The sequence below is a fragment of the Saccharopolyspora sp. NPDC000995 genome, from assembly GCF_053599315.1.
On the sequence record NZ_JBSFLZ010000035.1, the window covers coordinates 1 to 52793 of the forward strand.

Sequence of the window (52793 nt, forward strand, 5' to 3'; positions counted from 1 at the left end):
GGTCAACGTCGCCGACACCAGCCGGATGTACGGGTCGGTGTTGCGAAACGCGATGCGCATGCCCACGTAAGCGGTGGTGGCGAAGAGCATCAGCATGCCGACACCGGCGGCGATCAGCGCAACTGGCAGCAACAAGCCCCCGGCCGCGTCTCCGCCGGTCACGATCGCCACGACCACCCCGGACACCAGCAACAGTCCGCCGATCACGGTCATCGATGCGTCTCCCCCGTCCACGTCGGTGTGATCAGGTTGCCATGAAACGCACGCCTGTGGAGCGTCGCGCAGCGACGGCGGGGTTTTCGTGGCACGGTCGGCGCAGGTGAGGTCGAGAGCTGGGGGCGTCGTGGTCGATCAGGCCGATTCCCGCGTGCACGGCACCTCGCTGGCCCGGGCCAGCGCGGCGATGGCAGTGGCGACCACCGTCAGCAGGGTCAGCGGTCTGCTGGCGAAGGTGTTGCTGGTGGCCGTCCTCGGTCTAGGCATGGTCAACGACTCCTACACCGTCGCGAACACGCTGCCGACCGTGGTGAACGAATTGCTGCTCGGTGGCGTGCTCACGAGCATCGCCGTGCCGCTGCTGGTCCGGGCGCAGCAGGAGGGCGCGCGGCAGGGCGAGATCTACGCCCAGTGGATGATCACCATGGGTGGGGTGCTGCTGGTCGCGGCCACCACCGCCGCGGTGGCCGCCGCCCCGCTGCTCACGGAGCTCTACCTCGGACCGGACACCCGCGCGAACGCCGTGCTGACCACGGCGTTCGCGTACCTGCTGCTGCCCGGCATCATCTGCTACGGGATGTCGGCGCTGCTGCAAGCGACCCTCAACGTCCGCGGTGTGTTCTCCGCCCCGGCCTGGGCACCGGTGTTCAACAACGTCGTCGTGATCGCCACCGTTGTGGTGTACGCGATGGTCCCCGGCGAGATCTCCACCCACCCGGTGCGCATGGGCGAACCGAAAGTGCTGGTCCTGGGCATCGGCACCGCGCTGGGCATCACCGCCCAGATGTCGATCATGGCGATTTCGCTGCGCCGCAGCGGCTTCCGGTACCGCTGGCGGTGGGGCTGGGACCGCAGGCTGACCGAGTTCGGCGGGCTGGCCGGGTGGGTCGTGCTCTACACGCTGGTCAGCCAGGTCGGCATGGTGGTGATCACCCGCGTCACCGGGCAGGGCACCACCGGTAGCGTCGCGACCTTCAACTACGCCTGGCTGCTGTCGCAGGTCCCCTACGGCGTGCTCGGTGTGTCGCTGCTGACGGCCCTGATGCCCCGGATCAGCCGCGCCGCGGCGGCCAAGGACACTGTCGAATTCGTCGCCGACGTGTCGTTGGGCAGCCGGATGAGCGCCGTGCTGCTGATGCCGATCAGCGCGCTGCTGGCGGTGGCGGGTGGTTCGATCGGCGTCGCGTTCTTCTCGCTGGGGGCAAGCGATGTGGCCGCCGCCGACCGGCTCGGCTGGGCGCTGGCCGCCGCCGCGCTGGGCGTCGTGCCCTTCGCGATCACGATGCTGCAGCTCCGGGCGTTCTACGCGATGAAAGACGCCCGCACACCCACCTGGATCAACGTGATCATGGTTCTGGTACGCAGCGTGCTTTGCTACGTCGTGCTCGCCGTGCTGGATCCACGCGACCTGGTCATCGGGGTCACCGCGGCGATGTCGGTGAGCTTCGTGGTCGGCGCGATCGCCGGCCAGATCTGGTTGCACTGCCGGGTCGGCCCGGTCCAGACCAGGCGCACCCTCGCCGGGATCGCGCGGACGCTCGCGGCCACCCTGCTCGGCTTCGGCTGCGGCATCGCTGTCCTCACCGGCTTGCGCAGCGCATTCGGCCCATTCGGACCGGTGGCCGACGCGTGGTTCTCGCTGGCCGTGCACACGGTCGTGGTGCTGGCGGTCAGCTTCGGCGTGCTGGCCCTGGTCCGCGCCCCGGAACTCAAACCCGCTGTCGACCGGCTGGCCCGGATCGTCCGCCGCCGCTGAGGGTCACTTGCGGTTGCGCACGTGCAGCCGGGTCCGTTCGGAGCGCAGCGCACGAAGCTCCGGGGGATCGGGCAGCGGCACCAGGGGTTCACCGATCGCCCACTCCAGCAGCAGATCGGCCAGCTTCGGATTGCGCGCCAGCACCGGTCCGTGCAGGTAGGTGCACACTACGTGCCCGCTGACCACTCCTTCGGTGTTGTCGTGACCGTTGCCGATGCCGCGAGTCACCCGGCCCAGCGGCCGCGATCCGGGACCGACATGGGTCCGGCCCAGGTGGTTCTCGAACCCGGTGAGCATCCCGACGGCGCCCAACGTGGATTGGGTGGTCACCTCGCCGATCGCTCGTCCGCTGCCCGGCGCGGTGGCAGCATCAACCAGGCCCAGCCCGTCGTGCTGAACACCGTCGCCGGTGACGAAGCTCGTCCCGAGCACCTGCAGACCACCGCAGATGCCCAGCACCGGTGAGCCGCGGTCCACCGCTCGCCGCAGCCCCGGACCTCGGTGCAGGAACCGCACCGCGGCGATCTGCGCGACGTCCTCACCACCGCCGATCAGGTACAGGTCACAGGATTCCGGCACCGCGTCGGAGGAGGACAGCACCGTCACCGTTTCGCTGTCGATGTCGCGCCACCTCAAGCGTTGCGCCAGCACCAGCACGTTGCCCCGGTCGCCATAGGTGCCCAGCAGGTCGGGCAGCACGAGCGCGAGGCGGACCCGGTCGCGCATCATTGGCGGCTCCTCGTCACGAGGTCGCGGAAGGCGGTGTAATTGGCGATCACGTCCGGCACACCGTGGTCCGCCCCGGACAGCGCCTCGTCCACACCGGACGCCACGGTGCAGGGCACCTCGGCGTAGCGCAGCCGCACCGCCAGATCCAGCGCCCGGTCCCCCGCCACCCAGACCGGGCGGTCGCGCAGCACCTCGAAATCGATGTCCCACAACCACGAGACGTCGTGGCCGTCGGCTTCGCGGCTGTTGACCACCAGCACCAGCGGCTGGTCGTCGCGGCCGACGAGGTCGAGCATCTCCAGCCAGCTCGCGGGGTTCTTCGCCAGCAGCAACCGGACCTCCCTACCGGCCAATCGCGCCGTCCGGTACCGACCGGCAGCCTCCGAGATCCGGCCGATGCGCGCCAACGACGCCGTCTCGCCGCAGCCCAGGTGCAGCGCCGCGGCCAGCGCGAACGTCGCGTTGACCCGATTGACGTGGCCTGGCAGCGACAAGTCGAGCTCATGGTGGGAGCCATCCGCGGCGAGCGCCCCCGTCTCGGTGACCGTCCAGTCCGCCTCCGGACGCGCCAGACCGCAGGCGCAGCGCCAGCCCCGGTCGGCGTCGCCGATGAACTCGCCGCAGTTCGGGCAGTTCAACGCGTCGTCCTTCCACCGCACCCCGCCGGAGATCCAGGTGACCGCCGGGTGCTCGGCTGCGGCGAAGACGATGTTCGGATCATCCCGGTTCGCGATCACCTGCGCTCGCGGCGCCTGCGCTACGGCGCGCCGCAGGCTCGCGGCGACGGTGCGGATCTCCCCTACCCTGTCGAGCTGATCCCGGCTCAGGTTCAGCAGCAGGATCACCGCCGGCTCGAACTGCTCGGTCACCTGCGCCAGGTGAAGCTCGTCGACCTCCAGCGCGGCGAATGGGGCGTCCGGCCGGGTCATCAGCGCGGCGACGTGGCCGTCGAGCATGTTCGCGCCCGTGCCATTGCTGACCGCGGGAGCCCGGGAGCGCAACGCCTCCGCCACCATCTGCGTTGTCGTCGTCTTGCCGTTCGTGCCGGTCACCATCACGACACGCCGTCCGGACGCCAGCCTTCGCAAGGCGCGCGGTTGTACGCTCAACGCGAGTCTGCCGCCGATCATCCCACCACTGCCCATGCCGAGCCGCCGTGACATCGCCGCCGCCAGCCGTCCCAGGTCAACCGCGATAGTGGTGCGCAGGTCCCGCCGGTGCGCGCCGCGTGTGGGCGGTATCGCCGGAGCGGGAACGACCCGCCAGCGCTGATCGGTCGACGGATGTTCGCTCGGGGTGCGCTCCGCCGCTTTCCTGGACTCCCGCGTGGTGTCGGTCATGCATCCCTCCCCCTCGGCGTCCGCCAGCACGCGGCACGCCTAAGCCAGCGCTGGGCGACACGTCACCACCATTCGGCCGCACTTGGCCGCGCCGCCCGGCGCTTCTTGGTCAGTGTGGCGCGCGCTCGGCGAAACAGCGCGACGATCAACAACAGGAGCCCGGCGACGATCGCCGATGGGCCCACCCAGCCGTCCACGGCGGCCGACTCGACCAGTACGGCGTCTTGGCCGGAGAACATCGTGCTGCCTCCTTTCCGCCGCGCCGTTGCCGGCACCGCGAACGCGGCCGAGGATTGATCACGGACATGATCGGGGTAAATGCGCGATGCGACCGGCACCAACATGCCGATGAATCACTCCGCCAAGGATCCATTCACTCCAGGTAATGATCTGATGACACGGAATGTGAGAAGCGGACGGCGGCGACGCGGCGTTCGAACGTCGACCCGAATTCGGCTCCGGCTCGGGGAATTGGGCATCGGATGGACGACCGGCCGATTTGGACGGTTAACTTGATCAGGTTTTATAACCCGACGCGTTCTGCGATCAAGGGAGCGGTCATTAGGCTCGAAAGGCAATCTCGACGGCCCCGCACTGTCCGAAGGGAGCCCCGCCGTGACCGAGGGACTGGTGTTGATCCTGATGGCCGGTATCGCGCTCGGCGGCATCAGCTGGACTGCCTGGGACATTTGCAGCGACCTGCGCCGCCGCAAGCTGAAATGAGCCGCGACCCGCCGCGTCCGGAAATGCAAGGGACCCCGCCGGAGAGGCAGGCGAGGTCCCTTGCGTATCACCCGGTCGCGCGGACCGAGCGGGTCACTTCACGGTCAGCTGCTGACCCGGCCGGACGCCGGGTTCGCCGTCGTCGTCAGGCCCCTGCCCTGATGCACGTGTCGGGGGTCGGAGAGCTCGCTGGGCAGGGTTCGGCGGAGCGGGCTTCTGGTCTTGCCTGTCGGCTCGGGGGTCGCCGACGAGGGGCCACGCTACGTAGTCGAAAACCGAAGACCAAACTCACGGCGAGTGGCCATCGTCATAGAAATATCGACAAGATCACTGCGATAACAACGTTGGTCCAGCTCGTTTCTTGATCGTCGATGAGATCGACACCGTAAAGACAATCACTTACGGTGAGACCGTGAACCACGGCTCACCCTATTGAGGGGTAACGGAAAGTTTTTGGACGTGCTCGATCAGTTCGCGTCGGCGAATCCAAGAACGGGCGCGGCTCGAATTTCCACGCCCACTTCGTCAATTCCTCGGTTCGTCCTCGGACCTGCCGAGGCGCCAATAACCCATGAATGTCACGGCAGAGCGGTCGAACCCCCGCTCGTCGACCAGATGGCGCCGCAACGAGGCAACCATCCCGGTCTCCCCGGCGAGCCACGCGTACCACTCACCAGGCAGCGCGGCGGCGCGGATCTCGGAGAGCAACGCGGCACCAGGACGCCGTCCGCAGCGCGGCAGCCAGTGCAACTCGACCTCCGCCGCGCTCGCGAGATACTGGGCGTCGGCCGCGTCCGGGATCTCGACGTAGCCCTTCGCCCGCACTCCACCAGGAAGCGCCGTGAGGATGCCAGCAATCGCGGGAAGCGCCGTCTCGTCGCCGATCAGCAGTACCCGGTCGCGAACCGCGTCCAGGCGAAACTCCACGCCACCGCAGCTGGCCTGGCATGCGGCGTTCGGCGCGTACACCACCAACCGGTCCCCCGGCCGGGCCCGACCGGCGAAGGCAGAGGCCGGACCGGTGTCGCCGTGCAACACGAAGTCGACGTCGAACTCGTCGCGCTCGGGCCGATGGGCACGGACCGTGTAGCTGCGCAGCTTCGGCCGGATCTCCAGCGGCAACGCACGCAACGCCTGGTACGGCCGTTCCCCCGCCGGCACCACCGGCTCCCGCTGCCCGGGCTGCGGGAAGATCAGCTTGACCCGCTGGTCGAGCCCGCCGCTGGTCATCGCCGACAGCTCGGGGCCGGTGAAGGTGATCCGGACCAGGTGCCGGCTCAACCAGTGCACCTCGGCGACCTCGATCCGGAACAACCGGAACGGCGTGGCCGCGGCACCCAGTTCGAGCCGCGGCGGACTTGAGATCGTCATGCGGGGACTCCGGATCTGCACTCGTCGGCACGGCGACCAACGGTTTAACGAAGGCTAGCCTAACCATTTTTCCGAAGGTTCGCAGCACAGCATGATCCACTGCACTTGATCGATCGATTTCGATTGACACTGAACTCACAGACCTAGTTAACAATTGCCCGCCGAGCCCGCAGCGGACTTGCCCCAAGCCCAGGCGCTGGGCTCAACAAGACATGCGTCGGCGCAGATCCCGGCCAGGCAGTGCAGCAGCGTCGCCTTCCCGGAGCACGACGCACCCACCACCGCGACGACCTTCCCCGTCCCCCCTCTATCGACAGGGAGGCGCCGCGCAGCGCCGGGGGCCGACCGAAAGACAGATGCACGTCGATGCCGCTCAGCAGCGGTTCGGCCGCCGACAGCTGGGGACCGCAGGTCCGCCAGAGCGGACGGCGAGCACGACCTAGGCCAGCGATTTCGCGTGCCCGAAGCTCGCCTCGCAAGGGGCGTTTCAGGTCGTACCGTAGCTGGGACCGCTTTCCATCAGCCCCCGTGCATATCGCCCGATCAAACGCGGATCAACGGCGCGCTTCGAGGCGATCACGTTGGGGAACGACGGTGTAGCGGGGGTCGCTAACCGAGGCGCGGCCAGCTTCGAAGATCGCGTACCGCGTCGCGACGGCCCCGGCCGTCAAGCACAGCCCCGAGGCGATCGCCGCCGGTCGGCTGCGCTCGGCGAACAGCGCCACGCCCGCGCCGAGGCCGGTCAGCACGCGGGCCGCCCGCCACACCGCACCCGCGCGCCCCTGCCGGTACACCTCGCCGATCAGACCGATCCGACGGTGCATGCTCCGCCCCACCGCGAACTCCAGCGCCGCCCCGGCCACGGCCATCCGGCGGGCCGGATCCGATTCGCCCGGCGCGGCGAGCATGCCCACCGCTCCCGCGCTCGACACCGCACTCCCGGCGAAGAGGAACGGCAGCTCGCGGTAGGCCTCGTGCCAGCCCGGCACCGCCGTGTCGGCCAGCAGCACCGCCGTGTAGGTCGTCATCGCGGGCGCGATCACCCCGGCCGTGGTGGCCGCCGCCCGGCCCAGCGCAGGCAGCCGCCCGGTGAGCTCGCTGGCCGCGCCCGCACCCGACAAAGCCGAGAACGGCGCCAGGAGCCAGGAGCCGACGCTCAGCGGCGAGGTCAGCTTCAGCACTCGGAGCATGTTCAGGAACCGCGCGGGACGGCCGAGGTCGTGGATCAACGCCCCGACGCTGGCCGTCGCTCCCACCGCTGCGACCAACCTCCCGGAGCGCGCCAGCCGACGACGACCGGTGAAATCTGCGCACAGCGCCATCGTCGACGACGCCCCGGCCAGCCCGCCGAGGTAGAGGTACGCGGGCACGTCCGGCACCTTCCACGCCGGCCGCTTGAGCACCGGCTGGCCGTAGTAGGACCGGAACTCCGCCTCCGGCACCATCAGTCGGTCGCCGCGCTTCACCGCTTGCCCCCGAGGAAGCACCCGACGATCACCGCCGCCGCGGTCAGCGCCGCACCCGCCGCATGCCGCCACATCGAGGGTAGATCTCGCGTCGTGACGACCGGGTCCGGCGGAAGCCCATACACCTCGGGCTCGTCCAGCAGCAGGAAAAACGCACCGTCGCCGCCGACCCCGTCAGCCGGGTCGTGGCCGTAGAGCCGGGCATCGGTGATGCCCTGATCGTGCAGTTCCGCGACGCGTTGTTCGGCGCGGTCGCGAAGCTCGTCGAGCGGACCGTACTGGATGGACTCCGTCGGGCACGCCGTGGCGCAGGCCGGCATTAGCCCGGCACCCAACCGGTCCTGGCACATCGTGCACTTGGCCGCGCCGCCGGTGTCCGGGCGGATGTCGATCACCCCGTACGGGCAGGCCGGTACGCAGTATCCGCAGCCGTTGCAAACGTCGTCCTGCACCAGCACCGTCCCGTACTCGGTGCGGATCAACGCCCCAGTCGGGCAGACGTCCAGGCATGCTGCGTGCGTGCAATGCTTGCATACGTCCGAGGACATCAGCCAGCGCACCTGCTCCTCGCCCATGCCCGGCATCCCCAGGTCCACACTGGACCCGCGCTGTTCCACGAAAGCAACGTGCCGCCAGGTCGTCGCGCCGAGCGCGCCGGTGTTGTCGTAGGACATCCCGGTGAGGTCGAGGCCGTCCTCGGGCAGCAGGTTCCACTCCTTGCAAGCGACCTCGCACGCCTTGCACCCGATGCACACACTGGTGTCGGTGAAGAAGCCGACTCGGTCGGGGTGGTCTGACGGGTAACCCGCCTCCCCGGCCGGATCCGCCAGCGGGCCGCTCAACCGGTTCGAATCCACGACCTCACTCCCCTCCGCGCCGCGGGCTGTCGGCGTGCTCCGTGCCGGTGTGCTCGGTGATCCCGGCGCGCCTGCGGTACTCCTCGACGTAGCGGATCAGCGCCGCGCCGCGCGGGCGGCGGCCCGGGCGGATGTCGCAGCTGCCCGCCTTGGTTTCCATGATGTGCACGTTCGGGTCCAGCGCCACGTTGATCAGCTCGTTGGCCGCGTCGCCGGAGGTCAGCCCGTTGGGCCCCCAATGCCACGGGATGCCGATCTGGTGGATGGTGCGCTCGCCGTGGCGCAGCGGCCGCATTCGGGAGGTCACCAGGACCCGGCCTTCGATCGCGTTGCGGGCCGTGACCACGGTCGCCCAGTCCAGGTGGCGCAGCCCGCGTTCGGCCGCCAGCTCCGGCGAGACCTCCAGGAACATCGCCGGAGCCAGCTCCGACAGGTGCGCCAGCCACCTGCTCATGCCGCCGGCGGTGTGGTGCTCGGTGAGCCGGAACGTGGTGAAAACGTACGGGAAGACCTCGCCGCCGGGTTCGGCGCCGCTGGGCTGGTACCGGTTCTCCGGTCGCGAGCACACCTGCCGCGCCGGATTCCGCTGCTGGCCGTCGTGGATCCGGTTCGGCAGCGGCGATTCCTGCGGTTCGTAGTGCACCGGCAGCGGGCCGTCGACCAGGCCGGCTGGGACGTATAGCCAACCCCGGCCGTCGCTCTGCATGATGAACGGCTCGGTGCCCGCGATGCCCTCCGGGCCGGTGGCCTCCGGGGCGGGCACGTAGTCCGGGCGCTTGCCCTTGTCGAAGTCCGGGATGTCGTGGCCGGTCCACTCGCCGAGCTGGCCGTCCCACCAGACGTAGGCCTTGCGTTCGCTCCACGGCTGGCCAGCCGGATCCGCCGATGCGCGGTTGTAGAGCAGTCGCCGGTTGGCCGGCCAGGCCCAGCCCCACTCGGGCGCGACCCACGACTGCTCCCTGCCGGGGCGCCGCCTGGCCGACTGGTTGATCCCGTCGGCGAACACGCCGCAGTAGATCCAGCAGCCGCAGCGCGTAGAACCGTCCGCGCGCAGCTGCGTGTAGGACGACAGTGGGTTGCCGTCGGCGTCGTAGCCATTGATCTCCTGGAGCACGGCTGCCGCACTCGGCTCGTCGATGTCGCCTTCGGTCGGGTAGTCCCAGGTGAGCTCCAGCAGCGCGCGGTCCCGCTCGCCCTGCGGTTCGAGCTTCTCCCGGACCCGCCGCCCCAGGTGGTAGAAGAACCACAGGTCGCTGCGCTGATCACCTTGCGGCGGGACGGCTTTGTGGTGCCACTGCAGCAGCCGCTGGGTGTTGGTGAAGCTGCCGTCCTTCTCGGTGTGCGCCGCGGCGGGCAGGAAGAACACCTCGGTGCCGATGTCCTCCGTGCGCATCTCCCCGGTCTCGATCTCCGGGCCGTCCTTCCAGAAGGTGGCCGTCTCGATCAGGTTGAGGTCGCGCACCACGAGCCAGTCCAGGTTGGCCAGGCCCATCCGCTGCTGGCGGGCGTTCGCGGTGCCCACGGCCAGGTTCTCGCCTACGACGAAGTAGCCTTTGCACCGCCCTTCGATCTGGTTGATCGCTGTCTGGAAGGTGCCATGGTCGCCGGTCAGCCGCGGCAGCCGGTCGAAGCAGAAGTCGTTGTCGGCCGTGGCGTGCTCTCCCCACCACGACTTGAGCAGGCTGACCAGGTAGGAGCGCATGTTCCCCCAGTAACCGCGGGCGAGTTCGTCCGACGCGACGAAGGTGTCCAGATCGAAGTCGACGTGCGCGTGCGGCATCGGGATGTAGCCGGGCAGCAGGTTGAAAAGCGTCGGGATGTCCGTAGAGCCCTGAATACTGGCATGCCCACGCAGGGCCAGAATTCCGCCGCCGGGACGGCCGATGTTGCCCAGCAGCAGCTGCAGGATCGAGGCGGCACGGATGTACTGCACGCCCACGGTGTGGTGGGTCCAGCCGACCGCGTAGGCGATGGCCGTGGTGCGCTCCCGGCCGGAGTTGGCCACCAACTGCTCGGCGACCCACAGGAAGTCCGCCTGTGGCACCCCGCACACTTCCTCCACCACTTCCGGCGTGTAGCGGGCGTAATGCCGTTTGAGCAGCTGGAAAACGCAGCGGGGGTGTTGCAGCGTCGGGTCGGTGGCGGCGCGGCCGTGGTAGACCGGGCCGCCCGATCCGGTGCGTTCCGGCCGACTGGCGTCGCGCTCACGTTCGTGCACCGTCGTGGGCGGCGTGCTCTCCGGGCCGTGGCCGCCGACCGACGGGACCGCGGTGCTTCCCTCGTACTGCCAGGTCGCCGTGTCGTAGGTGCCGGTTTCGGTGTCGAAGCCGGAAAACACGCCGTCGAGGTCTTCGGTGTCGCGGAATTCCTCGCCGACGATCATCGGGGCGTTGGTGTAGGTCGCCACGTAGTCGTGGAAGTAGGCATCGTTGATCAGCACGTAGTTGATCAGTGCCCCGAGGAACGCGATGTCGCTGCCCGCGCGCAGCGCGACGTGCCGGTGCGCCAACGCCGAGGTTCGGGTGTATCGCGGGTCGACGTGGATGATCGTGGCGCCGCGTCGCTTGGCCTCCATCACCCACTGGAAGCCGACCGGGTGCGCCTCCGCCATGTTGGACCCCTGGATGAGGATGCAGTCCGCGTTGGCGAGGTCCTGCTGGAATGTGGTGGCGCCGCCGCGCCCGAACGAGGTACCCAGACCGGGCACCGTGGAGGAGTGTCAAATGCGTGCCTGGTTCTCCACCTGGATCGCGCCGAGGGCGGTGTAGAGCTTCTTCATGAGGTAGTTCTCCTCGTTGTCGAGGGTCGCTCCTCCGAGGCTCGCGATGCCCATCGTGCGCCGCAGCGGCCGGCCATCGGCGTCGGCGTCCTGCCAGGTGGCAGCCCGGGTGGCCAGCACCCGGTCGGCGATCATGTCCAGTGCGGTGTCGAGGTCGAGGTCCTCCCACTCGGTGCCGTGCGGGCGCCGGTAGCGGACCTTCGTCTGCCGCAGCGGTGAGGTCACCAGTTCGCGGCTGGCCGAGCCCTTCGGGCACAGTCGTCCGCGGCTGATCGGCGAATCGGGATCGCCCTCGACCTGGGTGACAGCCCCGTCCCGGGCGAAGACCCGCTGGCCGCAGCCCACCGCGCAGTACGGGCACACCGACCGGACCACCGAGTCCGCGTCCTCGGTTCGCGCCCGCCGCTCATCGGTGCGCCGCGACCGGGCGGCCAGGCCCCTGCCCAGCGGGTCCGTCCCGGTCAGCTGGCGCACCACCGGCCAACGCATCCACTCGACCATCTCGCGTTCTCCTCGGGGAGAGTGCCGCTCGCGGTTTCCAGGAGAAACCCGGTGCCGGGGTGGTGCAAGTTCAGCGGTGCTTTCGCGGCAGCCAGATCCAGGCGACCGGCGCCCACGATGACGAACACCCCGGCGTCGACCAGGTTCGACACCTGCACGCCGGACGACCGTGCGGCCGGCATATGGTCGCTGCTCCAAGTTCTGCCAGAACTGACATTTCATGATGCGCAACGCGATTGACCCGGGCCCGAGCTGGGACGAATCTGGCAGGCATGACGGCCGCCGCGGCGCCCAAATCCGCTTCCAACCCCGGACCGCCGCCACCGCCAGACGATGCGCACCCGCGCGGCCATCGAGGCAGCGGCCCGGAGCTGTTCGCCGAGCGGGGCTTCGCCCACACCACGGTGGAGCAGATCGCCGAGTCCGCCAACGTCGCGCCGCGCACGTTCTTCCGCCACTTCCCCAGCAAGGACGCCGTGCTTTTCGGCGGACCGGCCCTGGAGGTGGACCGGATGCGCGAGGTGCTGGCCATCCGGCCCGCCGGCGAGCACGGGGGTTGAGGAGTAACCCGAACGGAAAGTCAAGTCGGGGGTGGGCATGCTGGCCGGATGCACGTCGGTCGACGGCGTCTGGTCGGGGTGTGGCTCCGTGAGGCGGTGGGGGTCTCGGCGGCGTCCCGGTGGCGCACGCTGACATACGCGAACTCGCTGCTTGGCGGCTCAGGTCACCACTGTCGCACTCACTCGAGCGGGTGCGCTGTTCCCTGGCGACATCGTCGCGGCCGCAACCGCGCAGCGCCGGACACGGCAGCGCGTTGCCTCGAAGAACGGCCTGACGGCGCCACCAACACTGGGCAGCTACGTCATCCCGGTCACAAGCCGGATTAGCGGCGCAACTCAGGCATCCGAGGAACGTTCGGCTTCTGCGGGGGTTGGGGTGTGAGCGTTCCAGCTGGCCAGCAATCGGATCGCGTCGTGTTTCGGTGAGCCCGCCTGCGGGGTGAAGACGGTCAGGACCTGGTCCCCGGTCGCATCGACGGTGAGGTTCTCGAAAGGCAGGATCACCTCGCCGATCAGGGGGTATCGGACGACCTTGGCGCCGGCCGGTCCGGGGACCTCAGTGCGCTCGGGGGAAAAGCCGCTCGACAGCGGTCACCACCGCGGCGCGGCGGGCGGTGGTGGTGGGGTCCACGGCGTGTGCGGCGGCGGCCTCGCTGAGTTCGGGTTGCGACGCCCAGGTCATGGCGATCTGATTGACCAGGGCGAGGACGTCGGCCGGGTCCCAGGCGGGGTCGAGCTGTCCAGCCTGCTGCACCTGGCGGAGCTGGTCGATTTTGCGGGCGATCACTGCCTGGGCGGGATCGTCGGCACCGGGTGCGGTGCCCGGCAGTTCGAGGCGGCCCCAGGTGATCAGGCGGTGATGGTCTGGACGGGCGACGAAGTAGTCGAACAGGCGGCCCGCGTAGCCAGGGAGGTCGGACGGGTCCATCTGAGTGGCCTCGGCGATGACGACATGCTCCCGTGCAGCGACGTCGGCATAGAGCGCATCTTTGCTGCGGAAGTAGGCGTAGACGCGTTCTTTGCTGGTCCTGGCGAGCTTGGCGATGCGGTCCACGCGGGCGCCGGCGATGCCGTGGCGGGCGAACTCCTCCATGGCAGCGGTAAGAATGCGCTGGCGCGTGGTGTCGCCGTCGGCGGCGGCGGGCGCTGCGGTCTGGCCGGAGTCGCGGGACTGTGACATAACCCCAGGATAGAGCACCGAACCGTTTGGTTTGGCATCGCGGGCGATCGGCAGGTAGAGTCAAACAGAACAGTTCGGTTTGACCTCTTCGGGTGAACCGGCGAAACACTGAGGAAGTGAACTCGTGCAGCACCGCAATCTGGGCTCTCAGGGCTTGCGCGTCTCCGCGCTCGGCCTGGGGATCATGGGCATGTCCATGGCCTACGGCGCCTCGAACAACGACGAGGGCATCGAGACCATCCGCCGCGCCCACGAACTCGGGATCGATTTCTTCGACACCGCCGAGGTGTACGGCGCCGGTACCGGCAGCAACGAGATCCTCCTTGGAAAGGCGGTCAAAGACTTCCGCGACGAGGTGGTCCTCGCCACCAAGTTCGGTTTCGACATGACCGCCGACCCGCTCGGCTCCGGCGTCGACAGCCGCCCCGAGAACATCCGCAAGGTCGCCGAAAACAGCCTGCGCTATCTCGACACCGCCCGCATCGACCTGTTCTACCAGCACATCTCCGACCCCGAGGTGCCCGCCGAGGAGGTCGCCGGCGCCGTCGGAGAGCTGATCTCCGAGGGCAAGGTGAAGTACTTCGGGCTGAGCAACGTCGGCCCGCAGTACATCCGCCGCGCCCACGCCGTCACCCCGGTCTCCGTGCTCCAGTACGAGTACTCCCTCTTCGAGCGGGAGCTGGAGGAGAAGATCCTTCCCGTCCTGCGGGAACTGGGCATCGGCCTGGTCCCCTACTCCCCGCTCGGCCGCGGCTTCCTCACCGGCCAAGTCAAGCCCGCGAGCGAGTACCCCGCCGACGACATGCGCAGCTGGGACGAGCGCTGGCAGGGCGAGAACTACACCTACAACCTGCGCGCCACCGAGCAGCTGAAGGAACTGGCCGCGGCCAAGGGCATCACCCCCGCCCAGCTCGCGCTCGCCTGGTTGCTCGCCCAGGGCGAGGACATCGTCCCGATCCCCGGCACCCGCAGCGCCAAGCGCCTGGAGGAGAACGCCGGCGCCGCCGATGTCCAGCTCACCGACGCCGATCTGCAGCGCATCACCGAGATCATCCCGAACGGCTCGGCGGGCAGCCGCTACCCGGCCGCGTTCCTGTCCAGCTACACCACCGACTGAACCGCCCCTCCACGCGGCCCGCACGGGCCCTCGATCCGCGGAGGCCGCGGCTGCGGGCCGCACCCACGGTGCGCTCCACCCGAATCAACCCACAAGGAACATCATGAGCACTGCAATCGACAACCTCTTCAGCTACCGCGTCAAGCCCGGCATGGAGGAGCGCTTCCAGGCCTACCTGGACAAGGTCCTGCCCGTCACAGAGACGCAGGAGCCCTACGTCCTGAGCTACGAGATCTTTCAGGGCAGTGACGGCACCTATTTTCAGCACGAGCGCTACGAGAACGAGGACGCCATCTGGAAGCACATGGAGTTGACCGCCTCCGGCCAGGCCGACTTCGCCGCCTCCCCGAAATGATCTCGCTCGCCATGCTCGGCAAGGTCAGCCAGAAGTTCCGGGACACCTTCGGCGCAGACGTCGACTTGGGCGCCGGGTACATGCCCTTCCGTCAGGTCGCCCAATAGGGCGCGGCCGACCGCACCCGGTGCGAGCCATGCCGGCCCTCATCTACACCGGACTCGGCCTCAGCTCCATCACCTACTTCACGGCCAACCACACCACACAGATCACCGACGCCAGCGGCGCGACATGGAACACCGCGGCACTCAACGAACGATGATGACCATCAACATCTTCGGCTTCGTCGTCGTGGGACTCCTCGCCCTCGTGACGATCGCACATGGAGACACCACCCACACCACCCCCTGACACCCACCCACGATCCCGTACGCACGCGGCCGAACACGCCGAGCTCGGCCGCGCGCAGCACATGATGCGCGCCGAGCTGCTCGACAGCCCGCACAACGCCGGCGACTACGAGATGCACCTCATCGGGCCGCTCGCCGCAAGGCCCGTGCGGCCGTGTCCGCGCCGCTCATGAACTGCACGAGCAGATCCACTCGATCTCGTCGCCGTCACCGGTTGCGGTCTCGCGCGCGCACCACGCGAAACGATCCCGGGAACAGTCCTATAGTCCGGTCATGGCCGATCCGCGGCGGCGTGTGCCCGGCACTGACCGGGTGCTGGCCGATCCCGAGGTGACCGCCGCGACCGCGCGGCTGGGCCACCGGCTGGTCAAGCAGGCCGTGCACACGGCGCAGGAGCGCGCCCGCAACGGCGAGATCGAGCCGGAGCGGGTCGTCCCCGAAACCCTGGCCGCGCTCCCGGGTTCCGCATCGAGCATTCGGCCAGTGCTCAACGCGACTGGCGTCCTGCTACACACCAATCTCGGGCGCGCACCGCTGTCGGAAGCGGCTATCCACGCACTGCAGCAGGCCGCCGGAACCACGAACGTCGAACTCGACCTGCACACCGGCCGGCGGGGCCCGCGTGGTGCGGCCGCCGTCGCGGCGCTGCTCGCGGCCGTGCCGCGCGCGGAGGCCGCGCACGTGGTCAACAACGGTGCCGCAGCGCTCGCCCTCGCGGCGACCGCGCTCGCGCAAGGCCACGAAATCGTGTTGGCGCGCGGCGAAATGGTCGAGATCGGCGACGGGTTCCGCATTCCCGAGCTGCTCACCGCCACGGGCGCGAGGCTGCGCGAGGTCGGCACCACCAACCGGGTCCGACTGGACGACTACCGGTCGGCACTGGGCCCGAACACCGGCTTCGTCCTCAAGGTGCACCCGTCGAACTTCGTGATCCGCGGCTTCACCGCCGCCGTGCCGGTCTCCGTGCTGCGCGGACTCGAGGTGCCGGTGGTGGTCGATATCGGCTCGGGGCTGCTGCACCCGCATCCGGCCCTGCCACGGGAACCCGACGCGACCACGACACTTGCCGACGGAGCGGATCTGGTCATCGCCAGCGGGGACAAGCTGATCGGCGGGCCGCAAGCGGGCCTGCTGCTAGGCAGCGCCGAGATCGTGCACCGGCTTCGGCGGCATCCGCTGGCCCGCGCACTGCGCGTCGACAAGCTCACCCTCGCCGCGTTGGAAGCCACCCTTCGCGGCCCCAGCACGCCGACCGCGCAGCGGCTGCGCCAAGACCAGGCGCAATTGCTGATCCGCGCCGAATGGCTCGCGGATGCGCTCAACGCGGCTGGCGTCCCGGCCACGGTGCACCGCAGCGAGGCGACGGCCGGCGGTGGCGGCGCGCCCGATGTCGCGCTACCCAGCGCGGCGGTCGTGCTCCCCGAACGCTTCGCGAAGCTCCTACGAGAGGGCTACCCGGCGGTCCTCGCCCGCACCGAACGCGATCGCTGCCTGCTGGACCTGGCCGCGATCTCCGCTGAACACGACGACGACCTGCGTCGCGCGGTGCTGGCGGTGGGCTAATGCACGTCATCGCCACCGCCGGGCACGTAGATCACGGCAAGTCGACGCTGATCCGCGAGCTCACCGGCATGGAACCGGACCGCTGGGCGGAGGAACGCCGCCGCGGCCTGACCATCGACCTCGGGTTCGCGTGGACCCAGCTGCCCGACGGCTGCACCGCTGCCTTCGTCGACGTACCCGGCCACGAACGGTTTGTGCCGAACATGCTCGCCGGCATCGGTCCGGTGCCCGCGGTGCTGTTCGTCGTCGCCGCTGACGAAGGCTGGATGCCGCAGTCCGACGAGCACCTGGACGCCTTGACCGCCCTCGGCGTGCGGCACGGCCTGCTCGCCGTGACCCGCTGCGACCTGGCCGACCCCCGCGCCGCCGCCGAACAGGCTCGCGACCGGCTCCGCACGACCACACTGGCCGACATCCCGACCGTGCACGTCAGCGGACGCACCGGAGCTGGCTTGGGCAAGCTGCGGCACCAGATCGACGAGCTCATCCACCGGCTACCTGCAGCCGACCGGGATGCTGATGTGCGGCTCTGGGTGGACCGCGCTTTCACCATCCGGGGCGCTGGAACGGTCGTAACCGGCACGCTCCCGGCAGGCACCCTCCGCAAAGATGGCCGGCTCCAGCTGCACCCCGCCGGCGTGGACGTGACGATCCGCGACCTGCAGGCGCTCGGATCGTCCGAACACCAGGTCGGCGCTGTGGCACGAGTGGCGGTCAACCTCCGCGGCGTGGACCTCGACCAGGTGCGGCGCGGCGACGCGCTGCTGACCCCGGGCTGCTGGCTTACCACCGATGTCCTCGACGTCCGGATCCGCCGCACGACCTCGCCGAGTTCCGTTGGAACCTGCGCGACACCACGCCTACCTCGCGACCTGGTGCTGCACATCGGTGCGGCGGCGGTCGGGGCACGCGTCCGGCCGCTCGGCAGTGACACGGCGCGGCTGACGTTGCACACCCGGCTTCCCCTGCGCATCGGCGACCGAGCACTGCTGCGAGATCCTGGAAGTCGGCGCATCTGCGGGGGGCTCGTGGTGCTCGACGTTCGCCCGCCGCAGTTGACCAGGCGCGGCGCGGCCCGCGCGCGAGCGGCCGAACTTGACACCATGGACGGCCGCCCAGACGGCGCGGCCGAGCTGCGCCGACGGGGCCTGATCCACGCCGACGACCTTCGCGCGATGGGCGCCACACCGCCCGGGCCCGGGCGGTGGCTGCTGGACGAGGAGCACCGCGACGAACTCGGCGCTCGCCTCGACGAGTTGCTGGCGCAGCACCACAAGACGCACCCGCTGGAAGACGGCATGCCCGCCGAGTCCGCACGCCGCGCCTTGGTCCTGCCCGATCCTGCTCTGCTGCCCCCGATTGCCGAAGCCGCCGGTGTCTCCCTGTCGGACGGACGGCTGCACAAAGGGCCGACCCCGCTCCCCGAACGCGTGCAGCGCGCGGTGGAAACGATCCGGCGGGCGCTGCACGACCACCCGTTCCAAGCCCCCACCGCCGACCAACTCTCCGAACTGGCCATCGGCGACAAGGAACTCGCCGCCGCCGCGCACGCGGGCGCACTGCTGCGCCTGGCCCCGGGCCTGGTACTCCTGCCGGACGCCGAACAAGCGGCCGTTCTGCGCTTGGCGCAGCTGCCCGAACCGTTCACCCTCAGCCAGGCCAGGCAGGCGCTGGACACCTCGCGCCGCGTTGCGGTTCCCTTGCTGGAACTGCTCGCTCGCCGCGGCCGGACGCAACGGCAGGCCGACGGCACACATCGCGTTGTTTCTCCCTCCCCGGCTCCGGGAAATACCGAGAGCGACTCGACGCCACGGCGATGAACAGGAGTTCTGCGATCTTGCGCCCACCACCGCATCGTGGACACCGGTGGTGCTCGGGTGTCGGGGCGATGGGAGGCTGCCATGCCGCGGAAGATCTGGACCGGCTCGATCAACTTCGGCCTCGTCACCATCCCGGTCGGGCTCTACGCAGCGACCGAGGACCACACGATCCAGTTCCACCAGTACGAGCGCGGAACCACCGACCGGATCCGCTACAAGCGCGTCAACGAACGCACCGGCAAAGAAGTCGGCTACAACGATATCGTCAAGGGCCGCGACTTCGACGGCGGGGTCATCACCGTCGAGCAGTCCGAACTCGACGAGATCGCCCCCGGTCGCTCCCGCACCATCGACATCACCACCTTCGTCGACATCACCGAGATCGACCCGGTGCACTTTCAGAAGACCTACTGGCTCGCCCCCAACAGCAAGGAGCACTTCCGGCCCTACAACCTGCTGCGCCGGGCGATGCACGAAACCAGCCAAGCGGGAATCGCGACCTTCGTGCTGCGGGGCAAGCAGTACCTCACGGCGGTCCGCGCCGACGACAACGTGCTGGCGCTGAACACCCTGTTCTTCGCCGACGAAGTCCGTGATCCGAGCGAGCTGGTCGGCGAGGACGGCGAGCAGGCGAAGCCGTCGGAGAAGGAACTGCAGATGGCGACCACGATCATCGAGTCAATGAGCGGGCCGTGGGAACCGGAGCAGTACGAGGACACCTACACCGCGAAGGTCGAGGACCTGCTGGCGGAGAAGGCGCGCGGCGGCGAGGTGGAGGCGGCGGAGGCACCGCCGAAGCCGACGGACGTCATCGACCTGACCGAGGCGCTGCGGCGCAGCGTCGACGAGGCGCGCAAGGGCCGCAAGCCCGCGCGGGCAGAGGAGGACCTGTCGGAGCTGAGCAAGGCCGAGCTCGATGACCGGGCCAAGCGGCTGGGCATCAAGGGCCGCTCCAAGATGAAGCGGGCCGAACTTGAGAAGGCCCTCGCCGAGGCCACGGCGAAGCCCACCGGCACCGAAGGCCGCCGCTCCCGTAAGGCCTCCTGACCAAAGAGGCCATCACCTGGGACAGTCTGTCAGCGGGGACAGCGGCGCTGAGCGGTCCGGTCCCGCGAGTCTCACGCAGGTGGCCGGGCAAGTCATCAGGCGTCGAAGTCGACCGTGACCGTGTCGGTGGTCGGGAGCGATTGGCAGGTGAGGACGAACCCTTCCGTCACTTCCGATTCTTCCAGCGCGAAGTTGCGGCGCATGCGGACCTCGCCGCAGGTGACCTTCGCCCGGCAGGTGCCGCAGACACCGCCCTTGCAGGCGAACGGCAGGTCGGGGCGGACCCGTTGGGCCGCGTCCAAAACCGGGACATCGCGGGGCAGCGCCATCGGCGTCGAACGACCGTCGAGCACCACCGTGACCTCGCTCGTCAGCCCCTCTACCGTCGGCTCCTCGTGGCGCGCCGGTTCCGGCGGCACGTCCTCGACGTAGAACAGCTCCTGGTGGATCCGTTCGTTCGCGACGCCGCTTTCGCGCAGCACGTCCTGCGCGTCGCTGACCATGCCGAATGGCCCGCACAGCCACCACTGGTCCACCGAGTCGGCCTCGACCAATGTGGACAGCATCGCCCGGATCTTCGCCGCGTCCAACCGGCCGGTAAAAAGCTCCGACTCGCGCGGTTCCCGCGAGAGCACGTGCACCAGCTCCAGCCGCGTCGGATAGCGGTCCTTCAGGTCGGCGAGCTCGTCGGCGAACATCACCGTATCGCTGCGCCGGTTGCCGTAGAGCAGCGTGACGGCCGCGTCCGTCTCGCGCAGCGCCGAGGCCGCGATGGACAGCACTGGGGTGATTCCCGATCCGGCGGCGATGCACACGTGCCGCTCGGGCGTGGTCAGGTCCGGAGTGAAGCTGCCCGTCGGCGGCAGCACTTCGATCTCGTCGCCAGGCCGCACCTCTCTCACCAGCCAGCTAGAGAGCAACCCGCCCGGCACGTGGCGCACGCCGATCCGGGGTGTCGCGCCGTGCGGGGAGCAGATCGAGTACGACCGGCGCTCCTCGCGGCCGTCGACCCGGCGGCGCAGCGTCAGCGATTGGCCCGGTCTGAAGGCGAAATCCTCGGCGAGCTCCGGTGGGACGTCGAAGCTGACGGCGACCGCGTCCTCGCACAGCCGCTCCACGTGGCTGACCCGCAGAGGGTGGAACGACGTGCGACGACGGCCGGTCCGCGCCGGTACAGGGGCCGCGGGTACGTCGACGGGGGCGGGATGGACCACGTCAGATCTCCTTGATGTGCTCGAAGGGTTCGTGGCACGAGCGGCATCGGCGCAGCGCCTTGCACGCGGTCGCGCCGAACTGCGAGACCTGCTCGGTATCCGGCGAACCGCATTGCGGGCAGCAGACCCGGGACCGCGGCGGGGTCAGCGTCAGCGGCACAGGGCCGGCAGCGCGCTGCGGAGCTGCCCCCGGAGGGGCGATGCCGTACTCGGCGAGCTTCTGCCGCCCTGCCTGGCTGATCCAGTCGGTGGTCCACGGCGGGTCCAGCACGGTGCGCACCTCGACGTCGGCGAAACCGGCCTCGCTCAGCCGATTACTGAGGTCCGCGCGCATCTCGCGCATCGCCGGGCAGCCCGAGTAGGTGGGCGTGATCGACACGACGACCTTCCCGTCCCAGGCCAGCTCGACGTCGCGCAGGACCCCGAGGTCGGCCAGTGTCAGCACCGGCAGCTCGGGATCGGCGACCGACTCGGCAACCGCCCGGGCGTGCCGGAGGTCCAGCTTCGTACTCGTCACCATGTCGCCTCCGGGTGCGCTCGGGCCAGGCTCTGCATCTCCGCGAGCAGGTAGCCCAGGTGCTCGGTGTGGACGCCGTCCCGGCCGGTCTGCTCGGCCACCCCGGCCGGCGCCGACGCCTCGGGTCGCCGCAAGGTGGCCGCCGCTATGACCTGCTCCAGGACGTCGTCGAACTCGGCGCGCGCCTGCGCCGGGTCGGTGCCGACGCCGGCCGCCACCATCTCCAGCTCGGTCGCGTTCGGCACGAACAGTTCGTCGACCAGCGGCCACACCGCATCGAGCCCCTGCTGCATCCGCGCGTGCGACACCTCGGTGCCGTCGCCGAGCCGGACCGTCCACTGTGCCGTGTACTCGCGGTGGTAGGCCAACTCCTTGACTGCCTTGGCCGCGATCGCCGCCAGCACCGGGTCGCGCGATTCGGCGAGCCGGGCGAACAGCGCGAGGCGCCACGTCGAGAACGCCAGCAGCCGGGCGATGGTGTGCGCGAAGTCGCCGTTGGGCGGCTCGACCAGCCGAACGTTGCGGAACTCCCGCTCATCTCGGAAGTACGCCAGCTCGTCCTCGCCGCGCCCGCTGCCGTCGGCCTGCCCGGCGCGGGCCAGCAGCAACCGCGCCTGGCCCAGCAAGTCGAGCGCGATGTTGGCCAGCGCCAGCTCGTCCTCCAGCTCCGGCGCGTGGGTGACCCACTCGGTCAGCCGTTGCGAGGCGATCAGCGCGTCGTCGCCGAGCATCAGGCAGTACCGGGCGAACGCAGCGCCGTCCACGCCGTCCGGCAGCGCGGTGTCCACTCCGGACAGCGGATCGTCAAAGCCGGTGCCGAATGCCCAGCGGGACTCGCCACCGGGCTCCGCGGCGGTCAGCGCCTCGTAGGCGTTGTCGAACGACATCAGGCCGACCTCACATGTGCGGAACGTTATCGGGGATGCGGTAGAACGTGGGGTGCCGGTACACCTTGTCGCCGCTGGGCGCGAAGAACGGGTCTTTCTCGTCCGGGCTCGACGCGGTGATCGCGTCCGCCCGCACCACCCAGATGCTCACGCCCTCGTTGCGGCGGGTGTAGAGGTTGCGGGCGTTGTGCAGTGCCATCTGCTCGTCCGCGGCGTGCAGCGAGCCCACGTGCACGTGGTTCAAACCCCGCTTGCCGCGGACGAAAACCTCGAACAGCGGCCACGAGGACCGCGGTGCACCGGTCTCGGCGTCCGAACTCATCGCGCGGCCTCCTCCCGTGCGGCCTGCATGGCGGCGTGGGCCGCTGCCGCGTCGCGCACCCACTGCCCTTCCTCGTGCGCGGCCCGGCGCCGGGCCAGCCGCTCCTCGTTGCAGGGCCCGTTCCCGGCGATGACCTGCTTGAGCTCGGACCAGTCCGGCTCGCCGAAGTCGTAGTGCACGCGCTCCTCGTTCCAGCGCAGCGCCGGGTCGGGCAGCGTGACTCCGAGCGCCTCGGCCTGCGGCACGGTCACGTCGACGAACTTCTGCCGGAGCTCGTCGTTGGTGTGCCGCTTGATCCGCCACGCCATGGACTGCTGGGTGTTGGGCGAGTCGCCATCCGGCGGGCCGAACATCATCAGTGACGGCCACCACCAGCGGTTCGTCGCATCCTGCACCATCTCCCGCTGCTCCGCGGTGCCACGCATCATCGTCATCAGCAGCTCGTAGCCCTGCCGCTGGTGGAACGATTCCTCCTTGCAGATCCGGACCATGGCCCGCGCGTAAGGACCGAAGGAGCTGCGGCACAGCGGCACCTGGTTGCAGATCGCCGCCCCGTCGACCAGCCACCCGATGACACCGATGTCGGCGAAGGTCAGCGCCGGGTAGTTGAAGATCGACGAGTACTTCTGCCGCCGCTCGATGAGCTTTTCGGTCAGCTCCGAGCGGTCCACCCCGAGCGTTTCGGCCGCGGAGTACAGGTAGAGCCCGTGCCCCGCCTCGTCCTGCACCTTCGCAAGCAGGATCGCCTTGCGCCGCAGGCTCGGGGCGCGGGTCAGCCAGTTGCCCTCCGGCTGCATGCCGATGATCTCGGAGTGCGCGTGCTGGGCGATCTGCCGCATGAGGGTCTTGCGGTAGCCCTCGGGCATCCAGTCCCGCGGCTCGATGCGCTGGTCGTGCGCGATCCGCTCGTCGAAGTGCTGCTGCAGCTCGGCGTCGTCGAGCCGGTCCGCCGTGGTCGTCATGGTCACCCCTGCTCCCCCGGTCCTTTGGCCACCAGAGTCAGCACGTCGTACTTCGCCACTGAGGCGCCGTCCTGGTTGGTCACGTCCACGTCCCAGCGGACCTCGCCGTGCTCGGCGCCGACCCGCGGCGTGATCTGCTTGGCGGTCAAGGTCACGGTGATCTCGTCACCGGGGTAGGTCGGCGTGAGGAACCGGAGGTTCTCCAGGCCGTAGTTGGCCAGCACCGGTCCCGGGTCGGGATCCACGAACAGGCCGGCGGCGAAGGACACCACCAGGTAGCCGTGCGCCACGCGACCGTCGAAGAACGGGTTGGCCCGCGCCGCTTCCTCCTCGGTGTGCGCGTAGAAGGTGTCGCCGGTGAACTCGGCGAAGTGCTCGACGTCCTCCAGCGTCACGGTGCGCGGCCCGGCCAACACCGTGTCACCGATGCGCAGTTCGCCGAGGTACTTGCGGAAGGGGTGCTTTTCGGTGATGTTGCGCGGAGTTCCGCTCACCCACTGCCCGGTGATCGCGGTCAGCGTCGCCGGGTCGGCCTGCACCGCGGTCCGCTGCATGTGGTGCAGCACGCCACGAACGCCACCCATCTCCTCGCCGCCACCGGCGCGCCCCGGTCCACCGTGGACCAGCGCGGGCAACGGCGACCCGTGCCCGGTGTTCTCGCCGGCGTTGTCCCGGTTGAGCACCAGCATCCGGCCGTGCCGCGATGCCGCGCCCAGCACCACCTCGCGCGCGAACTCCGCGTCGGCGGTCACCACGGAACCGGCGAGGCTGCCCTTGCCGCGGCGCGCCAGCGCCACGGCCTGCGCCGCGGTCTCATACGGCATCACCGTGCTGACCGGGCCGAAGGCCTCGACCTCGTGGGGCTGCGGTTGGTCCGGGTCGTCGCATCGGACCAGCAGCGGCGGCAGGAACGCGCCGCGCTCCGCGTCGGCGTCCAAGACCTCGACCCGCCCGGGGTCTCCGTGCACCAGCGTTCCGGCCTCCAGCAGCGCCTTCAGCGACCGCCGCACCTCCTCGCGCTGCTCCAGGCTGGCCAGTGCCCCCATCCGGACCTCCGGAGAGGCGGGGTTGCCGACGACTACCTTCGCCAACCGGTCCTTGGCGGCCGCGACCACTTCGTCGATCAAGTTCGCCGGCACCAGCGCCCGCCGGATCGCGGTGCACTTCTGCCCGGCCTTGACCGTCATCTCGGTGACCAACTGCTTGACGAAGAGGTCGAACTCGTCGGTGCCCGGGGTGGCGTCCGGGCCCAGGATCGAGCAGTTCAGCGAGTCGGCCTCGACGTTGAACCGCACCGAGTTCGCCGCCACCACCGGGTGGGCGCGCAACCGCTGACCGGTCGAGGCCGAGCCGGTGAACGACACCAGGTCCTGGTCGGTCAGGTGCTCGAACAGGTCGCCGACGCTGCCGCAGACCAGCTGCAGCGAGCCATCCGGCAGCAGCCCGGAATCGACCATCAGCTCCACCAGCCGATGCGTGAGGTACGCGGTCTGGCTGGCCGGTTTGATCAGACTGGGGACCCCGGCCAGGAAGGCTGGCGCGAACTTCTCCAGCGGTCCCCACACCGGGAAGTTGAACGCGTTGATCTGCACCGCGACGCCCCGCAGCGGCGTGCAGATGTGCTGCCCGACGAACGTGCCGCCCTTGCTCAGCGGCTCGACAGCGCCGTCGACGTAAACCGTGCTGTTGGGCAGTTCTCGGCGGCCCTTGCTGGAGTAGCCGAACAGCACCCCGATGCCGCCGTCGATGTCGAACTTGGAGTCGCCGAGCGTGGCGCCGGTGCGGGCCGACAGCGCGTACAGCTCCTCGCGGTGCTCGCGCAGGTTCGAGGCGAGGCTCTTCAGCAGCGCGGCGCGCTGGTGGAACGTCAGCTCCGCCAGGGCCGGACCACCACGGCTGCGCCCGTGCGCCAGCACCGCGGCCATGTCGATTCCCGCCGAGGAGACCCGCGCGACCTCCTCACCGGTCACCGCATCGTGCAACGACACCCCGTTGTCCGACGGCGCGTGCCAATCGCCGTTGACGTAGCTCCGCAGGGCAGCCATTCGCCCCGACCTCCTTCGGCTAGTTCTTTAACTGACCGTTCGTTCGAAAAAGTAGCACTCGGCAAGACTGTCGCGCACCACCCCGATGCAGCTAAATTCTGCTTTACCGATCAAGGGAACCTGATTCGCAGGGAGCCCTTGACAGCATCCGGCGGCACAGGATTAATTACCGACTGTTCGTTCGGTTGCGAGGTGGTGGTGCCCCCGTGCAGGAGCCCGGCGCGACGACGCGCGACGCGGCCCAGGCCATGTTCGACGACGACCGCGCCTCGCAGGCGCTGGGAATCGAGCTCGTCGAGACCGGCAACGGGTTCGCCCGGGCCCGGATGCGGATCACCGACGCGATGGTCAACGGCCACGGGATCGCCCACGGCGGCTACATCTTCCTGCTGGCCGACACGACCTTCGCTTGCGCCTGCAACAGCCACGGACCGACGACGGTCGCGGCTCGCGCGGACATCACCTTCATCCGCCCCGCCCACGGTGGCGACCTGCTCGTCGCCCACGCCGAGGAACGAACCCGGTTCGGCCGCAGCGGGATCTACGACGTGTCCGTGCACCGCGGCGACGAGCTGATCGCCGAATTCCGGGGCCACAGCCGATCGTTGAGCGGCGCACCCGACAACCAGCCCGAGGGAGCCAAGCCATGACAGCGACGACGGGCGCGGCGCGCCGGCTCGGAACCGCGCCGGATCCGGCCGACCTCGACCCCGCCGAGCGGTACTCCGCCGACGAACTCGCCGCGGTGCAGCTGGAACGCCTGCAGTGGACCCTGCACCACGCCTACAAGAACGTGCCGCTATACCGCAGCAAGTTCGATGCGGCGGGCGTCCGGCCGGAGGACTGCCGGAGCTTGGCCGACCTGGCGAAGTTCCCGCACACCACCAAGCAGGACCTGCGGGACAACTACCCGTTCGGCCTGCTCGCCGTGCCGATGGAGCAGGTCCGGCGGCTACACGCCTCCAGCGGCACCACGGGCAAGCCGACCGTCGTCGGCTACACCGAGCAGGACCTGGATGCTTGGGCCGATGTGGTGGCGCGCTCCATCCGCGCCGCAGGCGGGCGGCCGGGCCACAAGGTGCACGTCTCCTACGGGTACGGCTTGTTCACCGGCGGGCTAGGCGCGCACTACGGGGCCGAGCGGCTCGGGTGCACCGTCATCCCGGCCTCCGGTGGGATGACCGCCCGGCAGGTGCAGATCATCCAGGACTTCCGGCCCGAGATCATCATGGTCACCCCGTCCTACATGCTCACCCTCATCGACGAGTTTGAGCGGCAGGGCATCGACCCGCGCAGCACCTCGCTCGCGATCGGCATCTTCGGCGCCGAGCCATGGACCGAGCAAATGCGGCAGGAGATCGAGGCACGGCTGGACATCGACGCGGTCGACATCTACGGCCTGTCCGAGGTGATGGGCCCCGGCGTGGCCAACGAGTGCGTGGAGAGCAAGGACGGGCTGCACATCTGGGAGGACCACTTCTACCCCGAGGTGATCGACCCGTTCACCGAGGAAGTGTTGCCCGACGGCACCGAGGGCGAACTCGTGTTCACCTCGCTGACCAAGCAGGCCATGCCGGTCATCCGCTACCGCACCCGGGACCTGACCCGCCTGCAGCCCGGCACGGCCCGGCCGATGCGGCGGATGACTAAGATCACCGGCCGCAGCGACGACATGATCATCCTGCGCGGCGTCAACGTCTACCCCACCCAGATCGAGGAGCTGGTGCTGCGCACCGACGGCCTGTCACCGCACTTCCAGCTGGTGCTCACCCGCGAGGGCCGGATGGACCGGATGACGGTTCGGGTGGAGGCCCGTACCGGCTGCCCGGGCAACCGCCGGGAACCGGCCGGCGCCGAGCTGGTCCGCGCGATCAAGGACGGCGTCGGCATCAGCACCGAAGTCACCGTGGTAGATCCGGACACGCTGGAGCGATCGGTGGGCAAGCTGCGCCGCCTCGTGGACCGCCGCGAATCCGGATCCGCAGGCTGAAATACTGCGAGCCATGTCAGGGAACGCTGGGCGCGCGAATCGCCGGGGTCGGCCGGGCTACGACCTCGGTCGATTGCTGGACGTCTCCGTTCAGGTATTCAACGAGCGCGGCTACGAAGGCACCAGCATGGAGGACCTCTCCCGTCGGCTGGGCATCACCAAGTCTGCGATCTACTACCACGTGTCGAGCAAGGACGAGCTGCTGCGGCTGAGCGTCAACCGGGCGCTGGACGCGCTGTTCGCGGTCACCGAGGAAGAGGCGTCAACCACTGGCAAGACCATCGACCGGTTGGAGCACGTGGTCCGGCGCAGCATCGAGGTGCTCGTCGACGAACTGCCGTTCGTCACGCTGCTGCTGCGAGTGCGGGGCAACACCAAGGTCGAGCAGCAGGCGCTGACCCGGCGCCGCGAGTTCGATCAGGTGGTCAGCGACCTCGTCAAGCAGGCCGAAGCGGAGGGCAGCATCCGGCCGGACGTCGACCCGGTGCTGACCAGCCGGCTGCTGTTCGGCATGGTCAACTCGGTCATCGAGTGGTACAAGCCCAGCCGCGGCCTGCGCGCCGCGCAGCTCGCCGACGCCGTCACCAAGATCGCCTTCGACGGCCTGCGGACCAGCGCCGACGAGCACGCGCCCGGCGCTTCCGGATCTCGCGCGCGATAAATCTCCGGAACTCCCGTCATGAGGATCATCGGCGGGGTTCTCGACCACGTGGGCGGCCTGGAGCCCCTGCGGACGCGTGGCATGCAGGGGGATTCCGTGCGCGGGACCGGCCGTCGGTCGTGGCGTTGGATGGTCGCGGCCGGCGGTCCCCCGCGTCACTCCAGCACCTTTGAGCGCAGTGGTGCGGATGGTGCGGGTATTGAGCACAATGGACAGTTACGCCCTGGCATCGCAATCCCAAACTTGTGGGTGACAAAAGGCCCCTGCGATCACGGCTGGGGTCCGCTTACGCTGCTGCGATGTGACCGACCGCGACCCGGCGGTCGCATGGCGGATCCGCTGAAACTGGGGACAGCGGCAACCATGATTCCAAACCGGCTGCGCGCCGGTGCGTTCTGAGGTCTTCGGCAGGACCCGGGTCCGCCCTCCTCTCGCCCTGCACCCTGGACGAGCAATCTGGAGGCCAACGTGTCAAGGCTTGAGTCGCTCGCTCGCGCCTTCCTCCGCTACCTCTACGAAGACGACCGATTCCGGCCCGAGGTCGCAGGTTTCTTCGACAGCCCGGCGGCCGAGGCGGCGGCGCTGCAGCCGTCGTGGGCCGAGCTCGCCGAAGTCGTGCGGACGCTGCGGGCGCAGGAGCTGATCGCCACCAGCGGTACCGGGCAGCAGGGCGCACCCGCCCGCGCCGGCCTGACCGGATCCGGCCTGATTTGCGCCGGCCGGCACGGCGGGGACATCGGTTCGTGGACGCGGGCGCAGTCTGTCGCGGTACTCGACGAGCCCCTACCGGTGGTGCCCGTCCAACCATCGCCGGCACCCGCGCCCAGCCCCGACTTCACCGGGCTGACCCGGGTGGCCAAGGTCGTGCTTCTCACGCTGCCGACGGTGCACGCCCGCTACGGCGACACCGTCGAGATCGAATTGATCGCACGGCGGCTGCGCGAGGCCACGCGGCAGGACCGGCCGGACCCTCGCCGGGTACGATTGCTCGCCTACCGGCTCCGCAGCGAGCTGGCGACCGGCTCGGTCGCGAACACCCTCGGCGTGGTCCTGCTCGACGGGCTCGACGAGGCCCTCGCCGAGAGCGGGCTCAGCTGAAGCGTCCTAATCGGACTGTGGCAGTGACCGAGTTCACCGCGGATGCCCACCGTGCGCACGCACGCCCACTCCGTGTGCTGAGATTCCCGGCATGGACACGGGCACCTTGCCGCGGGCGGCGGCACGCCGCGAGCTGGACGCCGCGGGCGTCCAGCCGCATCTGCGCCCCGCCTACCAGCGGTGCCGGGTGCTCAACGCCGCGCACGGCCGCACCTACTTCCTCGCGACCCGGCTGCTGGCCCCGGCGCAACGGCCCGCGGTGCACGCGCTGTACGGCTTCGCGCGATGGGTGGACGACATCGTCGACGACACCGACGAGGCGCGAACGGTCCGGGACCGGCAGCAGGCACTGGACCAGCTGGACGACATGCTGCGAGCCGGTCTGCGCGCTGGTAACAGCGAACACCCGATCCTCACCGCACTCGTCGATACGGTCGCCCGGCACCGCATCGACCCGGCGCTGTTCACCGACTTCATGGCCTCTATGCGGATGGACCTGACCGTCCGCTCGTACCCGACGCGGGCCGCACTGGACGCCTACATCCACGGCTCGGCGTCGGTGATCGGCCTCCAGTTGCTCCCGGTGCTCGGCACGGTGTGCCCGGCCAGCGAGGCCGAGCCCTACGCCGCGGCGCTGGGCGGCGCTTTCCAGCTCACCAACTTCCTGCGCGATATCGGTGAGGACCTCGACCGCGGCCGGGTCTACCTGCCACTGGAGGAACTGGCGGTGTTCGGCGTCGACCGGGAGCGGCTCATCGGGTGCCGGGCGCTCGGCCGACCCGACCGCCCGGTGCGCCGGGCGCTCGCCGACCAGGTCGCCCGCACCCGCTCGAAGTACCGGGCCGCGGAACCTGGCATCGCGATGCTCGCGCCCTGGTCGCGGCCGTGCGTGCGCACCGCGTTCACGTTGTACGGCGAGATCCTCGACCGCATCGTGGAGTCCGGGTACGACGTGTTCCGGCGACGGCTCGCGGTTTCCGGCCCGCGTCGCCTGGAGGTCGCCGCAGGTGCTCTCGGCGCGGTCGTCGCAGCGCGCCTCCTCTCCCGTCGCGCGAACGTGTGACCACCGCTCGCTCCGGGTACGCGAAGCACGTCGCGACCCGACTAACTGCGGAGGCGAGGTGAGCGGGAATGCCGCAGCAGAGCTGGACCGAGAAAGAGGAACGGCAGTACAGGCACATCAAGAGCCAGGCGATGGAGCGCGGCAGCAGCGAGGACCGCGCAGAAGAAATCGCGGCGCGGACGGTCAACAAGAACCGGGCGCAGGCCGGTGAGTCCCGGCAGCGGAGCAAGACCGCCACGCAGGACATCCCCCCGCAACGCCGCGGTGGACTGCGCTCCGGCTCCGGGCCGGGCGGTCGAACCAAGCAGCAGCTCTACGCGGACGCGCAGCGCGCCGATATCAAGGGCCGCTCGAAGATGACCAAGGCGGAGCTGGAGCGGGCCCTGCAGCGGAGCTGACCGCGAATGAATGCCGAGCCGCTGAACGCGGGTTCCCACCGTTTGGGTGGGTGAACCCGGTGACGAGGGCGGTTCAACCGCCCAACCAGGGGCGGAAACTGCTAATAGTGCGCCGGTACCGGCGCTTGTGAGGGGCAACAAGATGGAGAGCGGAACGTCGGCGCGCTGGCAGGACGTCAACGCAACCGCCGAAGTGATCGCGCAGACCGGCGGCAAGTTGGAGCAGAGCGCCCGCGAGGCCGGGGCACCGCCCGAAATTACCGCGGCGCGGGAAGCGTTGCTGGCCGTCACCGCGGCGGGGGCCCGGCTTGCCCGGCAGCTCGACATAATGGCCTCCAGCTACGAGACGCCGAACGCCGCCGAGCCGTCGGCGGTGCATGTCGCGCTCGACCAAGCGGCGGCCGCCGCCGAAGACCTCGGCAACTGCGCGAAGGTCGCCGCGCAGGCCATCGATGACGCCTGACCGCGCGGCGACCCCGGCAGCTACGGCGCCTTGACCACGCCAGCACCGATGTCGGTCGATGCGAGCGGGAGCCGACGTCCGGTCTGCGAAAGCCGCGCCCACAGGCCCCACGCCCGCTCCGGGTATTGCTGCGCGTACAGCGCCGCGACACCGGCGACGTGCGGGGTAGCCATGCTGGTTCCGCTGAGCTTGCGGTAGCGCTCCGCCCCCGGCCAGCTGGAATAGACGTCGACGCCGGGGGCGACCAGGTCCACCTGGCCGATCTCGTCGACGGTGCCGCTGGAGAAGTCCGCGATCTGCAGCTGCGAGTCGATCGCGCCGACCGCCAGGATCGACGGGCAGTTCGCCGGGTGCCCGACCGGCGCGACCACCCCGGTGGAACGCTGGCTCTCGTTGCCGGCGGCGGCAATGATCAGCGTGCCCCGCTCCATAGCGCGCTGGGCGACACGCTCGAAAGCCGCGGAGAACGGCTCGCCGGGCTGCGTCGGCGCGCCGAGCGACATCGACACCACGGCGGCCCCGTTGGAGATCGCCCACTCGATGCCGGAAAGGATGCCGCTGTCGGTTCCGGACCCGTCGTCGCCGAGCACCTTGCCCGCGTAGATGCTGGCCTCCGAAGCGATGCCGTAGCCGGGGCCGGACTGTGAGTTCCGCGGACCGCAGGAGGTGCCGATCACGTGCGTGCCGTGCCCGTGGCCGTCCTGCACGTCCTGGCCCTCCACGAAGGACCCGGTGACGATGTCGCGGTCGGCGAAGTCGGGGTGCTTGAGGTCCAAGCCGGTGTCGAGCACCGCGACCCGGACGCCCTTGCCGGTGGGGTGCGTGCGGTCGGCGCGCACCGCCTGCAGGCCCCATGTGAACTCGCCGTCCTCCGCCTGCGCCTCCGCGCCGATGGCGAACACTCTGCGCTCCTGCTCGAAAGCCGCGATCGGACTGGTCTCCCGGGACGCGCGTTGGAGCGCCGCGGCCTGGTCCGGGTCCGCGCTGATCAACGCGATGCCGAGCTGATGCAGCACGATCCCGCCCGCGCCGCGGAACAGCTCCCCCGGTGCCGCGCCAGCCGCGTCGGCGGTGTTGGCGCAGCGGATGCCCGTCAGCCGCGTCAGCTCGCGGGTTCCGATGATCGTCGAATTGTCTTCCAGCAACACCAGATAACGTCCGGTGGAGCTCTCCTCGTTGGTGGTCATGGTCGCTCCCTCGGCAAATTTTCGATGTAGCGGCGCCACACCAACCCCAGGTGTATCGCGCGTTACCCACAGTTACAAGCACCCACTCGGGTAAGGACTGCACGATCTGTGCCGACAGTCTCGATGTCCTCAGTGGAATGCCTGCGACACACCGCTTTCGGGGTACTCAGGTCGGGGGCTATCGGGTACGACACGCATGCGCTGATGACAACAGCGGAAACTCAACCGCACACTGGTGGTAATCAACTCCCGACAGCTCGGAGCGACCGTGCGCACTCCCAGCCAGCGCTGCATCCTGGTCACCGGCGCGACCAGTGGGCTTGGACGGGCCGTTGCCCACCAGCTCGCCAAGACCAGGTCCCGGGTCTTGATACACGGGCGCAGCGCGGAGCTGGCCGAGGAAACGCGCGCAGAGATCGCGGCGGCCACGGGCTCTGGCTGCCTCGACGTGGTGCTCGCCGACCTCGCTGAGCTGCGCCAGGTCGCGCGGCTGGCCAACGACGTGCAACGGCGCTGCGACCGGCTGGACGTGCTGGTGAACAACGCGGGCATCGGTTCCGGGCCGCCGGGCGGCGGGCGCGAGGAGAGCCCGGACCGCATCGAACTGCGGTTCGCGGTGAACTACCTGGCTGGCTACCATTTGACGCACCTGCTGCAGCCGCTGCTGCTCGCGTCGGCACCGGCCCGGGTGGTCAACGTAGCTTCAGCCGGTCAGCACCCGATCGACTTCGACGACCCGATGATGACCAAGAACTACATCGGCGCCCGGGCGTACGCGCAGAGCAAGCTCGCGCAGATCATGTTCACCTTCGAGCTGGCCGAACAGCTGCGCGGCCACGGCGTGACGGTCAACGCGCTGCACCCTGCGACCTACATGAACACCACGATGGTCCGCGAGGCCGGCGTGAGTCCGCTGGGCACGATCGCCGAAGGCGTCGAGGCGACGATGCGCCTAATCGCGGATCCGGGGCTGGACGAGGTCACCGGGGCGTACTTCCACGGGACCCGCGCGTGCCGCGCGCTCGATCATGCCTACGACGAGCAGGACAGGACGCGGCTGCGAGAACTCTCCGGCAAGCTCGTCGAGCAGGCCCGCGGCTGAACCCGCCACAGCGAATCGTCGAACTGGAGGCTGGCGCCATGAACAGTGGAACCCAGCACAAGATCGTCGTCGGCGTGGACGGCTCGGAGTCGTCCAAGTGCGCCCTGCGGTGGGCGCTGAAGCAGGCAGCTCTTTCCGGTGCCGCAGTGCACGCGGTCACTTCCTGGGAGTTCCCCGCCTTCTACAGCTGGGAGGGTGGCCCGATGCCGCCGGACGACTTCGAGGAATCCGCGCGAAAGAGCCTCCACGACACCGTCGACGAGATCGAGCACGAGATGAGCCCGCCGGTGCCGGTGGAGCGCGAGCTCGCCCACGGGCACGCGGCGCAGACGCTGCTGGACGCCTCCGAGGGCGCCGACCTGCTGGTGGTCGGCAGCCGCGGCCACGGCAGCTTCTACGGCGCGCTGCTCGGCTCGGTGAGCCAGCGCTGCGCCCAACACGCGAAATGCCCGGTGGTGATCGTGCGGCACTAGATAAGGGTGCGGCTTGCGCCACTTGCCCGACGTCACGTCCGGCAGAGCACCCGGGCGCACCCAACCGGTTTCTGGTGCACCGCGAGCGGCTGATTCAGGAGCCGATGTGGCCCAGGCGTTCGGACAGGGTGCCGGCGCCTTCGCGGACCAGTTCGCACAGCGCCGCTTCGGTCTCGTCGTTCCAGCGCAGGATCGGCACCGAGATGCTCATCGCGGCTACTACCTCGCTGCTCTGGTCGCGCACCGGCGCCGCAACGCAGGCCACCGACTCGTTGGAATCGCAGTACTCGCGCGCCACGCCGTCCTTGGCGATGGTGTCGAGCTCTTGGCGCAGCGCCTTGCGGGTGGTGATGCTGTGCTCGGTCATCGCACCCAGGCGGCGGTTGCCGTAGAGTTCGTCGACTTCTGCGCGTGGCAGCGCCGCCAGCAGCGCCTTGCCCAGCGCGGTGCAGTGCGCGGGTAGCCGCCGGCCCACGGCCGAGACCATCCGCACCGGGTGACTGCTGTCGACCTTGGCCACGTACAGCACGTCCGCCCCGTCTCGCACCCCGACGTGCACCGTTTCCTGGCAGCGCTCGGCGATGTCCTCGGCTACGAGCTGGCCCTCGCGGACGAGGTCCAGCCGCTCGGCGTAGGCCGCGCCCAGCTGGAAGCCGCGCACTCCCAGCCGGAACCGGTTGCTGCCGCGCCCCGCCGGCATCAGGTAGCCGCGCTCGCTGAGCGTGCCGACCAGCTCGTGCACCGTGGTGCGCGGCAGGCCCAGCTGCGCGGTGATCTCCGGCGCGCTCAGCTCGTGGGCGTCCAGGAACAGCTCCAGGACGTCGAAGGCCCGTTCCACGGCAGGTACCGCTCGTGCCACGCGTTCTATCCCCTGTCACGTCTTAACCGGCCCGCTGTTTGACCGATATTTCGAACATCGTACCCGGTATCGGCCAACACCAGCTCCGGCGCTTGACCGCCCAGCCCTGCCAACCGTACGATGAACCGAACGCTGTTCGGAATACCAAACGGCGCATTGGTGCATCCGACCCGTGAATTCCTGCGGTCCCAAGGACTGCCCGCCGATTACTCCCCCGTCACTAGCACCAAGCGTTTCCCCGACGGCGCGCGGTACCGGGTGGAGCTCCCCAGCACCGAGTGCCCCAAGGTGCTCGATGCCGTGCTCGCCAAGGCGGACGCCCGGCAGGTTCTGGTGCACCGCATCTCCCAGGGCAGCAGCGGCATGCTGCTCACCGACGACGAGCTGCGCGCGATGGCGACCAAGGCGGCCGCGCGCTCGGTCGAGCTGAGCCTGTTCGCCCGGCCCGTCGCCGGGTGGGACACCAGCCCGATGGCCACCGCCTCCGCCTGCGGCCCGGTGGCAGCCCAGGCTCGCGGCACTGAACAAACCGTGGGCGCCAGCTGGGAATTACCTGGGAGTCGCCCGTGCTGGAAGACATCCGCCGAACCGCCGGCGCAGGCATCCGCAGCGTGCTGATCACCGACCTCGGCGCACTCAAGGTCGCCTCGGCGATGCGCGCGGCCGGCGACCTGCCGACCGACATGCAGTTCAAGATCAGCGTCCAATTGGGACTGGCGAACCCCGCCTCGGTGCGCATCGCCGAAGACCTGGGCGCGGACCACCTACAACGTGCCCACCGACCTGAGCATCGGGCAATTGGCCGCCATCCGCGCCGCCACCGACCTGCCGCTGGACATCTACGTGGCGGCACCCGACGAGTTGGGCGGCTTCGTCCGCCACTTCGAGATCGCCGAGATCGTGCGCGTCGCGGCCCGGTGTACGTCAAGTTCGGGCTGCGCAACGCCCCGGGCATCCATCCGAGCGGCCCCCAGCTGGCACCGACGGCGGTGGCGCTGGGCCGCGAGCGGGTGCGCCCGCGCGCAGATCGGGCTGGACACGCTGCGCCGCTACGCCCCGGACGCTGGGGCCTCGCAGCTGCCCGCAGAGGGACTGTCGCTCCTGGCAATCGGAGAATCCACTTAGGACGAATGGGCGGGCGTTGACGGCCCCTAAGTTCCACCGCTCGCACCGCCGCGCGAGAGCGATCCGGCTATAGGCCCGGAATACGCCGAAGGAGTCACCATGGCAGCGCCCGCGCACGTCCCCGATGTGTTCGATCCGCAGGTACGCCGACGAGGTGCCGCACGAGGACTTCGCCTGGCTGCGCCGGCACGCGCCGGTGAGCTGGCAGGCGGAGCACGAGATCGGCGACTGGCCGGCCGGGCCCGGGTTCTGGGCCGTCACGCGGTACGCCGACGTAGTCGCCGTGCTGAAGTCCGCCGAGGTCTACTCGTCCTGGTTGGGCGCCACGCAGCTCCGCGATCCCGACCCGGCGGACATGCCGTTCATCCGCAGCATGATGCTCAACCTCGACACGCACGAGCACGGACGGTTGCGCCGCCTCGTCAGCCGCGCGTTCACGCCGCGGCGGATCAACCATTTCCGGCACGAAGTCGCCGAGCGGGCCCGCCAGCTGGTCGACGAGGTGATCGAGCGCGGAATGTGCGATCTGCCGGTGGAGGTCACCGACCACTACCCGCTGCGCAACCTCGCCGACCTACTCGGTGTGCCGGAATCGGACGGGCGGGTGCTGCTGGAGTGGACCAACAGGGTGATCGGCTACCAGGACCCGGAGCACTCCGAGGTGACCCGCGATCCGGACGGCAAGCCAATCAACCCGCGCTCGCCGGCGATGCTGGCCGACATGTTCGCCTTCGCCCAGGACCTCGCGGCGTTCAAGCGCCGCAACCCCGCCGATGACGTGATGACCGCGCTGGCCACCGCCGAGCTGGACGGGTGCGGGCTGGCCGACGCCGAGCTGGAGATGTTCTTCTTCCTGCTCTCGGTGGCCGGCAACGACACCGTCCGCAGCGCGCTGCCGGGCGGGATGCTCGCCTTCGCGGAGAACCCTGGCCAGTTGCGGCTGCTGCTCGACGATCCTGTGCTACTGGACTCCGCCGTGGAGGAGGCGCTGCGCTTCCACCCACCGGTTCTCAGCTTCCGCCGCACCGCGACCACCGACACCGAACTGGGCGGTCAGCGCATCGCCGCCGGGGAAAGGTCGTGGTGTTCCACTGCTCGGCGCATTTCGACGAGCAGCAGTTCCCCGACCCGCACCGCTTCGACGTCCGGCGCACGCCAACGACCACGTCGCCTTCGGCAACGGCCCGCGCGTGTGCCTGGGCGCGCATTTCGCACGGCTGCAGCGGCGGGCGTTCTACCGCGAGGCACTGTGGCGATGCGCGATCTGCGGGTGCCGAGGTCGGTCGAGCACCTGCTATCAAACTTCATCAACGGGATCAAGCACCTGCCGGTGGCGTTCACGTCGGGTGGCGGATGATCGAGGGCAGGACCTCGGCGTGCGTCTTATGGTCATGCGGTGACCACCGCTGTAGCCCTGCGCTCCCAGCCGGGACGCTGGATCCTCGTCGCCACGATCCTCGGTTCCGGTGTGGCGTTCCTCGACGGTTCGGTCGTCAACGTCGCGTTGCCGGCGATCGGCCGGGACATCGGCGGTGACCTCAGCGTCCTGCAGTGGGTGCTGGACGCCTATCTGCTCACGCTCAGCGCGTTGTTGCTGCTCGGGGGCGCGCTCGGCGACCGCTACGGCCGCCGCCGGGTGTACGTGCTCGGGTTGGTGCTGTTCACCCTGGCGTCGCTGGGATGCGGCCTGGCACCCGGCGGCACGGCATTGATCGTCGCACGCCTGCTGCAAGGCGTCGGCGGGGCGTTGCTGGTGCCCGGCAGCCTCGCGCTGATCAACTCCGCCATCCGGCACGACGACCGCGGCGAGGCAGTTGGCCGCTGGGCCGGGTTGACCGGCATGGCGTCGGCGATCGGGCCGTTCGCGGGTGGCTGGCTGGTGGACGCGGCGTCCTGGCGGTGGGTGTTCTTCATCAACGTCCCCATCGCGGCAGCGGCGCTGCTCGCGCTGCGGCACGTGCCGGAGAGCCGGAACCCGGCTGCGGCCGGTCGCCTGGACGTCTTCGGCGCGATCGCTGTGACCGTCGGCCTGGCCGGCGCCGTGTACGCCCTGATCGAGATCCCAACAAAGGGGCTGGACGCGGTCTCCGCTGGAGCGGCCGTGGTGGGCGTGGTCGCGCTGGTGGCCTTCCCGCTGATCGAGATGCGCCACCCGGATCCGCTGCTGCCTCTGTCGTTGTTCCGCTCTGCGCAGTTCACCGGAGCGAACCTCACGACCTTCACCGTCTACGCGGCGCTGAGCGGTGCTTTGTTCCTGCTGTCCCTGCAGTTGCAGCAGTCGATGGGCTACCCCGCGCTGGCCGCTGGGATCGCGACGTTGCCGATCACGATCATCATGCTGCTGATGTCCGGCCGAGTGGGTGCTCTCGCGCAGCGCACCGGCCCGCGCGTGCCGATGACCATCGGCCCGCTCATCTGCGCGGTCGGCCTGGCGCTGATGACGTGGGCGGTGCCCGGCAGCACGTACCTGAGCGGCGTGTTGCCGGGGGTCCTGGTCTTCGGCGTCGGCCTGTCCATCACGGTGGCACCGCTGACCTCGGCGGTGCTCGCCTCGGTCAGCCCGGACAACGCCGGGGTCGCCTCGGGCGTGAACAACGCCATATCCCGTCTGGCCGGGCTGCTCGCGGTCGCGGTGCTCCCAGTGATCGCAGGGTTGTCGCACACCGGAGCGGGTGCCCCGCTCGGCCCCGGCTTCGGCCAGGCCATGCTGGTCTCGGCGGGCATGTGCGCGGCCGGCGGCGTACTCGCGTGGCTGACGATCGACCGCGCACGGAAGGTCGACACCTATCCGCTGCCGGGTGTCAACCACGCCTGCCAGGACCCCTGCACCTGCCAGCTCGGCAAAAACCGCGACCAGGCCACCTGACCCGACAACCGATCTATCCTCAATTGACTCAGCTGATCCGGCCCTCGCGCACCGCCGGGAGTCCTGTCATGCGGCGGAGGCCCCCGCGGTCAGGCGGTGCATCCGCAGCAGCCACAGCTCCAGCTCGGAGAGCTGGCCGTCCAGGCTCTCGCTGCCGTACATGTCCGGGCTCGCGCGCAGGGTCATCAGCTCTTCCCAGCGCCGTTCCATCTGCTCGACCAACTCCCGCAGCGTCACCTGGTGCCCCTCTCCCCGACGTGCAACACCGCCGATGACTGTACGGGGCTGCCGTGCACGCGCGGTAAGGCCGAAAGTCACGGTTTCACCCGATCTACCGGAACCGATTCGGGCCACTGCGGGCACCGCGTGTGGTGTCATCGGTGCATGAGACGAGGGCGCCGAGGCCACCCCTGCGAACCCGACACCAGCCGGATCGGCTTGTGGCGCTGCGACGAATGCGGGCAGCAGTGGGAAATCCACGGCGTGGCCGACAACCCGCGGATCCGCAGGGTCAGCCGGGTTGGCTGGTTCTTCGCCAAGCTGCTCGGCTGACCGGCGGAGGCCCTCACTGCAAGACAATTACTAATACCCGGATGGCGTCGATGTTCGCGTCGAACCGCACTGGATTCTTCTTGGTGGCAACGCAGACGAGCTTCGGATCGGCGGCGCCGTCCAAGCACTCGCCTGCAGCGGAAAAGTCCCTGCCGGGTCAGCGAGGCAGGCGCGAGGCCAGCAGCACGATCAGCCCACCAGCGACCGGAACGATCACCAGTCCCACGCGCAGGCTGACCGCATCGGCGAGCAGCCCGACGACGGGCGGCACGGCCAGCACCCCGAGCCGGTAGACCCAGCTGACGACCGCGATCCCGGCACCGGAGGACAGGCCGGGGAGTTCGTCCGCGGCGTTGAACCCGGCCGGGATGATCGTGGCGACCCCCCAGCCCGCCACCGCGAATCCGGCCAGCGTCATGGGGATGGACGGCCAGCCGAGCGCCGCACCGACGCCCACGAGCACCACGATTCCGCCGATGCGGGCCACCGCTCGGTTGCCGAAGCGGTCCACTAACCGGTCGCCTAGAAGCCTGCCGACCGTCTGCGCGGCCTGCAACGCGACGAATGCCAGGCCCGCCAACATCGGGATCGCGCCCAGCGAATCGCGCATGTATACCGCGCCCCACGACGCCGCCGTGTCCTCGACCAGCGCCGCCGCAGCGCACAACAGGCCCAGCGCCAGCAGGGCGAGCAGCAGTGTGGAGCGCGGCCTGGCTCGCAACCTCCTTTCCCGTTCGGCGTCGTCATGTCCGGGCAGTAGGAACCGTGTGCAGGTGATCGCGACGGCGGACAGCACGACGGCGGCGCCGCCGAGGTGCACGGGCAGCGGTAGGGCCGCTCCCGCTGCCAACGAGCCCGCCAGGCCGCCGATGATCGCGCCGAAGCTCCACATGCCGTGGAAGGAGTTCACGATCGATCGCCCGTAGCGCCGCTGCACCCGAAGCCCGTGTGCGTTCATCGCCACGTCCACGACTGCGTCCAGCGCGCCCGCGAAGAACAGGGCCGCAGCCAACTGCCACCACTGCGCCGCCAACCCGATCAGCACGAGATCGGCGGCCAACAACACCGAACAGCCGACCGCGACGCTCGCCGAGCGCCATCGGGCCAGGATCGGCCCGGCCAGCAGTCCAGCGACGAGCGAACCCAGGGCCAGTGCGGCGATCGCGGTGCCCAGCGCGGCGTTGGACAGGGACAGTGCGTCCTTGAGCTCCGGGTAGCGGGGCACGACGCTGGCGAAGCTCGCGCCGTTGACCAAGAACAGCGTTGCCACCGCCAGCCGCGCCACCACCGGCCGCCGATCGGTCGCGACTACGGGCATGCCCTTGCCTCCTCCGATGTCCCCGACGATCATGCCAAAGGCCAGCCGGCTCGCGCTCCGGGCTTTCGAGTCCATGTGCCAAGCTAGGGTCGGCAAAGGCAAACCTCGAACCAGAGAGTCCACAGTGGAGGTTTTGTGAGCGTGCCGGCTGCGCTGTCCACCAGGTCCGGGAAGTACCTGCTTCGCCGGGCGACCGCCGACGACCTCGGACCGGTCGTCGAGCTGCTGGCAGCCGACCAGCTCGGCGCGACCCGTGAATCCGCGGCCGAACTGGAGCCCTACCGGCGGGCGTTCGAGGCGATCGACAGGGATCCAGCGCATCTGCTGCTGGTCGCCGCGACGCCGGGTGGCGAGGTCGTGGCGACGATGCAGCTGACATACATCCCCGGGCTGGCCCGGCGGGGCGCGCTGCGGGCGCAGATCGAAGCGGTCCGCGTACATGAGCAGCACCGCAGCCAGGGCCTCGGGCGCGAGATGTTCAAGTGGGCCATCGCCGAGTCGCGCGGGCGCGGCTGCGCACTGGTCCAACTGACCACCGACAAGAAACGCTCCACCGCACACCGCTTCTACAACCGGCTCGGCTTCGAGGCCTCGCACGAGGGCTACAAACTCCGGCTCTGACCACCGGTTACGCTGGTGGGACGATGCGACGAAAGCTCAAGTCGCCGCTGCCCCAGCGGCACGGCCTGGACCCCGTCCGGTTGCGACTGCCCGCCGACGGCCACTGGGCCACCGTCCGGGACCACCTCGTCGACCGGATACCGAAGCTCGCCCCGCAACGCATCGACGCCATGCTCCGCGAGGGCCGGATCGTCGGCGTCGACGGCCCGCTCGGGCCCGACGCGCCGTTCACCCCCGGCGGGTTCATCTGGTTCCACCGCGACCTGCCCGACGAGACACCGGTGCCGTTCGGCCTGGACCTTCTGCACCGCGACGACGACCTGCTGGTCGTGGACAAGCCGCACTTCTTGGCCACCACACCTCGCGGCGGGCACGTCGTGGAGACCGCTCTGGTGCGGCTGCGGCGGGACCTCGACCTGCCGCGGCTCAGCCCGGCGCACAGGTTGGACCGGTTGACCGCCGGCCTTGTCATGTTCGTGCTAAAGCCCGAACTGCGCGGCGCCTACCAGACCCTGTTCCACGACCGCTTGGTACACAAGGAATACGAGGCCGTCGCCCCCTTCGACCGGGGTTTGGCGATGCCGCGCACGGTGCGCAGCCGGATCGTCAAGCATCGCGGCGTGCTGGCCGCCCGGGAGGAACCCGGCGAGCCGAACAGCGAAACGCGCATCCAGCTGATCGAGTGCCGCGACGGCCTCGGCCGCTACCGGCTGCTGCCGCGCACCGGCCGGACCCACCAGTTGCGCGTACACCTCAACAGCCTCGGCATCCCGATCGTTGGCGACGACCTATACCCCACCGTCCGCGACCGCGCCGCCGACGACTTCACCGCTCCCCTGCAGCTCCTCGCCAAGGCGCTGGAGTTCACCGACCCGATCAGCGGTCGGCGGCGCCGCTTCGAATCCCGCCGAATCCTGGCGAGCTGGTCCGGTGCGGACGATCATTGCGCTTCGGTCGGATAGCCCTTGTCCAGCTTCCAGAGCTCGGGCTTGTCGCGCCCGGCGATTTCGCGGCCGATCGGTGCAGCCCACCCACGCGGCACCGATTCACCTGGTCACGTGACGCACCTCCATCTTCTAAAAGATCACGCCGTTGCGACCGTGTTCATGATCGACGAGGTGGCGGGACATCGAGGGTGATCGCCGGGTGGGATCGCAGCCGCTCGCCCGAACCACTTCCCGGCGGGGTCGATGTCCTTCAACGCCTCGCCGGTGACCTCCGGCCCGACTCCATCGCCGTCGAGCACCGCCACGTCATAACTGCCCACTGTGCACTCCTCGAAGAGGCCGCGAATCTGTTGGGCCTGCAACCCGACCGGCAGGCCGTCGACGGTCCCGCACGGCAGCCTCGCCGGACGGAGAAGCCTCACCCGGTGCGCCCGGTTACGCGGGTAGTGCCTCCGCGCGCGACGACTCCTCGGCGCTGGCCCGCTCGTCGTAGTTCGGGCGGCGCAGCAGCAGCATGCAGCCGAGGGTCAGCACCACCTGGAAGATCACGTAGGCGATTACCGCGGTGATCGACTGCTCAAAGCCCCGGATGGGCCCGTGGAACGGTTTGGCCCTTGCTCATGCGCAGGATCAAGGCGACCGCGTCCTCCGAGTGGACTGCCGGAGCCAGGACCTCCTGGAGGAGCAGGCCACGAATCGCGGCGATGGTGACGGAGGCCGTGGTCAGCGCTTCCTTGGCGTCGAGCCCTTCGCGTTCCGCGAGCGAGGCCAGAATCTTCGTCAGGTCGTCGAGTGAGTCGATGAACTCACGAAAGTTCTCTGGGCTGTACGCGGCCAGACCTACGACGTGAAAGAAGCCGCGTACACGCGACAGCTGCCCCGGGCGGGTGTAGGTCTGCCAGATCGCCACGACGAGGTCGTCGAAGGTGCCTTGCTGGGCGGCCTCGAAAAGCGCCTCGTTGTCACGGGATCGCTGCGCCTTGAGCATGGCTGCCAGGACGCCCGGGAGCGACCCGAAGTGGTATCGCAGGAGGGCGTGGCTGGTCCCGGTCCGGGCGGCGATCTCACGGAGTGACACCTCCGGTGCGGGAAGGGTCTCGTCGAAGGCGTCGAGAAGCCGAGCCAGGAGGCGCTCGCGTGCGTCGCCGGTGCGTTCCGTGCTTGACAGGATCACCCCCACAGTTTATCCATTGGAAAAGACTGACGTGCCGTGGTGCTTCAACCATGGTCGCAGTCAGCTCACCGATGGCGGAGGACATGACCCGTGGGACCTTTTCAGATAACCGGCGCGGCGGTCGTCGACGGGTCGGGTCGCGACCCCGTCGACGTCAACGTCACCATCGAAGACGGGCGTATCACCCAGCTCGGTGCCTCCGGCGCACACGGCGAGCGCTTCGATGCCGGGGGACTGACGATGACGCCTGGCCTGATCGACGCTCACGTTCACCTGGGCCTGTCGAGCCCGATCCAGCCGCAGTTCTCGTTTCAGATCAGTGCCGCGGAGATCGCGGCAGACATCTTCGCCACGGCCGGCGCGGCGCTCGACGCCGGCTTCACGACCGTTCGGGACACCGGCGGGATCGACGGCGGCGTCGTCACCACGATCGCCAAGGGCAAGGTCAGGGGGCCACGCGTCCTGTCGTGCGGACCTGTTCAGTGCCAGACCGGTGGGCACGGCTACTACGGAGCCGACTGGGAACCCACCGAGCTGTGGAGCAGCCATCACATTCCCGGCCTGTGCGCCCTGTCCATGATGTCGGGCAACGCGGACGAGCTGCGAAGCAACGTGCGCGAGGCATTCCGTCGCGGAGCCTCCTTCCTGAAGCTCTGTGTGACCGGCGGAGTGGTCGGCGCGCACGACCAGCTGACCGACATCCAGTTCACCGTGGAAGAGATCGCCGTCGCTGTTCAAGAAGCCGCGGCACGAGGCACCTATGTGACGGTTCACGCCCACAACAGCGAAGGCATTCGGAACGCGGTCGAGGCCGGGGTGCGCTGTGTCGAACACGGCACCAACCTCGATGAGTCCACGGCCACCCTGATGGCCACTCGCGAGGTCGCCCTCGTGCCCACGTTCGCTGTCGTCGAGCAACTGCTGCATGACACCGCTGGAGCCGGCCTCGGCGAGTCGACCCGCGATCGTGTGCTGGGTGTTCGTGAGCGGATGACCGAGGCGCTTGCCGTCGCCAAGGAGGCCGGAGTGCGGATCGGGCTGGGTTCCGATCTCATCGGTCCGGCTCAGGACCGTCGAGGTGAAGAACTCAAGTTGCGCGCAGAGCTGGAGACGCCGATGGAAGCACTCGTGGCGGCCACGAAGACCAACGCCGAGATCCTTGGCCTATCCAGCCAAGTGGGGGTCATCGCTCCCGGCATGCAGGCAGACCTCGTGCTCTGGAACGGCAACCCGCTCGAAGACCCGAAGCTCTTCGCCGACCCCGCCAACGCCGTACTCGTCGTCCAAGCCGGACGTGTTGTGAAGGACCTCCGATGAGACACCTTCTGTCAACCTCAGGCGGCGGTCGTTGCGGGTATAGCGTTGCGGCGGTTGCGGGTGTGGACGTTCTCGTCGTAGAGGACGCCGCGAGTCAAGCAGTGCCACAGCAGTTCCAGCCAGCGGTTGGCCAGCGCGCGCAGCGCGCTGTGGTGGGATTAACCTTTGGCGATCTTGGCGTCGTAGAACTCACGAGCCCATGTCGAGGTGCGCAGGCTGCAGAACGCCCATTGATGCACGGCCGCGCCGAGATAGCGGTTGTGCGCCAGACAGCGGGCCACGACGTACTCGCTGCGGCCGGATCTTCGGGTGACCGGCGCGGTCCCGCCGTAGCATTGCAGCGCGTTCGGGGTCTCGAATTGCTGACAGCGAGCCACCAGCCGGGCCACACCCGCGGCGGTGTGATCGATACGGAACTGCTCGACCACACCCTCACCGGGCCGGCCAAGCGCCACATCGTGGAACGACTCGGCCCAATCTATCCCCACAGCAAGCAAAAGCGTTGCCTCACATCAGGTTTCAGTTGTCACCGACCGGGGCTGGAGGCATTGCGTCGTGCTGATAGACCAGTCCTCACCGGGACGACACCTTCCGAGACGACAAGCCTCCGGCACAGGCCCTCGGGGACGCCGTCTCATTTCAGTCCTCGAAGGACAAACACCAAAGCGTTCCCCGGAGGTCCCGACCATGAAAGAAGGTAGTGCTATCAGCACCATGTGGCACGGCTGCCTCGCCGACACCGACTACTTCGAGATGCGCTCCAGCGGTGGGCACGACTACGGCGTCTGGGTCACCACGCCACCGGGCTACGACCCCACCACGACGCGAGCGCCTGCCGTGTATGTGCTCGACGGCAACTGGGCCGTGGGCATGACGGCTCCGCTCATCGTCACCCAGGCGGACCCCATGCAGCGGATCCAGCCCTACATCCAGGTCAGCGTCGGCTACGCGGGCGAAGAAGCACAGCACTGGGATCGGCTGCGCAACAGAGACCTCGTGCCACCCGGCGAGCCCATCGCCAAGGAGCTCATCGATGCCGTGGAGGCGGGGGTTCAAGCGGGCGCGAGGACACGCGAGGAAGCCGACGCCTACCTCGCCGCATTGCGCGACACCCACGCCGATGCGTTCCTGGGCTTCCTCACCGCGGAACTGCACCCCCGGATCGAACGCGACTACGGCACAGCCACGAGCGGTCACGGCCTTTTCGGCTACTCCTACGGCGGACTTTTCAGCCTCTACACCTGGCTCACCGGCAGCACGCTCTTCGAGAGCATCGGAGCGGGCAGCCCCGGCGTCGCCGGTGAAGACAGTCATATCTTCGCCCAGCTCCAAGAGATGGGAGACAGGCAGCAAGCCGCCAAGCTTCACGTGACCCTCAACGAGCGAGAGCTGCTCGGAGACCTGGCCATCTACCAAAACATCACGAAGAACACGGCCACCGTCCTTCACCGCCTCACCTTACGCGGCGGAGCCGTCACCAGCGCGGTCCTGCGCGAAACGCACGTGACTGGCCTGCAGGCATCGTTCCTCAGCTACCTCAGGACCTGCCGGGCCCGGTAAGCGCGAACGCCGCGGCTGTGCGACCGCCGCGCTGGGCGGCCCGCACTCCGGGGAGCTCGCATCGATCTCGGCGATCGTGAGGATGCGGACTTTCTTGCGTGCACGAAGGGCGTGGCGATCGTGCTGGTCGGGTCGTCGTCGCGGAGTTCCTGATCGACCGCGCCCTTCATGATCTTGCGGAGCATGTTCGACTTCTCACGTCGCCCGGATGGCCCGCATCCCCTGTTGCGGCGCGCTTGGAAGGCTCGATCCAACCCACGACGGGCCTCTCTCTCGTGCGCGTCGCGCAGCGGAAGATGGCTCCTGCTTCCCACGCTGTCGAGCGCGCTAACGATCATGTGTGGGTGAGGTCGTCCCCACGGTCTCTGCGCGCAGTGCCTCCGAAAAGTCGGGCGAGGCTCTGACCCGCATCGACGTCGTTAGCGCGTCTCGTTATTTCGTGGGGTCACGAGTCGTTCCACTCGATGATCGAGCCTGTAAAGGCCCCGATACCGGTGCGGCTGGCCGTCCGGCTCTGTTTGCGCGCGTTGGCCGCACCCATGCATTCTCCCTTGAGGCTCGGTGCCCGCTCGGTGCCCGCGGGCAGCCTCGAACGGTGCCCGCGTCCCGATGTGACGGCGGTTACGGTGAAACCCGAACCAAGAGGTGTCCAATACGTAATCAGTGCGGCTGCGAGACAACAGCCTTATCAATTCCGCAAAACTTTCCTGGAGGGGACGATCATCCGTCCTCCGGAGTCGGTAGGGCTTCCTCGGCGATGCCGAGGACCGTGCGCAGGGCGGCGGAGCTGTTGTCACTGCGCCAGGCAAGCGCGGCGTGCAGCCGCATCGGCGCGCCCGCCAGCGGCCGGTACGCGGTGCCGCTCTGCTGAATGTGCTGGCAGGAAGTCAGCGTCAGCGTCACCCCGACACCTGCAGCGACCAACGCGAGGATCGTGTAGGAATCCGGTGCCTCCTGGACCACGCGCGGGTTGAAGCCGGCCGACACGCACGCCTTGACCAACGCATCACGCACCGTCGACCCGGCGTTGGACGGGAAGCTGACGAACGGCTCGTCGGCCAGGTCCTCGATCGGGATGCTCTCCCTCGCGGCCAGCGGGTGATCGGTCGGGAGCGCGCAGATCAGCTCCTCCACCTCGATCACCCGGGTGTGCACTCCGGGCGTCGGCGAGCCCACCTGGTTGACCGGAAGCCGCACGAAGCCCAGATCCAGCGAACCGTCGGCCACCTTCGCCAGCGCCACGTTCGCGTAGGTCTGGCCGCGCATCACGAGTTCCAGGCCGGGGTGCGCGGCGCGCACCGCGCGGGTCAGCCGCGGCAGGGACTCGTGGCTTGACGCGCCGGCGAAGCCGACGGTGACCCGGCCGTACTCCCCGCGCCCGGCCGCTTTCGCCGCGCGCACCGCGATGTCGACGTCGTCGAGCGCCGTGCGGGCAGGCTCCAGGAACGACTCGCCGGCGCTGGTGAGCCGCACGGACCGGGTGTTGCGCTCGAAGAGCCGGACGCCGAGTTCCTTCTCCAACTGCCGGATCTGCTGGCTTAGGGGCGGTTGCGCCATCTGCAGCCTCTTGGCGGCCCGGCCGAAGTGGAGTTCTTCGGCGACGGCGACGAATGCGGTCAGGTAACGCAGCTCCACGATCGACCTCTGCTCACCCCACGCCCGGGGAATCCATAAGAAATGCCTCTTGATCCGACATCAATTCAGCATTAGACAGCTATCAATGTCGGCTGGCAATGTGACGCGTACCCGAAGCGCACTCGTCGGTCATCGGCGACTGGCACGCGCCGAAGGTGCGGCTGCCCGGCTCGGGCGGAGCCATGGAGGTGATGGCCAACTCCCGCGAGGTGTTCGTGGTGATGCGCCGCCACGACCGGCGCTCCTTCATGTCCGAACTGGACTTCTGCACCTCGCCGGGCCCGGACCGGGCGCTGCGGGACGGGATCCGGCCGCTGGGTTCGGGGGTCACGCGGATGATCACCGACCTCGGCATCTCCGTCGAGTAGCCGTAGCCGCCGTCGCGCGGGAGGCGACCTGCATGCGGCCGCTTGCCAGGCCCTTCATCATCTGCGCGAAGCCCTGACCCTCTTCGCCGCCGAGCAGCGCGGACAGCGGGGCGCGGTGGTCGTCGAAGGACAGCCTCCTCCCGCTCGAGCGAAGCCGAGAGCGGGGGAGAGTAAGTGGTAAACGGGGCCAAGCCCTGGATCACGAACTCGCGCCGATCACAGCTGATCGCACTGATGTTGCAAGACCGATCCGGCCGCGACCCCGGGGCGTAAGGGCATCTCGATCCTGCTCGTCGAACCCGGCCTGGGCCTGACGGTCTCCCGTGATCTGCCCAAGCTCGGTTACAAGGGTGTGGAGACCCCATCGTCGCGGCGGGCGTTGGTGGTCATCGCCTGCAGGTCACAGCCGCCGCCAGGCTCGGTCAGCGCCACGTCGCGCGGATTTCGCCGGTGGCCATCTTCGGCAGGTACTTGCGCTTCTGCTCCTCTGTGCCGAAGTGCAGCAGCAGCTTCGACACCACGGTGTGCCCGCCCATCGCGCCGGCCAGGCTCATCCAGCCGCGCGCCAGCTCCTCGACGATCAGCACATAACACGGCGTGGAAACCGGTGTGCCGCCGTACTCCTCGGGGATCGCGAGCCCTAAGATGCCCAGTTCCTTCATCTGCTCGATGAGAGCTTCCGGATAGGTGTTGGAGTGCTCCAACTGCGGCACCACCGGTTTGGCGGACTGTCGACGAAGTCGCGCACCGTTTCCACGGCCAGCTTCTCGTCGTCGCTGAGGATGTCCAATGTGCTCAATGCCTTCCTTGCGGTGGCAGAAACTCACTCGACGCCCCGGCGCGGGGGAACGTCCACCGCCGCAGCTCGCGGACGGATTCCCAGTCCGCCTCCGCCAGCAGCGCGGGCCAGGCCGCCAGGCAGCGCCGGGCCCACCGGAGCCCACCGGAGCCGCCGACCAACTCCAGCCAGGCGTCCAGCGCGCCCGGGTTCGCCATCGCCCCCCCGCCTCCGCGAACTTGGCGGCGCGAACCTGGCCTACGCGGCGAATCCGACCTGAAGCGAATTTCCATGGGTGCCGAAAGCGTTCTGGCGCCCGCCCGCAGCCGGGACGGCCAGCACCATCGCGGTTGCCAGCTGCTTCTCGACCAGCCCAGTGCGCCGCGCCCGGCAACCCGGCCGCGATCTCGGCCAGCGGGTGGTTCCGCTGGGCCAGCGTGACCGCCGCGGTGTCGCGAGGGACCGCTGGGCGAGGGCTAGATCGTCCGTGGTCGGTTCGAGTTGGGTCGACCACTGCGCGAGGGACTCAGCGATGGATGCCATCGGATCCTTTCCACCAGCGCGCCACCTCCTGCGGCGTCGCCACGTCGATCGGCCGTCCGCACATATTTGTACGGCCAAATGTGCCGCCGCGCCAAGCCCGCGACCTTCCGCCGGAAACGGCACCTGTTGGCGGAATCAACTACACCAGTATCATCGACTCGTTGCTGGCGCACGCCGGTGCGCACAGACTAGCGGCGAGTTTGTACGGCCAATCAATGTCAGCCGGGCCTGCGCTGGCCCGAGCCGGAAGGAGGCCCCGTGCCCGGTCTCGACACCTACCTGCAGGGCTGGCGGCCCGAGCCGCTGTTGGACGCGGACACCCTTTCCCCGGAGCCGTCGCGGGCATTGGCAGCGGTGCTGGGGACGCCCGAGAGGTTCGCCGACACCGAGGCGCTGCCGCCGCTGTGGCACTGGGTCCACTTCCTGGACTGGCCGCAGCACAGCGAACTCGGCGCGGACGGGCACCCAACCCGCGGTCACTTCCTGCCACCCATCCCGAACCGGCGGCGGATGTTCGCTGGCGGCCGCCTCGCGGTCACCGGCCCGCTACGACTGGGCGTGCCGGCCGAGCGCACGTCGTCGCTGGCCAACGTGGCGGTCAAGCAGGGCCGCTTCGGCGAGATGGCATTCGTGACGGTGCGCGGCGAGTACCGACAGGATGGCGAGGTCCTATTCGTCGAGGAGCAGGATTTCGTCTACCGCAGCGGGGAGAGCTCGGTCAAGAGCCCCGACGAGCCGCAGCCCACCGGGTTGCCCGCCTCGGACGCGCCATGGCAGCAGGCCTTCACCGGCGACCCGGTGCGGCTGTTCCGGTTCAGCGCGTTGACCGCGAACGCGCACCGCATCCACTACGACGCGCCGTACGCGCGCGAGGTCGAGTCCTATCCGGGCCTCGTGGTGCACGGCCCAATCCTGGTGCTGCTGATGACCGAACTGGCCCGGCAGCAGAAACCGGAGCGGGAGATCGCGGGCGTGACCTACCGGCTGCGGCGCCCCGTGTTCGCCGGGGACCCCCTGCTGGTCTGCGGCGGCCCGGACGGGGGCATGATGGTGCGGACCGCGCCCGAGACGGTGATGGCCGAGGCGACGGTGACCTTCCGGTGACCGCGCCCGCCCGACCGTGACCGGCCCTGCGGCCCGGCATCGGCGAGATGCGATCAAGGAAAGACTTTGCAAGACTGAACGCATGTTCGATTACTTGCGTGCGCAATCAACGCTCCGCGGGGTGCACGCCGGCCACGGGCGGGGCTGACTGTCCGTGGTAACGCACGCACAGCTCCGCCAACGGCGGGCCGACCACGACCTCATCGCCCGGACAGCCGAATGCGTTCGCCGCCGGGCCCGTCGTCAGCAGGCCGAGAGCGCGGTCGGCCGGGCGCCGATCGTGCCCTACGGCCGATATGTGTTCGTCGGTTTCCTCGACGAGCTCGCACTCGCCGCCGGCCGCGGTGAGCTGCCCGCCGGCGTCCGCCGAGTCGGCCTGGAACTGTGCGAAGAACTCCTCGGCGAAACCGGCGGCGACCCGCCGCAGCGGGCATGAGCAAGCGGCGGGTCACCGGCGGAGGAGTCGGCCGCGCGAATCTCGATGGCCGTCGCCGGAACTCGGTTCAGCCCGAAGTGGAGCTTCGATCGGGCGTTGCGGTGAAGCGGGCGACATACCGCTTCTGCCAAGAGGTTTCGACCGCGTGGCCGTGGTAGCGCCACCGAACGTAGGAGACCGCCTGATACGCGGGTACTCCGTCGATGACCGCGAGACAGGCCAGGGCGGTTCCGGTCCGCCCGCGCCCGCCGCCACAGGCGATCTCCACCCGTTCGGTTTCCGCACGCTCCCAGGCTTCGTACAGGACTTCGCGCGCGTGCTCCCGGTCGCTGGGCAGCCGGAAGTCCGGCCACCGCAACCAGCGGCTCTCCCACTCGAACTCCGGCGGCGTCTTGCCGAGGAGGTAGATCGCGAAGGTCGGCGCCAGCCCGGGCGGCAACGGCTTCCGCAGACCACGCCCCCGGACCAGACGCCCCGACGGAAGTCGGAGCACCCCGGCGCCAGCCGGATCCCACGAGTCGGTCATGCAACCACCGTACGGACCAGAACGACAGCCCGTCTTGAGTGCTCGATACCAGACAGCACACGCAAACGATCATCAGCGCCGACAGGCTCGAGGGCTAGTTCCAAGGCCGTGAAGTTTGGGTGTTTGGCCTGATGTCAAGGGGCCGACGCGGTCAAGATCGGTACGCCCTGAAGTAAGGAACGGAGTTCCTGCTAGAACAGCGTCGACCAAGATCGATGATCAGCAGGAACTCCGTTGGAAATTCAGTCCGTCAGTAGGCGTGCCGTGACGGTGGCTGGGGGTCGGTTCGCGCCCGGTCACCTTGGTGAGCTGACCCAGTTGGTGCCGTTTGAGATCCTCGACGAGGCGTTGACACAGACCAGGACGGTGCAGCAGCGGATCAGGGATCTGCCGTCGCGGGTGGTGGTGTATTTGCTGCCGGCTGCCTGTTTGTTTCCCGAGGCCGGGTATCCGGGTGTGTGGCGCAAGCTGACCGCCGGGCTGGAGGGCTCCTCACCGCCGCGCCCACCGGTGCCGCGTTGGCTGCGGCCCGCCGCCGCGTCGGTGTGGCACCGCTGCGGTGGCTGTTCGACCTGCTGCGTGGCCCAGCGGCCACTCCCGGGCAACGCGGAACCCACTGGCGGGGCCTGCTGGTGTGCGCGATCGACGGCACCACCCTGACCGTGGCCGACAACCCGCGCATGCTCACCCGCTTCACCAAACAGCGGGGCAATCACGGCGGCACCGGCTACCCGCACATCCGGCTGGTGGCCCTGCTCGCGTGCGGCACCCGCACCGTCATCGACGCGGTGTTCGGCCCCACCACCACCGGCGAAACCACCTACACACCTCGCCTGCTGCGCAGCCTCCACACGGGAATGATCCTCTTGGGCGATCGCAACTTCGGCGCCCAGGACCTGATCCGCGACATCGCGGCCACCGGAGCCGATGCCCTGATCAGACTCAAAAACGG

At 69.2% G+C, this 52793-nt stretch carries 58 protein-coding genes and 5 pseudogenes; 33 read left to right on the forward strand and 30 right to left on the reverse strand.

All coding sequences use genetic code 11. The annotated features are described in order from the left end of the window. A pseudogene (locus tag ACWDKQ_RS14430) lies at positions 1–213 on the reverse strand (hypothetical protein); the annotation flags it as partial. A gap of 130 nt (positions 214–343) precedes the next feature. On the opposite strand from ACWDKQ_RS14430, the gene murJ reads away from it, so the two are divergent. Continuing rightward, positions 344–1972: a murein biosynthesis integral membrane protein MurJ gene (murJ, locus tag ACWDKQ_RS14435; protein WP_450139221.1), complete on the forward strand. Its 1629-nt coding sequence runs from the start codon at positions 344–346 to the stop codon at positions 1970–1972. 3 nt (positions 1973–1975) lie between these two features. Here the strand turns inward: murJ and ACWDKQ_RS14440 are convergent, their stop codons facing one another. From ACWDKQ_RS14440 to ACWDKQ_RS14475, 8 genes are all read right to left on the reverse strand, one after another. Continuing rightward, a complete protein-coding gene (locus ACWDKQ_RS14440) occupies positions 1976–2701 on the reverse strand; it encodes a type 1 glutamine amidotransferase (protein WP_450139222.1) in 726 nt (241 codons plus the stop codon). Beyond that, the gene (locus ACWDKQ_RS14445; protein WP_450139223.1) at positions 2698–4041 is read right to left on the reverse strand and encodes a MurT ligase domain-containing protein; all 1344 of its coding nucleotides are present in this window, start codon (positions 4039–4041) and stop codon (positions 2698–2700) included. Before ACWDKQ_RS14445 ends, ACWDKQ_RS14440 begins: the two co-directional genes overlap by 4 nt. 62 nt (positions 4042–4103) lie before the next feature. Then, positions 4104–4385 carry a hypothetical protein gene (locus tag ACWDKQ_RS14450; RefSeq protein WP_450139224.1) on the reverse strand — a complete coding sequence of 94 codons (282 nt, stop codon included), beginning with the start codon at positions 4383–4385 and terminating at the stop codon, positions 4104–4106. Between the two features lie 904 nt (positions 4386–5289). After that, positions 5290–6135 carry a siderophore-interacting protein gene (locus tag ACWDKQ_RS14455; RefSeq protein WP_450139225.1) on the reverse strand — a complete coding sequence of 282 codons (846 nt, stop codon included), beginning with the start codon at positions 6133–6135 and terminating at the stop codon, positions 5290–5292. A 554-nt stretch (positions 6136–6689) separates the two neighbouring features. Next, positions 6690–7601: an NrfD/PsrC family molybdoenzyme membrane anchor subunit gene (gene nrfD, locus ACWDKQ_RS14460; RefSeq protein ID WP_450139226.1), complete on the reverse strand. Its 912-nt coding sequence runs from the start codon at positions 7599–7601 to the stop codon at positions 6690–6692. Further along, positions 7598–8458, reverse strand: coding sequence for a 4Fe-4S dicluster domain-containing protein (locus tag ACWDKQ_RS14465; RefSeq protein WP_450139227.1), 861 nt, complete (start codon positions 8456–8458; stop codon positions 7598–7600). Before ACWDKQ_RS14465 ends, nrfD begins: the two co-directional genes overlap by 4 nt. Before the next feature lie 4 nt (positions 8459–8462). Further along, a complete protein-coding gene (gene fdh / locus ACWDKQ_RS14470; RefSeq protein WP_450139228.1) occupies positions 8463–11738 on the reverse strand; it encodes a formate dehydrogenase in 3276 nt (1091 codons plus the stop codon). Beyond that, positions 11699–11920, reverse strand: coding sequence for a hypothetical protein (locus ACWDKQ_RS14475; RefSeq protein WP_450139229.1), 222 nt, complete (start codon positions 11918–11920; stop codon positions 11699–11701). The genes fdh and ACWDKQ_RS14475 overlap by 40 nt, the downstream gene beginning before the upstream one ends. Before the next feature lie 90 nt (positions 11921–12010). Between ACWDKQ_RS14475 and ACWDKQ_RS14480 the strand changes: the two genes are divergently transcribed. Continuing rightward, on the forward strand, positions 12011–12298 hold the full coding sequence (locus tag ACWDKQ_RS14480) for a TetR family transcriptional regulator (protein ID WP_450139230.1): 288 nt from the start codon (positions 12011–12013) through the stop codon (positions 12296–12298). 336 nt (positions 12299–12634) lie between these two features. Here the strand turns inward: ACWDKQ_RS14480 and ACWDKQ_RS14485 are convergent, their stop codons facing one another. Both ACWDKQ_RS14485 and ACWDKQ_RS14490 read right to left on the reverse strand, forming a co-directional pair. Continuing rightward, on the reverse strand, positions 12635–12886 hold the full coding sequence (locus ACWDKQ_RS14485; protein ID WP_450139274.1) for an MmyB family transcriptional regulator: 252 nt from the start codon (positions 12884–12886) through the stop codon (positions 12635–12637). Then, entirely contained in the window at positions 12855–13478 is a 624-nt protein-coding gene (locus ACWDKQ_RS14490) for a TetR family transcriptional regulator (RefSeq protein ID WP_450139231.1), read from the reverse strand. Before ACWDKQ_RS14490 ends, ACWDKQ_RS14485 begins: the two co-directional genes overlap by 32 nt. Positions 13479–13602: 124 nt before the next feature. Here ACWDKQ_RS14490 and ACWDKQ_RS14495 point away from each other — a divergent pair, with 124 nt between their 5' ends. The 7 genes from ACWDKQ_RS14495 (at position 13603) to ku (ending at position 19730) form a co-directional block, all read left to right on the forward strand. After that, entirely contained in the window at positions 13603–14595 is a 993-nt protein-coding gene (locus ACWDKQ_RS14495; RefSeq protein ID WP_450139232.1) for an aldo/keto reductase, read from the forward strand. Positions 14596–14698: 103 nt separating this feature from the next. Continuing rightward, on the forward strand, positions 14699–14950 hold the full coding sequence (locus ACWDKQ_RS14500) for a putative quinol monooxygenase (protein ID WP_450139233.1): 252 nt from the start codon (positions 14699–14701) through the stop codon (positions 14948–14950). A gap of 136 nt (positions 14951–15086) precedes the next feature. Next, the gene (locus tag ACWDKQ_RS14505; RefSeq protein WP_450139234.1) at positions 15087–15212 is read left to right on the forward strand and encodes a hypothetical protein; all 126 of its coding nucleotides are present in this window, start codon (positions 15087–15089) and stop codon (positions 15210–15212) included. Between the two features lie 60 nt (positions 15213–15272). Further along, positions 15273–15473 (forward strand): hypothetical protein, encoded by a 201-nt coding sequence (locus ACWDKQ_RS14510; RefSeq protein ID WP_450139235.1) that lies wholly within the window; start codon positions 15273–15275, stop codon positions 15471–15473. Between the two features lie 100 nt (positions 15474–15573). Next, positions 15574–16863, forward strand: a complete 1290-nt coding sequence (gene selA, locus ACWDKQ_RS14515; protein WP_450139236.1) for an L-seryl-tRNA(Sec) selenium transferase — start codon at positions 15574–15576, stop codon at positions 16861–16863. Beyond that, positions 16863–18683 carry a selenocysteine-specific translation elongation factor gene (selB, locus tag ACWDKQ_RS14520; RefSeq protein ID WP_450139237.1) on the forward strand — a complete coding sequence of 607 codons (1821 nt, stop codon included), beginning with the start codon at positions 16863–16865 and terminating at the stop codon, positions 18681–18683. Before selA ends, selB begins: the two co-directional genes overlap by 1 nt. Positions 18684–18764: 81 nt before the next feature. Continuing rightward, positions 18765–19730 carry a non-homologous end joining protein Ku gene (ku, locus tag ACWDKQ_RS14525; protein ID WP_450139238.1) on the forward strand — a complete coding sequence of 322 codons (966 nt, stop codon included), beginning with the start codon at positions 18765–18767 and terminating at the stop codon, positions 19728–19730. 95 nt (positions 19731–19825) lie between these two features. Here the strand turns inward: ku and paaE are convergent, their stop codons facing one another. Genes paaE through paaZ form a run of 6 tightly spaced genes read right to left on the reverse strand, consistent with a single transcriptional unit; the run spans position 19826 to position 25677 of the window. Continuing rightward, entirely contained in the window at positions 19826–20944 is a 1119-nt protein-coding gene (paaE, locus tag ACWDKQ_RS14530) for a 1,2-phenylacetyl-CoA epoxidase subunit PaaE (protein WP_450139239.1), read from the reverse strand. A 1-nt stretch (position 20945) separates the two neighbouring features. Next, positions 20946–21464: a 1,2-phenylacetyl-CoA epoxidase subunit PaaD gene (gene paaD / locus ACWDKQ_RS14535; protein ID WP_450139240.1), complete on the reverse strand. Its 519-nt coding sequence runs from the start codon at positions 21462–21464 to the stop codon at positions 20946–20948. After that, positions 21458–22348 carry a 1,2-phenylacetyl-CoA epoxidase subunit PaaC gene (gene paaC / locus ACWDKQ_RS14540; RefSeq protein WP_450139241.1) on the reverse strand — a complete coding sequence of 297 codons (891 nt, stop codon included), beginning with the start codon at positions 22346–22348 and terminating at the stop codon, positions 21458–21460. Before paaC ends, paaD begins: the two co-directional genes overlap by 7 nt. 10 nt (positions 22349–22358) lie before the next feature. Beyond that, positions 22359–22670 carry a 1,2-phenylacetyl-CoA epoxidase subunit PaaB gene (paaB, locus tag ACWDKQ_RS14545; protein WP_010692813.1) on the reverse strand — a complete coding sequence of 104 codons (312 nt, stop codon included), beginning with the start codon at positions 22668–22670 and terminating at the stop codon, positions 22359–22361. Beyond that, positions 22667–23632 carry a 1,2-phenylacetyl-CoA epoxidase subunit PaaA gene (gene paaA / locus ACWDKQ_RS14550; protein WP_450139275.1) on the reverse strand — a complete coding sequence of 322 codons (966 nt, stop codon included), beginning with the start codon at positions 23630–23632 and terminating at the stop codon, positions 22667–22669. Before paaA ends, paaB begins: the two co-directional genes overlap by 4 nt. 2 nt (positions 23633–23634) lie before the next feature. Further along, positions 23635–25677: a phenylacetic acid degradation bifunctional protein PaaZ gene (paaZ, locus tag ACWDKQ_RS14555; RefSeq protein WP_450139242.1), complete on the reverse strand. Its 2043-nt coding sequence runs from the start codon at positions 25675–25677 to the stop codon at positions 23635–23637. A 248-nt stretch (positions 25678–25925) separates the two neighbouring features. Here paaZ and paaI point away from each other — a divergent pair, with 248 nt between their 5' ends. The 7 genes from paaI to ACWDKQ_RS14590 all read left to right on the forward strand — a co-directional run bounded on the left by paaI (position 25926) and on the right by ACWDKQ_RS14590 (position 31350). Then, on the forward strand, positions 25926–26327 hold the full coding sequence (paaI, locus tag ACWDKQ_RS14560; RefSeq protein WP_450139276.1) for a hydroxyphenylacetyl-CoA thioesterase PaaI: 402 nt from the start codon (positions 25926–25928) through the stop codon (positions 26325–26327). Continuing rightward, positions 26324–27667: a phenylacetate--CoA ligase PaaK gene (paaK, locus tag ACWDKQ_RS14565; RefSeq protein WP_450139243.1), complete on the forward strand. Its 1344-nt coding sequence runs from the start codon at positions 26324–26326 to the stop codon at positions 27665–27667. Before paaI ends, paaK begins: the two co-directional genes overlap by 4 nt. 13 nt (positions 27668–27680) lie before the next feature. Then, positions 27681–28328 carry a TetR/AcrR family transcriptional regulator gene (locus ACWDKQ_RS14570; protein WP_450139244.1) on the forward strand — a complete coding sequence of 216 codons (648 nt, stop codon included), beginning with the start codon at positions 27681–27683 and terminating at the stop codon, positions 28326–28328. A 468-nt stretch (positions 28329–28796) separates the two neighbouring features. After that, complete coding sequence (locus ACWDKQ_RS14575) at positions 28797–29426, forward strand: hypothetical protein (RefSeq protein ID WP_450139245.1); 630 nt, start codon at positions 28797–28799, stop codon at positions 29424–29426. 91 nt (positions 29427–29517) lie between these two features. Continuing rightward, a complete protein-coding gene (locus ACWDKQ_RS14580) occupies positions 29518–30489 on the forward strand; it encodes a phytoene/squalene synthase family protein (protein WP_450139246.1) in 972 nt (323 codons plus the stop codon). A gap of 68 nt (positions 30490–30557) precedes the next feature. Then, the gene (locus ACWDKQ_RS14585; RefSeq protein ID WP_450139247.1) at positions 30558–30887 is read left to right on the forward strand and encodes a plasmid stabilization protein; all 330 of its coding nucleotides are present in this window, start codon (positions 30558–30560) and stop codon (positions 30885–30887) included. Positions 30888–31029: 142 nt separating this feature from the next. Further along, on the forward strand, positions 31030–31350 hold the full coding sequence (locus ACWDKQ_RS14590; RefSeq protein WP_450139248.1) for a hypothetical protein: 321 nt from the start codon (positions 31030–31032) through the stop codon (positions 31348–31350). Between the two features lie 20 nt (positions 31351–31370). Here the strand turns inward: ACWDKQ_RS14590 and ACWDKQ_RS14595 are convergent, their stop codons facing one another. After that, entirely contained in the window at positions 31371–32537 is a 1167-nt protein-coding gene (locus tag ACWDKQ_RS14595) for a S8 family peptidase (RefSeq protein WP_450139249.1), read from the reverse strand. A gap of 268 nt (positions 32538–32805) precedes the next feature. On the opposite strand from ACWDKQ_RS14595, the gene ACWDKQ_RS14600 reads away from it, so the two are divergent. Further along, the gene (locus ACWDKQ_RS14600) at positions 32806–33639 is read left to right on the forward strand and encodes an SDR family NAD(P)-dependent oxidoreductase (RefSeq protein ID WP_450139250.1); all 834 of its coding nucleotides are present in this window, start codon (positions 32806–32808) and stop codon (positions 33637–33639) included. A 38-nt stretch (positions 33640–33677) separates the two neighbouring features. Then, positions 33678–34112 (forward strand): universal stress protein, encoded by a 435-nt coding sequence (locus tag ACWDKQ_RS14605; protein ID WP_450139251.1) that lies wholly within the window; start codon positions 33678–33680, stop codon positions 34110–34112. Positions 34113–34206: 94 nt separating this feature from the next. Here the strand turns inward: ACWDKQ_RS14605 and ACWDKQ_RS14610 are convergent, their stop codons facing one another. Beyond that, the gene (locus ACWDKQ_RS14610; RefSeq protein WP_450139252.1) at positions 34207–34971 is read right to left on the reverse strand and encodes an IclR family transcriptional regulator; all 765 of its coding nucleotides are present in this window, start codon (positions 34969–34971) and stop codon (positions 34207–34209) included. Between the two features lie 159 nt (positions 34972–35130). Here ACWDKQ_RS14610 and ACWDKQ_RS14615 point away from each other — a divergent pair, with 159 nt between their 5' ends. The 4 genes from ACWDKQ_RS14615 (at position 35131) to ACWDKQ_RS14630 (ending at position 38962) form a co-directional block, all read left to right on the forward strand. Next, complete coding sequence (locus ACWDKQ_RS14615) at positions 35131–35589, forward strand: hypothetical protein (RefSeq protein WP_450139253.1); 459 nt, start codon at positions 35131–35133, stop codon at positions 35587–35589. 153 nt (positions 35590–35742) lie between these two features. Continuing rightward, positions 35743–36096, forward strand: a complete 354-nt coding sequence (locus ACWDKQ_RS14620; RefSeq protein WP_450139254.1) for a hypothetical protein — start codon at positions 35743–35745, stop codon at positions 36094–36096. A gap of 124 nt (positions 36097–36220) precedes the next feature. After that, the gene (locus tag ACWDKQ_RS14625) at positions 36221–37453 is read left to right on the forward strand and encodes a cytochrome P450 (protein ID WP_450139255.1); all 1233 of its coding nucleotides are present in this window, start codon (positions 36221–36223) and stop codon (positions 37451–37453) included. Positions 37454–37492: 39 nt separating this feature from the next. Further along, positions 37493–38962: an MFS transporter gene (locus tag ACWDKQ_RS14630; protein WP_450139256.1), complete on the forward strand. Its 1470-nt coding sequence runs from the start codon at positions 37493–37495 to the stop codon at positions 38960–38962. A gap of 66 nt (positions 38963–39028) precedes the next feature. Here ACWDKQ_RS14630 and ACWDKQ_RS14635 read toward each other — a convergent pair whose 3' ends face one another. Continuing rightward, a complete protein-coding gene (locus ACWDKQ_RS14635) occupies positions 39029–39199 on the reverse strand; it encodes a hypothetical protein (protein WP_450139257.1) in 171 nt (56 codons plus the stop codon). Positions 39200–39346: 147 nt separating this feature from the next. Here ACWDKQ_RS14635 and ACWDKQ_RS14640 point away from each other — a divergent pair, with 147 nt between their 5' ends. After that, positions 39347–39514 (forward strand): hypothetical protein, encoded by a 168-nt coding sequence (locus ACWDKQ_RS14640; RefSeq protein ID WP_450139258.1) that lies wholly within the window; start codon positions 39347–39349, stop codon positions 39512–39514. A 157-nt stretch (positions 39515–39671) separates the two neighbouring features. Here ACWDKQ_RS14640 and ACWDKQ_RS14645 read toward each other — a convergent pair whose 3' ends face one another. After that, positions 39672–40832 (reverse strand): MFS transporter, encoded by a 1161-nt coding sequence (locus ACWDKQ_RS14645; RefSeq protein WP_450139259.1) that lies wholly within the window; start codon positions 40830–40832, stop codon positions 39672–39674. Positions 40833–40967: 135 nt separating this feature from the next. On the opposite strand from ACWDKQ_RS14645, the gene ACWDKQ_RS14650 reads away from it, so the two are divergent. Both ACWDKQ_RS14650 and ACWDKQ_RS14655 read left to right on the forward strand, forming a co-directional pair. Then, positions 40968–41453 carry a GNAT family N-acetyltransferase gene (locus tag ACWDKQ_RS14650; RefSeq protein ID WP_450139260.1) on the forward strand — a complete coding sequence of 162 codons (486 nt, stop codon included), beginning with the start codon at positions 40968–40970 and terminating at the stop codon, positions 41451–41453. A 23-nt stretch (positions 41454–41476) separates the two neighbouring features. Then, a complete protein-coding gene (locus ACWDKQ_RS14655) occupies positions 41477–42415 on the forward strand; it encodes a pseudouridine synthase (RefSeq protein ID WP_450139261.1) in 939 nt (312 codons plus the stop codon). A 122-nt stretch (positions 42416–42537) separates the two neighbouring features. On the opposite strand, the gene ACWDKQ_RS14660 is transcribed toward ACWDKQ_RS14655, so the two are convergent. Further along, positions 42538–42720 carry a hypothetical protein gene (locus tag ACWDKQ_RS14660; protein ID WP_450139262.1) on the reverse strand — a complete coding sequence of 61 codons (183 nt, stop codon included), beginning with the start codon at positions 42718–42720 and terminating at the stop codon, positions 42538–42540. Between the two features lie 257 nt (positions 42721–42977). After that, complete coding sequence (locus ACWDKQ_RS14665; RefSeq protein WP_450139263.1) at positions 42978–43580, reverse strand: TetR/AcrR family transcriptional regulator; 603 nt, start codon at positions 43578–43580, stop codon at positions 42978–42980. Between the two features lie 84 nt (positions 43581–43664). On the opposite strand from ACWDKQ_RS14665, the gene ACWDKQ_RS14670 reads away from it, so the two are divergent. Then, positions 43665–44891 carry an amidohydrolase family protein gene (locus tag ACWDKQ_RS14670; RefSeq protein ID WP_450139264.1) on the forward strand — a complete coding sequence of 409 codons (1227 nt, stop codon included), beginning with the start codon at positions 43665–43667 and terminating at the stop codon, positions 44889–44891. 158 nt (positions 44892–45049) lie between these two features. Here the strand turns inward: ACWDKQ_RS14670 and ACWDKQ_RS14675 are convergent, their stop codons facing one another. Further along, positions 45050–45319 carry a transposase gene (locus tag ACWDKQ_RS14675; RefSeq protein ID WP_450139265.1) on the reverse strand — a complete coding sequence of 90 codons (270 nt, stop codon included), beginning with the start codon at positions 45317–45319 and terminating at the stop codon, positions 45050–45052. Between the two features lie 277 nt (positions 45320–45596). Between ACWDKQ_RS14675 and ACWDKQ_RS14680 the strand changes: the two genes are divergently transcribed. Further along, entirely contained in the window at positions 45597–46451 is an 855-nt protein-coding gene (locus ACWDKQ_RS14680; protein ID WP_450139277.1) for an alpha/beta hydrolase, read from the forward strand. Positions 46452–47171: 720 nt separating this feature from the next. On the opposite strand, the gene ACWDKQ_RS14685 is transcribed toward ACWDKQ_RS14680, so the two are convergent. Further along, on the reverse strand, positions 47172–48086 hold the full coding sequence (locus tag ACWDKQ_RS14685) for a LysR substrate-binding domain-containing protein (protein ID WP_450139266.1): 915 nt from the start codon (positions 48084–48086) through the stop codon (positions 47172–47174). 119 nt (positions 48087–48205) lie between these two features. On the opposite strand from ACWDKQ_RS14685, the pseudogene ACWDKQ_RS14690 reads away from it, so the two are divergent. Next, a pseudogene (locus ACWDKQ_RS14690) lies at positions 48206–48442 on the forward strand (CoA-transferase); the annotation flags it as partial. A 25-nt stretch (positions 48443–48467) separates the two neighbouring features. Here ACWDKQ_RS14690 and ACWDKQ_RS14695 read toward each other — a convergent pair. Beyond that, positions 48468–48597 (reverse strand): annotated as a pseudogene (locus tag ACWDKQ_RS14695) (acyl-CoA dehydrogenase family protein); the annotation flags it as partial. Between the two features lie 31 nt (positions 48598–48628). Here ACWDKQ_RS14695 and ACWDKQ_RS14700 point away from each other — a divergent pair. Further along, positions 48629–48815 (forward strand): annotated as a pseudogene (locus ACWDKQ_RS14700) (acyl-CoA dehydrogenase family protein); the annotation flags it as partial. Between the two features lie 4 nt (positions 48816–48819). Here ACWDKQ_RS14700 and ACWDKQ_RS14705 read toward each other — a convergent pair. From ACWDKQ_RS14705 to ACWDKQ_RS14715, 3 genes and pseudogenes are all read right to left on the reverse strand, one after another. After that, positions 48820–49253 (reverse strand): annotated as a pseudogene (locus ACWDKQ_RS14705) (acyl-CoA dehydrogenase family protein); the annotation flags it as partial. Further along, positions 49250–49450 carry a hypothetical protein gene (locus ACWDKQ_RS14710; protein WP_450139267.1) on the reverse strand — a complete coding sequence of 67 codons (201 nt, stop codon included), beginning with the start codon at positions 49448–49450 and terminating at the stop codon, positions 49250–49252. The gene ACWDKQ_RS14710 and the pseudogene ACWDKQ_RS14705, both read right to left, overlap by 4 nt. Positions 49451–49490: 40 nt before the next feature. Next, positions 49491–49775 (reverse strand): hypothetical protein, encoded by a 285-nt coding sequence (locus ACWDKQ_RS14715; protein ID WP_450139268.1) that lies wholly within the window; start codon positions 49773–49775, stop codon positions 49491–49493. Positions 49776–50033: 258 nt separating this feature from the next. Between ACWDKQ_RS14715 and ACWDKQ_RS14720 the strand changes: the two genes are divergently transcribed. Both ACWDKQ_RS14720 and ACWDKQ_RS14725 read left to right on the forward strand, forming a co-directional pair. Continuing rightward, entirely contained in the window at positions 50034–50879 is an 846-nt protein-coding gene (locus ACWDKQ_RS14720) for a hypothetical protein (protein WP_450139269.1), read from the forward strand. A gap of 154 nt (positions 50880–51033) precedes the next feature. Continuing rightward, positions 51034–51315: a hypothetical protein gene (locus ACWDKQ_RS14725; protein WP_450139270.1), complete on the forward strand. Its 282-nt coding sequence runs from the start codon at positions 51034–51036 to the stop codon at positions 51313–51315. Between the two features lie 67 nt (positions 51316–51382). Here ACWDKQ_RS14725 and ACWDKQ_RS14730 read toward each other — a convergent pair whose 3' ends face one another. Continuing rightward, the gene (locus ACWDKQ_RS14730) at positions 51383–51841 is read right to left on the reverse strand and encodes a phosphatase domain-containing protein (protein WP_450139271.1); all 459 of its coding nucleotides are present in this window, start codon (positions 51839–51841) and stop codon (positions 51383–51385) included. Between the two features lie 264 nt (positions 51842–52105). Between ACWDKQ_RS14730 and ACWDKQ_RS14735 the strand changes: the two genes are divergently transcribed. Next, positions 52106–52501 carry a transposase domain-containing protein gene (locus ACWDKQ_RS14735; RefSeq protein ID WP_450139272.1) on the forward strand — a complete coding sequence of 132 codons (396 nt, stop codon included), beginning with the start codon at positions 52106–52108 and terminating at the stop codon, positions 52499–52501. Then, the coding region (locus ACWDKQ_RS14740) for a transposase (RefSeq protein ID WP_450139273.1) at positions 52474–52793 on the forward strand (320 nt) is incomplete at its 3' end. The genes ACWDKQ_RS14735 and ACWDKQ_RS14740, both read left to right, overlap by 28 nt.

Excerpts from the sequence above, each read along its gene's own strand:
- ACWDKQ_RS14500 (WP_450139233.1), top strand. The coding sequence starts at position 14,699 with ATGAGCACTGCAATCGACAACCTCTTCAGCTACCGCGTCAAGCCCGGC.
- ACWDKQ_RS14595 (WP_450139249.1), bottom strand. The coding sequence starts at position 32,537 with ATGACCACCAACGAGGAGAGCTCCACCGGACGTTATCTGGTGTTGCTG.
- selA (WP_450139236.1), top strand. The coding sequence starts at position 15,574 with ATGGCCGATCCGCGGCGGCGTGTGCCCGGCACTGACCGGGTGCTGGCC.
- paaK (WP_450139243.1), top strand. The coding sequence starts at position 26,324 with ATGACAGCGACGACGGGCGCGGCGCGCCGGCTCGGAACCGCGCCGGAT.
- ACWDKQ_RS14580 (WP_450139246.1), top strand. The coding sequence starts at position 29,518 with ATGGACACGGGCACCTTGCCGCGGGCGGCGGCACGCCGCGAGCTGGAC.
- ACWDKQ_RS14585 (WP_450139247.1), top strand. The coding sequence starts at position 30,558 with ATGCCGCAGCAGAGCTGGACCGAGAAAGAGGAACGGCAGTACAGGCAC.
- ACWDKQ_RS14440 (WP_450139222.1), bottom strand. The coding sequence starts at position 2,701 with ATGATGCGCGACCGGGTCCGCCTCGCGCTCGTGCTGCCCGACCTGCTG.
- paaI (WP_450139276.1), top strand. The coding sequence starts at position 25,926 with ATGTTCGACGACGACCGCGCCTCGCAGGCGCTGGGAATCGAGCTCGTC.
- ACWDKQ_RS14455 (WP_450139225.1), bottom strand. The coding sequence starts at position 6,135 with ATGACGATCTCAAGTCCGCCGCGGCTCGAACTGGGTGCCGCGGCCACG.
- ACWDKQ_RS14645 (WP_450139259.1), bottom strand. The coding sequence starts at position 40,832 with ATGCCCGTAGTCGCGACCGATCGGCGGCCGGTGGTGGCGCGGCTGGCG.
- ACWDKQ_RS14505 (WP_450139234.1), top strand. The coding sequence starts at position 15,087 with ATGCCGGCCCTCATCTACACCGGACTCGGCCTCAGCTCCATCACCTAC.
- selB (WP_450139237.1), top strand. The coding sequence starts at position 16,863 with ATGCACGTCATCGCCACCGCCGGGCACGTAGATCACGGCAAGTCGACG.
- ACWDKQ_RS14715 (WP_450139268.1), bottom strand. The coding sequence starts at position 49,775 with ATGGCATCCATCGCTGAGTCCCTCGCGCAGTGGTCGACCCAACTCGAA.
- ku (WP_450139238.1), top strand. The coding sequence starts at position 18,765 with ATGCCGCGGAAGATCTGGACCGGCTCGATCAACTTCGGCCTCGTCACC.
- ACWDKQ_RS14605 (WP_450139251.1), top strand. The coding sequence starts at position 33,678 with ATGAACAGTGGAACCCAGCACAAGATCGTCGTCGGCGTGGACGGCTCG.
- ACWDKQ_RS14640 (WP_450139258.1), top strand. The coding sequence starts at position 39,347 with ATGAGACGAGGGCGCCGAGGCCACCCCTGCGAACCCGACACCAGCCGG.
- ACWDKQ_RS14655 (WP_450139261.1), top strand. The coding sequence starts at position 41,477 with ATGCGACGAAAGCTCAAGTCGCCGCTGCCCCAGCGGCACGGCCTGGAC.
- ACWDKQ_RS14510 (WP_450139235.1), top strand. The coding sequence starts at position 15,273 with ATGGAGACACCACCCACACCACCCCCTGACACCCACCCACGATCCCGT.
- ACWDKQ_RS14450 (WP_450139224.1), bottom strand. The coding sequence starts at position 4,385 with ATGTTGGTGCCGGTCGCATCGCGCATTTACCCCGATCATGTCCGTGAT.
- ACWDKQ_RS14590 (WP_450139248.1), top strand. The coding sequence starts at position 31,030 with ATGGAGAGCGGAACGTCGGCGCGCTGGCAGGACGTCAACGCAACCGCC.
- ACWDKQ_RS14710 (WP_450139267.1), bottom strand. The coding sequence starts at position 49,450 with ATGGCGAACCCGGGCGCGCTGGACGCCTGGCTGGAGTTGGTCGGCGGC.
- ACWDKQ_RS14570 (WP_450139244.1), top strand. The coding sequence starts at position 27,681 with ATGTCAGGGAACGCTGGGCGCGCGAATCGCCGGGGTCGGCCGGGCTAC.
- ACWDKQ_RS14625 (WP_450139255.1), top strand. The coding sequence starts at position 36,221 with ATGTGTTCGATCCGCAGGTACGCCGACGAGGTGCCGCACGAGGACTTC.
- paaB (WP_010692813.1), bottom strand. The coding sequence starts at position 22,670 with ATGAGTTCGGACGCCGAGACCGGTGCACCGCGGTCCTCGTGGCCGCTG.
- ACWDKQ_RS14490 (WP_450139231.1), bottom strand. The coding sequence starts at position 13,478 with ATGTCACAGTCCCGCGACTCCGGCCAGACCGCAGCGCCCGCCGCCGCC.
- paaA (WP_450139275.1), bottom strand. The coding sequence starts at position 23,632 with ATGACGACCACGGCGGACCGGCTCGACGACGCCGAGCTGCAGCAGCAC.
- ACWDKQ_RS14480 (WP_450139230.1), top strand. The coding sequence starts at position 12,011 with ATGACGGCCGCCGCGGCGCCCAAATCCGCTTCCAACCCCGGACCGCCG.
- ACWDKQ_RS14730 (WP_450139271.1), bottom strand. The coding sequence starts at position 51,841 with ATGACCGACTCGTGGGATCCGGCTGGCGCCGGGGTGCTCCGACTTCCG.
- paaC (WP_450139241.1), bottom strand. The coding sequence starts at position 22,348 with ATGTCGTTCGACAACGCCTACGAGGCGCTGACCGCCGCGGAGCCCGGT.
- paaD (WP_450139240.1), bottom strand. The coding sequence starts at position 21,464 with ATGGTGACGAGTACGAAGCTGGACCTCCGGCACGCCCGGGCGGTTGCC.
- paaZ (WP_450139242.1), bottom strand. The coding sequence starts at position 25,677 with ATGGCTGCCCTGCGGAGCTACGTCAACGGCGATTGGCACGCGCCGTCG.
- ACWDKQ_RS14475 (WP_450139229.1), bottom strand. The coding sequence starts at position 11,920 with ATGCCGGCCGCACGGTCGTCCGGCGTGCAGGTGTCGAACCTGGTCGAC.
- ACWDKQ_RS14445 (WP_450139223.1), bottom strand. The coding sequence starts at position 4,041 with ATGACCGACACCACGCGGGAGTCCAGGAAAGCGGCGGAGCGCACCCCG.